The organism is Deltaproteobacteria bacterium (assembly GCA_020848905.1).
Lineage (GTDB): Bacteria > Myxococcota_A > Polyangia.
In genome coordinates, this window is record JADLHG010000031.1 from 167,709 (window position 1) to 223,992 (window position 56,284).

Annotated in this window: 49 protein-coding genes and 1 tRNA gene (2 of these 50 only partly in view); 26 read left to right on the forward strand and 24 right to left on the reverse strand. The window is 70.7% G+C overall.

Annotated elements, in window-relative coordinates:
* Positions 1–649, forward strand: partial view of a glycosyltransferase family 2 protein gene (locus IT371_12990; protein ID MCC6748571.1) — the 3' portion only. It extends 536 nt beyond the left edge of the window; only the last 649 of its 1,185 coding nucleotides appear in the window; its start codon lies beyond the left edge, outside the window; it ends in the stop codon at positions 647–649.
* A gap of 10 nt (positions 650–659) precedes the next feature.
* Here IT371_12990 and IT371_12995 read toward each other — a convergent pair whose 3' ends face one another.
* The 3 genes from IT371_12995 to IT371_13005 all read right to left on the reverse strand — a co-directional run bounded on the left by IT371_12995 (position 660) and on the right by IT371_13005 (position 5,662).
* Complete coding sequence (locus IT371_12995; protein ID MCC6748572.1) at positions 660–1,712, reverse strand: hypothetical protein; 1,053 nt, start codon at positions 1,710–1,712, stop codon at positions 660–662.
* Positions 1,713–1,819: 107 nt separating this feature from the next.
* Positions 1,820–3,619, reverse strand: a complete 1,800-nt coding sequence (locus IT371_13000; protein MCC6748573.1) for a hypothetical protein — start codon at positions 3,617–3,619, stop codon at positions 1,820–1,822.
* A gap of 114 nt (positions 3,620–3,733) precedes the next feature.
* A complete protein-coding gene (locus tag IT371_13005) occupies positions 3,734–5,662 on the reverse strand; it encodes a hypothetical protein (protein ID MCC6748574.1) in 1,929 nt (642 codons plus the stop codon).
* A gap of 192 nt (positions 5,663–5,854) precedes the next feature.
* Here IT371_13005 and IT371_13010 point away from each other — a divergent pair, with 192 nt between their 5' ends.
* The 7 genes from IT371_13010 (at position 5,855) to IT371_13040 (ending at position 13,058) form a co-directional block, all read left to right on the forward strand.
* Positions 5,855–6,331 (forward strand): peptidylprolyl isomerase, encoded by a 477-nt coding sequence (locus IT371_13010; protein ID MCC6748575.1) that lies wholly within the window; start codon positions 5,855–5,857, stop codon positions 6,329–6,331.
* Positions 6,332–6,511: 180 nt separating this feature from the next.
* Positions 6,512–6,712 carry a cold-shock protein gene (locus IT371_13015; GenBank protein ID MCC6748576.1) on the forward strand — a complete coding sequence of 67 codons (201 nt, stop codon included), beginning with the start codon at positions 6,512–6,514 and terminating at the stop codon, positions 6,710–6,712.
* Between the two features lie 144 nt (positions 6,713–6,856).
* A complete protein-coding gene (locus IT371_13020; protein MCC6748577.1) occupies positions 6,857–7,774 on the forward strand; it encodes an ATP-sensitive inward rectifier potassium channel 10 in 918 nt (305 codons plus the stop codon).
* 114 nt (positions 7,775–7,888) lie between these two features.
* Positions 7,889–9,454 carry an alanine racemase gene (locus tag IT371_13025; GenBank protein ID MCC6748578.1) on the forward strand — a complete coding sequence of 522 codons (1,566 nt, stop codon included), beginning with the start codon at positions 7,889–7,891 and terminating at the stop codon, positions 9,452–9,454.
* 231 nt (positions 9,455–9,685) lie between these two features.
* On the forward strand, positions 9,686–10,777 hold the full coding sequence (locus IT371_13030) for a hypothetical protein (GenBank protein ID MCC6748579.1): 1,092 nt from the start codon (positions 9,686–9,688) through the stop codon (positions 10,775–10,777).
* Between the two features lie 143 nt (positions 10,778–10,920).
* Positions 10,921–11,721 carry an enoyl-CoA hydratase/isomerase family protein gene (locus tag IT371_13035; GenBank protein ID MCC6748580.1) on the forward strand — a complete coding sequence of 267 codons (801 nt, stop codon included), beginning with the start codon at positions 10,921–10,923 and terminating at the stop codon, positions 11,719–11,721.
* Between the two features lie 152 nt (positions 11,722–11,873).
* The gene (locus tag IT371_13040; GenBank protein ID MCC6748581.1) at positions 11,874–13,058 is read left to right on the forward strand and encodes a hypothetical protein; all 1,185 of its coding nucleotides are present in this window, start codon (positions 11,874–11,876) and stop codon (positions 13,056–13,058) included.
* Positions 13,059–13,079: 21 nt separating this feature from the next.
* Here the strand turns inward: IT371_13040 and IT371_13045 are convergent, their stop codons facing one another.
* Positions 13,080–13,736, reverse strand: a complete 657-nt coding sequence (locus IT371_13045) for a hypothetical protein (protein ID MCC6748582.1) — start codon at positions 13,734–13,736, stop codon at positions 13,080–13,082.
* A gap of 74 nt (positions 13,737–13,810) precedes the next feature.
* The gene (locus tag IT371_13050) at positions 13,811–15,307 is read right to left on the reverse strand and encodes a protein kinase (protein ID MCC6748583.1); all 1,497 of its coding nucleotides are present in this window, start codon (positions 15,305–15,307) and stop codon (positions 13,811–13,813) included.
* 185 nt (positions 15,308–15,492) lie between these two features.
* Here IT371_13050 and IT371_13055 point away from each other — a divergent pair, with 185 nt between their 5' ends.
* Positions 15,493–16,443: a cysteine synthase family protein gene (locus tag IT371_13055; protein ID MCC6748584.1), complete on the forward strand. Its 951-nt coding sequence runs from the start codon at positions 15,493–15,495 to the stop codon at positions 16,441–16,443.
* The gene (locus tag IT371_13060; protein ID MCC6748585.1) at positions 16,440–17,132 is read left to right on the forward strand and encodes a class I SAM-dependent methyltransferase; all 693 of its coding nucleotides are present in this window, start codon (positions 16,440–16,442) and stop codon (positions 17,130–17,132) included. The genes IT371_13055 and IT371_13060 overlap by 4 nt, the downstream gene beginning before the upstream one ends.
* A gap of 30 nt (positions 17,133–17,162) precedes the next feature.
* Here IT371_13060 and IT371_13065 read toward each other — a convergent pair.
* The 3 genes from IT371_13065 to IT371_13075 form a co-directional block, all read right to left on the reverse strand.
* Positions 17,163–17,235: transfer RNA gene (locus IT371_13065), tRNA-Gly, on the reverse strand.
* Positions 17,236–17,281: 46 nt separating this feature from the next.
* Entirely contained in the window at positions 17,282–18,307 is a 1,026-nt protein-coding gene (locus IT371_13070; GenBank protein ID MCC6748586.1) for a PilZ domain-containing protein, read from the reverse strand.
* Positions 18,308–18,593: 286 nt separating this feature from the next.
* Positions 18,594–18,893 (reverse strand): hypothetical protein, encoded by a 300-nt coding sequence (locus tag IT371_13075; protein ID MCC6748587.1) that lies wholly within the window; start codon positions 18,891–18,893, stop codon positions 18,594–18,596.
* A gap of 180 nt (positions 18,894–19,073) precedes the next feature.
* On the opposite strand from IT371_13075, the gene IT371_13080 reads away from it, so the two are divergent.
* From IT371_13080 to IT371_13090, 3 genes are all read left to right on the forward strand, one after another.
* Positions 19,074–20,204: a triacylglycerol lipase gene (locus tag IT371_13080; GenBank protein ID MCC6748588.1), complete on the forward strand. Its 1,131-nt coding sequence runs from the start codon at positions 19,074–19,076 to the stop codon at positions 20,202–20,204.
* Between the two features lie 89 nt (positions 20,205–20,293).
* Entirely contained in the window at positions 20,294–20,761 is a 468-nt protein-coding gene (locus tag IT371_13085) for a DUF4332 domain-containing protein (GenBank protein MCC6748589.1), read from the forward strand.
* 64 nt (positions 20,762–20,825) lie between these two features.
* A complete protein-coding gene (locus IT371_13090) occupies positions 20,826–22,244 on the forward strand; it encodes an MBL fold metallo-hydrolase (GenBank protein MCC6748590.1) in 1,419 nt (472 codons plus the stop codon).
* Between the two features lie 31 nt (positions 22,245–22,275).
* On the opposite strand, the gene IT371_13095 is transcribed toward IT371_13090, so the two are convergent.
* Positions 22,276–22,899: an HAD-IA family hydrolase gene (locus tag IT371_13095; GenBank protein ID MCC6748591.1), complete on the reverse strand. Its 624-nt coding sequence runs from the start codon at positions 22,897–22,899 to the stop codon at positions 22,276–22,278.
* A 140-nt stretch (positions 22,900–23,039) separates the two neighbouring features.
* Here IT371_13095 and IT371_13100 point away from each other — a divergent pair, with 140 nt between their 5' ends.
* Positions 23,040–24,017, forward strand: coding sequence for an NAD(P)H-quinone oxidoreductase (locus IT371_13100; protein MCC6748592.1), 978 nt, complete (start codon positions 23,040–23,042; stop codon positions 24,015–24,017).
* A gap of 32 nt (positions 24,018–24,049) precedes the next feature.
* Here IT371_13100 and IT371_13105 read toward each other — a convergent pair whose 3' ends face one another.
* Positions 24,050–24,943, reverse strand: a complete 894-nt coding sequence (locus tag IT371_13105; GenBank protein MCC6748593.1) for a hypothetical protein — start codon at positions 24,941–24,943, stop codon at positions 24,050–24,052.
* A 79-nt stretch (positions 24,944–25,022) separates the two neighbouring features.
* Here IT371_13105 and IT371_13110 point away from each other — a divergent pair, with 79 nt between their 5' ends.
* Together IT371_13110 and IT371_13115 are read left to right on the forward strand one after the other, a co-directional pair.
* A complete protein-coding gene (locus IT371_13110) occupies positions 25,023–25,811 on the forward strand; it encodes a HEAT repeat domain-containing protein (GenBank protein MCC6748594.1) in 789 nt (262 codons plus the stop codon).
* A gap of 163 nt (positions 25,812–25,974) precedes the next feature.
* Complete coding sequence (locus IT371_13115; GenBank protein MCC6748595.1) at positions 25,975–26,238, forward strand: hypothetical protein; 264 nt, start codon at positions 25,975–25,977, stop codon at positions 26,236–26,238.
* On the opposite strand, the gene IT371_13120 is transcribed toward IT371_13115, so the two are convergent.
* The 7 genes from IT371_13120 to IT371_13150 all read right to left on the reverse strand — a co-directional run bounded on the left by IT371_13120 (position 26,231) and on the right by IT371_13150 (position 34,453).
* The gene (locus IT371_13120; protein ID MCC6748596.1) at positions 26,231–26,776 is read right to left on the reverse strand and encodes a methyltransferase domain-containing protein; all 546 of its coding nucleotides are present in this window, start codon (positions 26,774–26,776) and stop codon (positions 26,231–26,233) included. The two genes, IT371_13115 and IT371_13120, sit on opposite strands and share 8 nt — an antisense overlap.
* A 74-nt stretch (positions 26,777–26,850) precedes the next feature.
* Entirely contained in the window at positions 26,851–27,492 is a 642-nt protein-coding gene (locus IT371_13125; protein ID MCC6748597.1) for a sigma-70 family RNA polymerase sigma factor, read from the reverse strand.
* A gap of 291 nt (positions 27,493–27,783) precedes the next feature.
* Positions 27,784–29,262, reverse strand: coding sequence for a glycerol kinase GlpK (gene glpK / locus IT371_13130; GenBank protein MCC6748598.1), 1,479 nt, complete (start codon positions 29,260–29,262; stop codon positions 27,784–27,786).
* The gene (locus IT371_13135) at positions 29,255–30,067 is read right to left on the reverse strand and encodes an alpha/beta fold hydrolase (GenBank protein ID MCC6748599.1); all 813 of its coding nucleotides are present in this window, start codon (positions 30,065–30,067) and stop codon (positions 29,255–29,257) included. Before IT371_13135 ends, glpK begins: the two co-directional genes overlap by 8 nt.
* A 62-nt stretch (positions 30,068–30,129) precedes the next feature.
* Positions 30,130–31,863, reverse strand: coding sequence for a DNA polymerase/3'-5' exonuclease PolX (gene polX / locus IT371_13140; GenBank protein ID MCC6748600.1), 1,734 nt, complete (start codon positions 31,861–31,863; stop codon positions 30,130–30,132).
* Positions 31,864–31,905: 42 nt separating this feature from the next.
* A complete protein-coding gene (locus IT371_13145) occupies positions 31,906–32,787 on the reverse strand; it encodes a GGDEF domain-containing protein (GenBank protein MCC6748601.1) in 882 nt (293 codons plus the stop codon).
* A gap of 112 nt (positions 32,788–32,899) precedes the next feature.
* Complete coding sequence (locus IT371_13150) at positions 32,900–34,453, reverse strand: VWA domain-containing protein (GenBank protein ID MCC6748602.1); 1,554 nt, start codon at positions 34,451–34,453, stop codon at positions 32,900–32,902.
* A 320-nt stretch (positions 34,454–34,773) separates the two neighbouring features.
* Here IT371_13150 and IT371_13155 point away from each other — a divergent pair, with 320 nt between their 5' ends.
* The 8 genes from IT371_13155 (at position 34,774) to IT371_13190 (ending at position 45,348) form a co-directional block, all read left to right on the forward strand.
* Positions 34,774–36,165, forward strand: a complete 1,392-nt coding sequence (locus tag IT371_13155) for a sigma-54-dependent Fis family transcriptional regulator (GenBank protein ID MCC6748603.1) — start codon at positions 34,774–34,776, stop codon at positions 36,163–36,165.
* Between the two features lie 498 nt (positions 36,166–36,663).
* Positions 36,664–37,047 carry a helix-turn-helix transcriptional regulator gene (locus IT371_13160; GenBank protein MCC6748604.1) on the forward strand — a complete coding sequence of 128 codons (384 nt, stop codon included), beginning with the start codon at positions 36,664–36,666 and terminating at the stop codon, positions 37,045–37,047.
* Between the two features lie 27 nt (positions 37,048–37,074).
* On the forward strand, positions 37,075–38,121 hold the full coding sequence (gene pilM / locus IT371_13165; protein ID MCC6748605.1) for a type IV pilus assembly protein PilM: 1,047 nt from the start codon (positions 37,075–37,077) through the stop codon (positions 38,119–38,121).
* A gap of 34 nt (positions 38,122–38,155) precedes the next feature.
* Positions 38,156–38,791: a PilN domain-containing protein gene (locus tag IT371_13170; protein MCC6748606.1), complete on the forward strand. Its 636-nt coding sequence runs from the start codon at positions 38,156–38,158 to the stop codon at positions 38,789–38,791.
* Between the two features lie 18 nt (positions 38,792–38,809).
* Positions 38,810–39,493 carry a type 4a pilus biogenesis protein PilO gene (gene pilO, locus IT371_13175; protein MCC6748607.1) on the forward strand — a complete coding sequence of 228 codons (684 nt, stop codon included), beginning with the start codon at positions 38,810–38,812 and terminating at the stop codon, positions 39,491–39,493.
* A gap of 14 nt (positions 39,494–39,507) precedes the next feature.
* A complete protein-coding gene (locus IT371_13180) occupies positions 39,508–40,101 on the forward strand; it encodes a pilus assembly protein PilP (GenBank protein MCC6748608.1) in 594 nt (197 codons plus the stop codon).
* 271 nt (positions 40,102–40,372) lie between these two features.
* Complete coding sequence (pilQ, locus tag IT371_13185) at positions 40,373–44,539, forward strand: type IV pilus secretin PilQ (GenBank protein ID MCC6748609.1); 4,167 nt, start codon at positions 40,373–40,375, stop codon at positions 44,537–44,539.
* A gap of 71 nt (positions 44,540–44,610) precedes the next feature.
* The gene (locus IT371_13190; GenBank protein ID MCC6748610.1) at positions 44,611–45,348 is read left to right on the forward strand and encodes a hypothetical protein; all 738 of its coding nucleotides are present in this window, start codon (positions 44,611–44,613) and stop codon (positions 45,346–45,348) included.
* Between the two features lie 8 nt (positions 45,349–45,356).
* Here IT371_13190 and IT371_13195 read toward each other — a convergent pair whose 3' ends face one another.
* The 6 genes from IT371_13195 to xseB all read right to left on the reverse strand — a co-directional run bounded on the left by IT371_13195 (position 45,357) and on the right by xseB (position 53,004).
* The gene (locus IT371_13195; protein ID MCC6748611.1) at positions 45,357–47,708 is read right to left on the reverse strand and encodes a transglycosylase SLT domain-containing protein; all 2,352 of its coding nucleotides are present in this window, start codon (positions 47,706–47,708) and stop codon (positions 45,357–45,359) included.
* On the reverse strand, positions 47,705–48,673 hold the full coding sequence (locus IT371_13200) for a GGDEF domain-containing protein (protein MCC6748612.1): 969 nt from the start codon (positions 48,671–48,673) through the stop codon (positions 47,705–47,707). The genes IT371_13195 and IT371_13200 overlap by 4 nt, the downstream gene beginning before the upstream one ends.
* Before the next feature lie 76 nt (positions 48,674–48,749).
* Complete coding sequence (locus IT371_13205) at positions 48,750–49,886, reverse strand: hypothetical protein (protein MCC6748613.1); 1,137 nt, start codon at positions 49,884–49,886, stop codon at positions 48,750–48,752.
* Between the two features lie 73 nt (positions 49,887–49,959).
* Positions 49,960–51,876: a 1-deoxy-D-xylulose-5-phosphate synthase gene (locus IT371_13210; GenBank protein MCC6748614.1), complete on the reverse strand. Its 1,917-nt coding sequence runs from the start codon at positions 51,874–51,876 to the stop codon at positions 49,960–49,962.
* The gene (locus IT371_13215; GenBank protein MCC6748615.1) at positions 51,854–52,720 is read right to left on the reverse strand and encodes a polyprenyl synthetase family protein; all 867 of its coding nucleotides are present in this window, start codon (positions 52,718–52,720) and stop codon (positions 51,854–51,856) included. The genes IT371_13210 and IT371_13215 overlap by 23 nt, the downstream gene beginning before the upstream one ends.
* Entirely contained in the window at positions 52,717–53,004 is a 288-nt protein-coding gene (xseB, locus tag IT371_13220) for an exodeoxyribonuclease VII small subunit (protein MCC6748616.1), read from the reverse strand. The genes IT371_13215 and xseB overlap by 4 nt, the downstream gene beginning before the upstream one ends.
* Positions 53,005–53,206: 202 nt before the next feature.
* Here xseB and IT371_13225 point away from each other — a divergent pair, with 202 nt between their 5' ends.
* Positions 53,207–54,640 carry a HAMP domain-containing protein gene (locus IT371_13225; GenBank protein MCC6748617.1) on the forward strand — a complete coding sequence of 478 codons (1,434 nt, stop codon included), beginning with the start codon at positions 53,207–53,209 and terminating at the stop codon, positions 54,638–54,640.
* Positions 54,641–54,658: 18 nt separating this feature from the next.
* Here IT371_13225 and IT371_13230 read toward each other — a convergent pair whose 3' ends face one another.
* Positions 54,659–55,438, reverse strand: a complete 780-nt coding sequence (locus IT371_13230) for a Stp1/IreP family PP2C-type Ser/Thr phosphatase (protein ID MCC6748618.1) — start codon at positions 55,436–55,438, stop codon at positions 54,659–54,661.
* 40 nt (positions 55,439–55,478) lie between these two features.
* Here IT371_13230 and IT371_13235 point away from each other — a divergent pair, with 40 nt between their 5' ends.
* Positions 55,479–56,284, forward strand: the 5' portion of a protein-coding gene (locus IT371_13235; GenBank protein MCC6748619.1) for a competence/damage-inducible protein A. Its footprint extends 640 nt past the window's final position; the window shows 806 of its 1,446 coding nt (coding positions 1–806); it begins with the start codon at positions 55,479–55,481; its stop codon lies off the right edge, out of view.

Here is a 56,284-nt window from a genome sequence, read left to right on the forward strand (position 1 = left end):
CGCCTCGATCGCCGAGGCGATCCGCGACGTGCGCCGCTTTTGCGCCGTCTACGCGGGGCGCTACGAGCTCGTCGTCATCGACGACGGCAGCACGGACGACACGGGAGCCCGGGCGCTCGCCGAGGGGCGGGGAGACCTGCGCGTGATCCGGCACGACACCAACCAGGGAATGGGAGCGGGGTTGCGCGACGGCTTCCGCGCGGCCCGCGGCGACTACCTCGTGCCGCTTCCGGCGGACCGACAGGTGAGGCCTCAGTCGCTCGTGCGCTTCCTGCCGCACCTCGGGCCGAGCCGCGTGGTGGTGAGCCGCTACCTCGTGCCGCACTCGGGGCCCGACCGCGCTCTCATGACGGCGGTCTTTCGCCTCATCCGCCGCCACCTCGGTGGCCTGCGCGTGGACTTCGCCGGCGCCTACGTCTTTCACCGGAGGTGGGTGGAGGCGATCGACCTCGGGACGCTTCGCTCGGAGACCTTCGTCTTCAGCTTCGAGCTGCTCGAGCGACTGCGGCAGGCCGGCTGCGCCTTCCACGAGGTGCCGATCTACCCCTTCTTGCGCGAGCACGGGCAGAGCCGCGAGGCCGCGTTGCGCCGCATCCTGCGCGTGGCGGAAGAGGTGCTGCGCTACCGCTGGCGCACGATCGTGGAGTGACCTCCCCGACCTACGGCTTGCCGACGTACTGGAAGATCCCCGTATTCGCCGCAGCGAAGACCTCGGTGGCCGAGAGGCCCCACACCGCGTTGAAGTAGGTCGGCGTGCTGGGGGGCACCTTGCTCCAGCTCTTGCCGTCGCAGTGGAATACCGACTCGTCCCCCTTGAACATCGGGTGCCCGACCACGAAGAGGTCCGAGGCCGAGCTGCCCCACACGCCGTAGAAGTAGGAGGTGCTGCCGGTGTTCATGTCCGTCCAGCTCTTGCCGTCGTAGCGCGCCACGAGGCCGTCGAGCCCGGTCGCGTAGACCTCCGTCCCCGACAGCCCCCACACGGAGTGCAGGTCCGACTTCAGGGTGGTCTTCGCGGCGGTCCAGGTGGTCCCGCTCGGGCGGTTCAGGATCGTGGCGTCCGCTCCGACGACGAAGAGCTCGCTCGCGGAAGCGCCCCACACGGCGTGCAGATCCTTCGAGGTGCCGCTCGTCTGATAGCTCCAGTAGGTGCTGGTCCCGCTCCGCGCCCGGATCGTCCCGGCGCCTCCCACCGCGATGACCTCGTTGCCGAGGCCGAACACCGCGCGGAAGTCCGACGAGTAGGTGCTCTTGTAGTCCTCGGCCCACTGGGTGCCGTCGTACTTCAGGATGATGCCCTCTCCAACGGCGTAGGCCTCGGTCTTGCTCGAGGCCCAGACTCCCTTGAGGTGCGCCTGGATCCCGCTCGACTGCTCGGTCCAGTCCTTGCCGTCGTAGAAGAGGATCATGCCGTCCTTGCCCACGGCGAAGATCGTGTTCGCGTCCACGCCCCACAGGTCCAGAATGGTGCTGCTCGCCTTGGCCTTCATGTTCTTCCAGGCCGAGGCCGGGCCCCCCTGATCCGCGCGGCCGTCCCGCCTTCCCCCGTCGCGCGCGCGGCCGTCGTCGGCCCCAGTCTCCGAGCCCGAGCCGTCCCACACGCTCGCCTCGCTCACGCCCGCATCCGTCGCGGCGCTGTCCGCGTTGCCCTGGCTCTTGCTTCCGCAGGCCGCCACGAAAGGTACGACGAGCACAATCCACCGGCGCAGCATGGGACCACCCTCCTTTACGCGCGGAGATATAGTGCGTCGCGCCGGGCGGGTCAACGGCCGTTGCGACCCCCGGGGGTCTGCGCGTGTCGGCGGGGGCCGGCCGCGGACTACCGGGGCTGCCCGTGGCGGGCGAGCCAGGGGCGGTAGCTCTCGTACGAGTGGATGGCGAACCCGACGAAGCTCTTCGCGCCCCCGAGCTCGAGGAGTGTCTCGCGTCGCACGCGGGTCAGCTCGTCGGGGCGCTTGTGCTGGAAGGTGAGCTTGCTCGCGGGGACGAAGACCGTCTCGAGCTGGCCGAGCCGTCGCGCTCCGTCGGGCAAGGCCCCGGGGGTCGCGCCGGCGGGCCACCAGGTGAGCCGGGCCTTGCCGCCCGGCAGAGGCGCCACCACGAGCGCCGCTCCCCTTCCTTCGGGGCCGAGCTCCACGATCGTCTCGTCGGGGAGCTCCACCGTCTCGAGGCCGATGAAGACCTCCTTGCCAGCCCGGTCGGCGGCCGCGAGCTCGGTGCGGGCGTGGGCGATCGTCCCGTCTGCGCCGTAGCCCTGGGTGCGGTAGTCCATCAGTCCGAGGTCGTCCACCAAAGCGAGCACCCGTTCTAGAAATGGTTTTCCGTCGAGGAGGGCGCGCGGCTCGTCGTACTTGTCGTAGCCCTCGAGCCAGAAAGGGAGGTCCACGCCGAGGCGCAGCCCCGCCGGACGCGTCTTCGCTGCCACGCGCTCGAGCAGCGTCAGGTAGCCCCGCATCAGCGGCGTGCGCCGCGCGCTGGCGAACCCGGGGACGAGGTAGAGCTCGGCGTCCAGACGGAAGCCGTCGAAGCGCTCGGTGGGCCCGGCGGCGCGGTTGTGCGCGAGCACCGCCTCGAGCACAGCCAGCACGAGCCCGTGCTGCGCCGGGAGGGCGAAGGCCGGGTCCCCGTCGAGGGCGTAGACCCTGACCCCCGCCGCGTGGAGCGCCGCCAGGAGCGGACGCAGGAGCTCCGGCTGCCAGTCGATGCGCCACGCCGCGCCCGCGCGCAGCTTGCGATAGGGGAGCTGGAGGAAGAGCTCCGTCACCTTCTCGCGGCGACAGAAGGCGAGGAGCGTCTCCCGTTCGGCGGGGCTGCCGGCGATCCGCGCGGTCTCCCAGAGCCAGAGGGCGAGCCGCGTACGCGACGGGGTCTCGCGTCTGGGCGCGGCCGTCGGCAGGGTCACGTCGCTGCGCCGCGAGAAGGCGACGTCACGGACGAAGAGCCGGCCGGCGCCGGGGGCGACGACCTCGAGGACCAGGCTCGCGAGCTCCTCGCGCTTGAGGCGGGCCGGGAGCCGATCGAGCGGCACGAAGATCTCGCGCCAGCAGCTCCGGCCGCCGGCCTTGCGGGCGAAGCGGTCGAGCGTTCCGACGGGGAGCGCGTCCTCGCGGGCTTCGAAGGCGCGGTCGGCGACCTTGAGCAGCACCCTCTCGGCTGGGCCGCAGAGCCGGAAGGCCAGGTGCGAGAAGGGGCGGCTGTCGAGGTACACCCGCCGCGCGGCCCGCTCTTGCAGGTCGAAGAGGTGGATCCAGAGGCCGGCGAACCCGGTCGCGCGTCGGTCGTAGGAGAGGGTCAGCGCGCGCGTTCCGCCGGGCGCGGGACCGAGGCGTACCTCCGCGCGCGAGGGCTCGCGGGCGAAGCCATTGAAGTAGCCGCCGAGGCGGTTCTGGTTGCCCCGGTCGTAGTGCGAGAGCAGAAAGAGGTCCCCGTCGAAGGTCGGCACGCGCCCCGGCCGCGGCGTGACGCGGGGGAGGAGCGGCTGGCGGCGGCGCAGGTCGTAGACCTGCAAGCGCTCTCCCTTGCGGTCGCGCAGGAGTCCGACCTGCGCGAAGCCGACCTGCGCGGCGTCGGTGAGCCCGAAGTCCGCCAGGTTCACCTCCACGGAGAGGGGCGCCGCCATAGACGGGCTGCTCGCGAGGAGCGCGGCGAGCGGCGCCGAGAGACGGAGCGCGCGCGTCCATCGTGCGGGGCCTCGACGAAGGGCAGCCACGCACCGACGATAGCACGCGCCGGCTCAGGGCCTCTTCTGCGAGAGCACCACCACGAACTCGGCCGGACGCGGGTCGCACTGCCCCTCGGCGGGCGTGTAGAGGAAGCTGTAGAGCTCGAAGGGGCCGCGCCGCGCGAAGTGCTGCGCGAGGTTCGTGCGCAGGGCGAGCGCCACGGCCTGGCTCTCGACGGGGTGCTGCATCTGCGGGGCGTAGGTGCAGGCCTTCGGGTTGTCGCGCGTCGCGACGGGCGAGGCGGGCTTGGCCGAGGCCTTGCCGCAGGCGAGATCGCTCGCGGGTCGCCAGAGCGCGGGGAGCCAGTAGTCCCCTTCGCCCGCCCAGACGACAGCCCCGGTCATCACGAGCTGTCCGGAGAGGGCGCTCACGAGGGCCAGACCACCGATGTCTCCGGGGCTGAATCCAACGCGATAGATCCCGCTGCGAAGCGGGTCAATCATCCCTGGCCCGTAGTCGTCGGGCCCGGGTCCCACGCCGAGCTTGGCCCGCAGGTAGGCCTTGCCGATGGCCTCAGCCGTGGCCTGGTCGGTGGGGCGATGGGGCCCACCGAGGAGCGCATAGCCCTCGAGCCCGAGGGTCTGCAGGTTGAAGCGTAGCACCGCGTGGCAGACGGGCTCCTTGCAGCCGTCGTCGAGCGGCGCGACCGTCTCGCGCTCAGGGCAGGGGAGGGGCCCCGGGGCAGGCTGGGGCGCGTCCGCGCAGCCGAGGGTGGCGAGCTCCAGCTTGCCCTGGTCGTAGAGCACCGCCGCGCCGCCGCCGGAGCGGGCGCTCGCCGTCTGGAAGGTGCCGCGAAAGGCCTCGGGCAGAAGCTGCCCCGGCGGGCCGAGGCTCTTCAGGTCGTCGCTCACGGTCTGGGTCACGAGGTAGCTCTGTCCCCCCGTCGGGGCGAAGGTGCGCACGAGGACCGTGCGGGCGGGGAGCGCCACCGTGCGGAAGCTCCCGGCCTCGCCGAGCCGCTCGGGCCCGGCGAGCAGCCGGCCCGCGCTGTCCACCCAGGCGACGCGCTCCCCCCAGCGGAGGTGCAGCGCGCTGCCCGTCCACCAGAGCTCTCCGCCGAGCTGCGCGGGCGAGGGGAGGCGCGTGCTCTGCACCTTCCCCGCCTCGTCCACGCGACTGAGCATCGGCGCGTCGCCCTCGCCGGCGTGGCTCACCACGAGCTCGCGGCCCGTCCAGGCGACGCTCGTCGGCACCTGCAGGCCCTTGGCGTCGCTCGTGCGCACGATGAGGAGCCGAGCTCCGACGGGCGCGCCCTGCAGATCGAAGCGTTGCAGGTAGAGCGCGCGCTCCTTCTCCGTGTTCCACTGGGCCCAGACGGCAGCGAAGCCGTTGGCGAAGGCCGCCACCTCGCAGCTCAGCACCTCGGGGAACATCCCCCGCGTGCCCGAGGGATCGCTCACCCGCGCCGGGGTCTTGACCGAGCTCCCGTCCAGCGCGGCGAACCCCACCGTGCAGGACCTCCCGGGGCTGCGTGCGTCGGGCCAGCCCACGGCGAGCGCGACCGCCTTTCCGTTCACGGCGGCCCGGGACTCTCGCGTGAAGGCCGCCCCGGGCCAGGGCACGTTGGCTGTGCCGAGGAGCTCGCCCGAGAGACCGACGCGCGTCAGCGTCGGACCCTGCCCCGTCGCCGGGCCCACCACGAGATACCCGTCGTTGGCCCCGAGGAGCAGCCCGAACGACTCCCCCTGCGCACCCCGCGGCAAGGCGAGCGGCGTGCGCGACCGCACGGCGATCTGCACGCAGCGCGAGGGCGGACCGGCCTCTCCCGCGCGTGGCGCGTCCGCGAGGCGTCCCCCGTCCGTGAGGTGGCTCCCGTCGGCCGGCGCCTGGCCATCCCTCGACGGCGCTGCGTCTCGGCTCGCGCAGCCGGGCGCGCCGAGCAGCGCGCATAGGCCGAGAAGCGCGGCGCCTCGCGCCGACCGTGGATCGATCGTTTTCATCGGACCCCCCGTTAGCCCGATCTGCCTATTCCGCGCCGGGCCCTGAAGCTCCCTTCATTCTGAGTCGCCGACGTACGGGGGACAAGGGGTAGTTCTTCGCCGGGGGGTTTGCTAGGCTCCGCCGTCATCCACGACGAACCCATCACCACGGGAGGCGCCATGCCGAGCAAGAAATACCCGCGACCGCCGTCCATGACGATCGACGCGAAGAAGAAGTACACCGCCACCATCGAGACCAGCGCTGGGACCATGACCGCGGAGCTCTTCCCCGAAGACGCTCCGATGACGGTGAACAACTTCGTCTTCCTCGCCCGCGAAGGGTTCTACGAGGGCGCGATCTTCCACCGCGTGATCCCCGGCTTCATGATCCAGGGGGGCGATCCCACCGGAACCGGAACCGGCGGACCCGGCTACAAGTTCAAGGACGAGCCGGTCACCCGGCGGTACCTGCGCGGCACCCTGGCCATGGCCAACGCGGGGCCCGACACCAACGGCAGCCAGTTCTTCGTGATGCACCAGGACTATCGTCTGCCCCCGAATTACACGATTTTTGGCAAGCTCCTCGACGGAGAGCCCGTGGTGGACACGATCGCCACGGCCCCGAAAGGAGCCCAGGATCGCCCCACGAACCCGGTCCAGATCCGGCGCGTGACGGTGACCGAGGCCTGACCGGCGGGGGCCCCCCCTAGAGGGAAAGGGGGAGGGACTTCACGCGGACGCTTGACAGGCCCCCGACCTTGGACCACATTCGGGTCGGGTCATCGCGGCGGACCGGCAGTTCGGGACGTCGCGAGTGGAACGACGCGGTCGCTTTCTCGACCCCGGCCGCAGACAGAGAGCAGGTTCGCAGTGGAAAAGGGTACCGTGAAGTGGTTTAACGACTCCAAGGGGTTTGGCTTCATCACGCGGGAGAACGGACCCGACGTGTTCGTGCACCACTCGGCGATTCAGGCCGATGGGTTCCGCACGCTCGCCGAAGGCGAGCAGGTGGAGTTCGAGCTGGTGAAGGGCCCGAAGGGCTTCCAGGCCTCCAACGTGCGCCGGGTCTAAGCTCCCGGGGGAAAACTCAAGCGCAGTAGCGGAGGGCGGGTCCAGCTTGGGCCCGCCCTCTCCGTTTGTGGGGGCCGAGGGCACTTGAAGGCCCGGAGGACCCCTCGGGTGGCGCGCCCGGAAGGTGCTATCCTCCCGGCGGTCATGCGTCGCCCGAAGCCCAAGCGCGTCGCGCCCCCGTCCTGGCAGCGCCCGCTCTTCAAGATCCGCGTGATGGGCCAGCGTTTCGCCCCGCACGCCGACCTCTACTACTTTATCCTGACGCGCCCCTGGCCGGTCTTCATCCTGCTCGTGGCGCTCGGCTTCGTCGCCATGAACGCGCTCTTCGCGCTGGCCTACACCGCGCAGCCGGGCTCCATCGCCAACCTGAAGGAGAACTCCGTCGAGGAGGCCTTCTACTTCAGCGTGCAGACCATGGCCACCATCGGCTACGGCGGCATGCTCCCGGCCACCCGCTATGGCCACCTGCTCGTGACCGTCGAGGCGCTCTTCGGCGCTATCGGTTTCGCCGTCGTGACGGGGATGACCTTCGCCAAGTTCGCCCGCCCCTCGGCGCGGGTGCTCTTCTCGAGGTGCGCCGTGGTCGGCCTGCGCGACGGGGTGCCCCACCTCATGTTCCGCATGGCCAACTGGCGCCACAACCAGGTGGTGGAGGCGCAGCTCCGCGTGCTGGTGCTGGTCAGCGAGACCACCGCGGAAGGTGAGGCCATGCGCCGCCAGCTCGATCTGTCCCTGGTGAGGGATCGCACCCCGCTCTTCTCGCTCACCTGGACGGCGATGCACCGTATCGAGGAGGGTAGCCTCTTTCACGGCGAGCACGCCGTCGAGCGCCTGCGGGCCGCGCACGCCGAGGTGATCCTCTCGCTCACGGGTCTCGACGAGAGCATCGGGCAGACGATCCACGCCCGCCACCGCTACGACGTGGACGAGATCGTCTGGGGCGCGCGGTTTCGCGACGTACTGACGGTGCTTCCCGACGGCACCCGGGAGATCGACTGCCGCAACTTCCACGAGGTGCTGCCCCTCGAGCCGCCGCAGGGCTCCGCGCCGGAGACCTCGTAGCGCCGCCCTCGCCGAAGCGCCGCTTTGGTCGCGCAGCCTTGGTCGTTGCGGCGACGGAGAGCCGGGCCTACGATGCCGGGCGCAACCAACGACCGAACCAGGAAAGGGGGCCCCATGGGCACGACGGCGCGGCTCGACGACTGCCTCTCGACGCGTGACGGGCATCTGTACGTGGAGGAGTGCGACACCGTCGCCCTCGTGGAGCGTTTCGGCTCGCCCCTCTTCGTGATCTCCGAGGATCAGCTCCGGCGCAACGTGCGGCGCTTTCGCGACGCCTTTCAGCAGGGCTGGCCAGACGGGCCGGTGAAGGTCATGCCGGCCGCCAAGGCCAACTGGGTCACCGCGGCGCAGCGCGTGCTCGCCGACGAGGGGTGCGGCTGCGACGTCTACTCGCCGGGGGAGCTGTCGGTGGCGCTGGCCGCCGGCTTCGAACCGCGCTTCATCTCCGTGAACGGCGTGCCCAAGGAGCCGGCGCAGATCCGGCGCGCGGTTCAGCACGGCGCGCGGATCACCATCGACAGCGTCGAGGAGCTGGACCACATCGCGGCAGCGGCGTCGGAGCTCGGCACCGTGGCGCGCGTCCGCCTGCGCCTCAAGCCGGCGCTCTCCGGCTTCATCGAGCCGAGCCAGTTCGTGCCCGAGGGCCTCGTGCCGACGGACATCGTGGCCCTGGCCTACAAAGGAGGGCTCTCCTTCGACGAGGCGAAGGACCTGGGGCTCCGCATCCGCGCGCTCACGAACGTGGAGCTCGTGGGGTTTCATCAGCACCATGGCCGGCACGTGCGGGGCCTCGCCTATTGGGAGGAGCAGATGCGGGCCTACGCGCGGGAGCTCGGTCGCATCTGCCGGGCTCTCGGCGGCTACCAGCCCGAGGAGATCGACATCGGCGGTGGCTTCGCGATTCCGCGGGACCCGCACAACGCGGCCACGGACTACACCGCGCCGCTCCAGCTCGGGTTCATCCACCTGCTCTCGAAGGGGCTCTCCCTCCTCGGACCCGAGCGGCGCTACGGGGTCCTGGCCCGGATCATCGACACGCTCTCGGCCAAGCCCAACGCCGTCGCCGCGCCGAGCATCGAGGCCTACGCCGAGACCTGCACGCGCACGCTGCGCGAGGAGCTACCGAAGCACGGGATCCGCACCCAGGGCCTGATGCTGCAGCTCGAGCCCGGCCGCTCGATCCACGGGGACGCGGGCGTTCACCTGGCCACGGTGCGGGGGATCAAGCGCATGCGTTCGCCGATCCGCTGGAACCTCGTCGCCCTCGACACGACGGAGTTCTGGATGACGGGCGGGCGGTACGAGCACCACCTGCACGACTACCGCATCGCCAACAAGACCGACCTGGCCTACGTGGACCGCGTGGACGTGGTGGGTCGGAGCTGCTACGGCGACCGGCTGATGCCCACCATGGCCGTGCCGGGCCTGGAGGTGGGGGACCTCTTCGCGTTCCTCGACGCGGGGGCCTACCAGGAGGTCTCGGCGAGCAACTTCAACGCGCTGCCGCGGCCGGCGGCGGTGCTCGTGCGCGGCTCCGAGGCCTTCGTGGTCCGGACGCGCGAAACCGAGGCGGACGTGTTCCGGCGCGATCAGGTGCCGGACCACCTGCAGAGGCGTGACGCGCCGTCTTCGCGGCCGACCGGAGCCGACACCTCTCGGCGCTCCTCCGCCCGCAGCTGAGCGCGCGTTGCCGGGCTGAGCTCTCCCCGCGAGCCGGCGACTCCGGCAGCCGGCGGGCCGTGCGTTTTGGACGCCACCCGCTGCTCGCCGAAGTGCCCACTCCTTCCAGCACCCGATGGAAAGCCCGCGGAATTCGCCGCTCAGCCTCGGGCGCGGCGGTCTCCGACGCAGTGCGTTTCGATGGCACCTGGGTTGCACAGGGGCCGCGCAGGCTGTCTAGGAGACCCGACGATGTTCACCCGACGTGCTCTGCCCCTCGCCCTCGTCCTCTCTGCCGCGTTCGGCTGCGGAGGACCCGAGCTCGACGAAACCGCCGCCCCCGACGAGCGGGAGGCGGCGCGCGCTCGCCGTCAGCAGGGCGACTGCTCGGCCTGGGATCTCATCACCTCGTGGGATCAGTGCGTGGCCAACGTGGGGTCGGCCAAGGCCTCCGAGTGCTACCGTGGCGCGTGCGCCTCGGACGGCGTCGTCTCCATCGCGCCGCCGTCGGTGCGCTTCGCGAGCTGCTGCTCGCCGGCCATGCAGGCCTGCATCAATATCTTCGATCCGCAGGTGAGCCAGAAGTGCGAGGCCGAGATCAAGCGCGCCACCCAGCCCATCGTGGATGCCTTCAGGAAGGTAGAGCAGGCCCTCAAGAACGCCGAGGCGTCGATCAAGCGGGCCCTCGAGGACGCCGAGCGGTGCCTGCAGAGCCCGCTCGCCTGCGTGGGCGGGGGCCAGGCCCAGCCTCCCGCGACGGTGCCGGCGCAGAGCTGCTCGGCGAGCCAGGTGAACCAGGTGTGCGGCGCGCCGACCGATCTCGTCGCGACCGGCTGGACGGTCTGTGGCAGCACTTGCAGCTACCAGAAGCGGACCTACCCCATGTGCACCGCGAAGACCGCGTGGTGGTTTATGCCCACCACCTACGAGTGCGTCCCCGGCGGCCGCGCCGAGACGATGTACGACGTCTTCTCCGCCAAGAGCGAGGAACGTGCGTACGCCCCGGCCGGGCAGGCCCAGCAGGTCTCCGGCATCTCGGGTCACGATCCCTGCTATCCGTGCTATGCCGACTACCACAGCACCAACTGCTACATCGACAGCCGCGTGAAGACCGCCGAGGAGAAGCTCGTCCCCGCGCTCGAGCCGCCGCCGGCGAACATCGTGCTCTACACGGTGCTCCCCGGAGAGATCATGAAGGACGCGAGCGGTGCCTACCTGCAGTGCCGCGGCGAGGTGGGCCAGATCGCCGCGTGGCAGCCCATCGACCCGAGCCAGGTGGGCGCGTGCGCCCTGAAGTTCCGCACCATCCACGGCCAGCTCGAGACCTGTCAGGTCAAGCCGTAAGCGTTCGCTGAGGCCCTCGCTCCGTGGGGGTGCTCGCCCGTCGGTCCTCCGCCTCTGGGCCCGCCTCCCTTCCGATTGACCGGCCCTGGGTCCCGCCGGCATGATGCCGAGTCGGCCGGGAGGCCCGTCGAAGGAGGAGCACCATGAACACGCAGGAGCTGTCGTTCGAGGTCGCGGACGGCGTGGGGCGCTTGACGCTCAACCGACCGGAGGCGCGCAACGCGCTCACGCTCGAGGTTATCGACGGGCTGCGCCGCGCGGCGACCCAGGCGGCCGGTGACCCTGCTATCCGTGCGCTGCTGATCACCGGCACGGACCGCGCCTTCTGCGCCGGCGCCGACGTGAAGCGCATGATGACGCCCGAGGTGCTCGTGGGCCGGACTCCGCGGGAGGCGGCGCTCGACACGACCGACGTGCTTCACCGGATGGTCACCGCGCTCTATCGGCTCCCGAAGCCGGTCATCTGCGCGGTCAACGGGGCCGCCGCGGGAGCGGGACTGGCGCTCGCGATGATCGGGGACGTGGTGTGGGCCTCGGCCTCGGCCACCTTCCGCGCCGCGTACACGGCCATCGGCCTCTCCCCCGACGGAGGCAGTACATTCCTGCTCCCGCGGGTGGTGGGGCCGCGTCTCGCCGCGGAGCTCATGCTGACGAATCGCACGCTCACCGCCGAGGACGCGCACGGCATCGGCCTCGTCTCGCGGGTTCTGCCCGACGGCGAGCTCCTGCCGGCCGCGGAGGAGCTGGCGCGCCAGCTCGCGGGAGGCGCGACCCAGGCCTTCGCCGAGCTGAAGGCGCTCCTGCGCGCGACGCCGCGCAGCGACCTCGAGACTCAGCTCGAGGACGAGCGTCAGGCGGTGGCCCGGGCCGTGGGCACGGCGGACTTCGCCGAGGGGGTGATGGCCTTCATCCAGAAGAGGCCGCCGAACTTCTCCGGCAGGTGAGCGGGAGGGGTGTGCCAGAGCCGCCGCCACGCTCGGCGCATATGTGCCACGCGACTGTGCCACCTCTCGCCCCATCAGGACTAACAACCTGAAGCTAGAGCCTTCTGGGCCTGGAACGGGCCTTGCTCGTTCAGCCAGCCCAGGAGGTGATCATGCGCTACGGGTTGTCGAGCCTGCTCCTTCTGGCCGTCGCGTGCGGAACCCCGACCGGGGCTCCGGACGCCGGAGCCAGGGACGCCTACGTTTCGGACGCTCGCGCGACCGACGGCGGTCCTACGCCGCGCGGGGATGCGGATGCTTCCGGACGCGGCTCGCCGGATGCGTATCAGCCTCCGCCTCCGCTCCCGAGCCAGGCGCACCTTCGTGCGGTGTGGGGAAGCGGTCCGAGCGACGTCTTCGCCGTCGGGGACCACGGCACGGTCGCCCACTACGACGGGAAGCGCTGGACGGGGCTGACGGTGGGGAGCGAAGCGCTCCACGCGGTCTGGGGGACGGGACCGGGCAACGTATACGTCGGCGGCGAGGGGGGGAGGATCCTCCGCTACGACGGCAAGGCCTTCACCCAGGTTGCCGAGAGGTCGCGCGTGCCGCGGGTGCGGGGCCTTTGGGGCAGCTCGCCGACAAACGTCTACGCCGTGGGTGGGACCGGCGAGACGGGGAGCGGCGTGACCCGTGGGCTCATCGTGCGCTTCGACGGTGCACGTTGGAGCGAGGTGGCGATCGGGCCCGCTAGGGCGCCGGAGGTCGATGCGCCCTGGGGGGCAGAATGGACCGCGGTCTGGGGGAGCTCGGCCTCGGACGTGTTCGTCACGGGCTACCGCCAGCACGGGCCGCACGAGGTGGTGCCTGCGGGGAGCACGGTGATCGAGGCGGCGTACCTCGCGCACTACGACGGGAAGGCCTGGAGCGGCGGGATGGCCGAGGGAGCGACGTGGCAGCTCGGCGCGCTCACGGCCGTCTGGGGCTCCGGTCCGAGCGACGTCTACGCGGTGGGCGCCACGGCCGGAGGAAAGCCGACGGGCAGCGTCCTGCGCTTCGACGGCGCAAGCTGGACCCGACAGCCCGGCGCCCCGGCGGGCTCCTTCAGCGGCCTCTACGGCTTCGGAGGGGCGGAGCTCTTCGTCGTCGGAACGGTGGCCGATCCGGGCCCGCAGTTCGACTGGGCCGGCCTCTGGCGCCTCGAGAGCGGGAGCTGGTCCAGGCTCCCCGTGCCCGCCACCTCGACGCTTTCCGCGGTGTGGGGTTCGAGCCCGGTCGACCTGTTCGTCGTGGGCCCGACAGGACTCATCCTGCACTACGACGGCCGCGCGTGGTCGCGCATGACTCTCAGCCCATGAGGTCTACGGCGGCGTTCGCACTCAAAGCCGGGAGAGAAACGTCTTTCGCAGGCAGGTGAGCTCCTCCGGCTCGAGGAGTCCTTGTCGCTTCAGCGCATCCACCTGCGCGATGCGCTTCTCGGCGTCCTCGCTCGGTAGCCGGCCGCCCACGGCGATGCCGCACAGGCCCGTCTCCCGTCGGGGAGCGCGCGCCGGGCGTCGGGCCGCACGTCCCCGGGCATCGTCGGACGCTGACGCCTCCTCGGCGGCCGGCGGGGCGAGCTTCTCGCCCTTGAGCGCCTTCGCGGCCTTCTCCACGGCCAGTCCTGCTGCCTTCTGCAGCGCTCGCTCGCAGATCATGGCGCAGGACTCGGCGCTCGCACCGACGGTGGTCAGCTCGAAGTGCACGACCTTCTTCGTGGCGTCGCGCACGCGCAGGGCCACGCGGTATTCGCAGTAAGCCGTGGGTGGTACGCACGCCGCGTTGTCGCGGTCGAGCCCCATCAGGATCTCGCCGTCTCCGCCTTCTTTGACGAAGCGGAGCCGAGGGTTCGTCTGGCGAACCGAGTCGAACATGCCTCGGCCGTCCTCGGCCTGGGCCCCGAACACGTCCACGCGCAGCGCGAGCCCGGCAGGCGGCAGCGCGGCGATCTTGGGCGCGGGTTCGAGGAGACACCCGCACAGGACCGTCGTCGCCACGCACGCGACGCGGAAGACAAGAGGGGTCCGACGGGAGGATTCGCCTCGCTGGGGCATCGGTTCGGGGCTCTTCCTCATCGGCCGCGCCGCATGATCTCGGTTCGCTTCTCGCGGCACTCGGCGGGAGAGACCGCTCCCTGGTCACAGAGTCGCTGCAGGCTTCGCAGCGCGGCGACCTGCTCGTCGGACAGGGCCGTGCGCGCGGCGGGGCTGGAGGCCCCCGGCCGGCGTCGCGGGGCCTTGGCGCCGGGACGCTCCGCTGCTTCGGCCACGCCGGCGCGAGGTGCGGCGCGGCGGGTGGGCGGTGCGGCGACCTTCTCGCTTCGATCAGTCGCTGCGGCAGGCTTCGGCGGCGTCGCAGGCCTCGCAGCAGCGGCGGGCACGTTGCTCTCCGTCGGTCGCGGCGTCGCGGGCACGGCGAGGCCTACCGGGCGAGCGCGCGCCGCCGAACCGGCCGGCTGCGTGGGGGACGGCGGAGGAGCTTGCGTTCGTCCCAGCCACAGAGCGGTCGCGGTGAGCCCGAGCGTGGCGAGTCCAAGGCCGGCCCCGACGAGCAGCCAGCCTCCGCGCGTGAGCTGGGCGCGCTCCTTGCCGCGGGGCGGCGGCACGACCGTGCTGGCCGACGCCTCGACGGGATGGGGCCTCGGCGCGGCGGCCTGGCCTCCGAGAGCGAGCGCGACCTCGGCCGCGTCCCGGAAGCGGTCCTCCGGGGCCTTCGCCAGGCAGGTCATGACGATGCGTTCGTACTCCTCCGATACGGAGGGCACCCGCAGCCGCAAGGGGGGCGGCTGCCGATGCACCTGCCCCTCGAGGATCTCGGCGACGGTGGTGCCGACGATGGGCGGTACGCCCGCCACCATCTCGTAGAGCATGCAGCCGAGCGCGTAGAGGTCGCACGCCGGTCCAGGGACCCGGCCGAAGAGGAGCTCCGGGGCCATGTACTCGGGCGTGCCGACGATGCCGTGCTGCGCGGTGAGGCGGGGTTGCGCCGGGTCGCCCTCGCTCGCGGCGGCCACCAGCTTTGCGATGCCGAAGTCGAGCAGCTTCACGTAGTGGGCTTCGTGATCGCGGGCGACGAGGAAGACGTTGTCCGGCTTGAGATCCCGGTGCACGACCTGGATGCCGTGCACGGCGCTCAGGGTATCGGCCACCTGGCGGCCCAGGTGGCGGGCCGCGGCCTCGTCGAGAGGGCCTTGGCCCAGCCTCTCTCCGAGGGATTCGCCCTCCAGGAACTCCATCACCAGATACGAGCCCGCCTGCTCGTGTTCGCCGAAGTCGAGGACATCCACGATGTGCTCGTTGCGGATCTCGTTGACGAGCTTCGCCTCCTGGAAGAAACGCTGCACCATCGCCGGGTCCCGGGCGTACTCCGGATGCAGGACCTTGACGGCCACGCGCTTGCCGATCCGCGGCTGAACGGCCAGGTAGACGGTACCCATGCCACCCGCCCCGATGGCGCGCACTACCTCGTAGTGGCCGAAGGTGCGTCCGACGTTGGGGTCCTCAACGGCCGAGGCGTCGGGCGAGGAGGCGTGCCGGGGTACGGAATGCTGGCCCGCCTCGCTCGTCATGCGCCGAGACTAGCGAGCGGCCGTTCCGCCTGTCAATCGACGCGCGCTGCGCCCCGGGCGACGTGGATGGGAAGGCCGTCCCCGCCGCGAGGGGGCGACGGGGTCCGTCAGGGTGGACCACGGAGGAGCGTCTTGCGGTACGATGCGCCGGCGATCGCGCGAGCTCACCTGTCGGCAGGCGACCCATGCACGTACCCGATGACATCTCGCAGTGCATCGGACGCACCCCGCTCGTGCCGCTCGTGCACGTGGCGCGCGGCTGCCCGGTGCCCGTGCTGGCCAAGTGCGAGCACCTTAACCCCGGCGGCTCGGTGAAGGACCGCATCGCGAAGGCCATCGTCGAAGACGCCGAGGCTCGGGGGCTGCTGCGGCCGGGGACGACGCTCGTCGAGGCCACGGCGGGTAACACCGGACTCGGGCTCGCCCTCGTGGCGGCGGCCCGCGGCTACTCCCTCGTCTGCGTGATGCCGGAGAAGATGTCGGCAGACAAGCGCGCGGCGCTGACGGCCCTCGGTGCGCGCGTGGTGGTGACGCCCAACGCGCCCCTCTCGAGCCCCGAGAACTTCCGGAACGTGGCCGTGCGACTGGCCGCCGAGGAGGGCTGGTTCCTCACCGACCAGTTCAATAACCCCGCCAACGTGCGGGTGCACGAGGAGACCACGGCCGTCGAGATCCTCGCCCAGGCCGTCGGCCCGCTAGGGGCCTTCGTGGCGGGCGCCGGCACCGGCGGAACGATCAGCGGCGTGGGACGGCGTCTCAAGGCGTCCTGGCCGGGCGTGCGGGTGATCCTCGCCGACCCCGAGGGATCGGCGCTCGCGGATTGGGTCGAGACGGGGGTCCCCGGCTTCGACGGGGCCTTCGCCGTGGAGGGGATCGGGGGCAGCACGCCTCCGACGAACCTCCACCGCGAGGTGCTGGACGGCGCCGAGCGCGTCAGCGACGCCGACAGCTTCGCCATGGTGAAGCGGCTCCTCCGCGAGGAGGGGCTCTTCGTGGGCGGCTCGGCGGGGACGAACGTGGTGGCGGCCCTGCGCGTGGCGGCGCGTGGGGGGCTGGAAGGGCCTGTGGTGACCGTCCTGCCCGATTCCTGGGATCGCTACCGGAGCAAGCCCTGGATGCGCGAGCTCGGGGAGTGAGCCGCGGGCCGGCGCTCTCTGCGGCAGCGTACGCCTCGTGGCGTCGCTCCGCGCTCGGGGAGGTGACCGAGCGGTTGGAGATGCGCCTCGTCGCCTCGCTGGCCGCGCCGGTCGAGGGACGTCGCGTGCTGGACGCCGGCACCGGCGACGGGGCCTACGCTTTCGCGTTCGCCGCCGATGGGGCGCGCGTGACAGCGGTGGATCGCGAGGTCGGGATGCTCGCTGCCGCCCGCGCGCGGTCGCCCGAGCTCGGCCGAGGCGTCGCGTGGTGCCAGGCCTCGCTCGAGAAGCTCCCCTTCGACGACGGCGCCTTCGACCTCGTGAGCGCCGTGACGGTGTTCTGCTTCGTTCACGACCCGGACCGAGCCGTCCGCGAGCTGGCGCGGGTGTTGGTCCCCGGCGGCCGCCTCGTCCTCGGCGAGCTCGGCCCACACAGTGCCTGGGCCGCGTGGCGGCGCGCGCGCGGTTGGCTCGGATCTGCGATCTGGCGACACGCGCGCTTCTGGTCCCGCGCCGAGCTCGTGCGTCTCCTCGAGAGCGCGGGCCTGCGTCCGTCCGTGGTTCGCGGTGCCGTGTACTATCCGCCGCTCGGCCTGGCGGCGCGGGCCTTCGAGGTGGCCGACCCTCTGCTTGGCAGGCTCTGCGCGCCCGGCGCGGCTTTCCTGGCCGCCCTGGGACACAAGCCGTGATCCCCCATCACTTCGACATCACAAAAGCGGAGCGGGAAACGGGACTCGAACCCGCGACCCTCAGCTTGGGAAGCTGATGCTCTACCAACTGAGCTATTCCCGCGCGCCAAACGACAGCGGGCCGTAAAGTACTCCACTATCGGCGGCTGTCAAGGGGCCCCGCGGCCTGCGGCGGGGCGGACCGCGCGCAGCGCCTTGAGCTTCCCCTTCAGGTCCTTGTCGCGGGGGGCGAGCTGGGCGGCCGTCTCGGCGGCTTTCAGCGCCAGGGGGTGGTTGCCCATGGCGAGGTGGACCTCCGAGAAGAGCGCGTAGATCTCGGCGCTACGGGGTCGCGCGCGGGAGGCCCGTTCCAAGCGGTCGAGGGCGTGCGGGAATTCGCCCGCGCGAATCGCATGGATGGCGGCTTTTAGGAGGTAGTCGCAGTTTTGCGGGCAGAGGCTCGCCGCCTCGGAAAAACTGCGTCCGGCCTTCTCCTCCTCGCCTGCGGTTTCGAAGGCCAGACCCTGGAGCCAGGCCCGTCGCGCCCGGTGCTGGTTGACCGGCTCCACGATGGCCGCCGACAGGGTCGCGATCTCCGCGTCCTCGGGAGCGAACTCGGCAGCCACGGTGAGGTCCGCCGCCGCGCGGAGGTATAGCCCCTTCGCGATGGCCTGTTTCGCCGAGGCGACGAGGTCGCGCGCGACCGAGGTCCGGCGCGACCCGGCCGAAGCCAGGCGCTCGAGGTGCAGCATGGCGAACGCGGGCGAGCGGTGAGCGCGTGGCGGCTCCGTGGGGGGGGGAGCCGGCGGCTTTCGGTCCGGCCGCTCGGTCTGTGACGGTGCGCTGGCAGGGGCGAGCGCGGCAGCCAGCAGCCGCTCCTGGTCGGCGTTCAGGTCCACGAAACGAACGCCAACACCGACGATGGTGCGGCCGGCGTCGGCGGAAGGCTCCACCTGCCGATGGACCACGGAGGCCCTCGCCTGGAACATCTGCTCGGCCGGCATGGCGATCACCAGCTCGATGGACGCGCCCAGCTCCGGCGGGTCAGCGCACTCGAGGAAGGCGCCGCCCCGGCTCAGGTCGCTTACCACCAGCCGTCCGTCCTGAAGCCGGCCGGCAGACCAGATCATGGCCTCGAAGGCGCGGCCGTACGTTCGATAGTCGATCCGCTTCGTTGCATCGCCCGTCGTCCCCATGCCCCCGTGCCTCCGCCGACCGTACATCCCTTCACATCGACCGATCGCGCCGCGATTCAACCCACCCCGACGAATCCTGCCCCATGCGACCGCGCCGGACAAGGGCGAGCTGCCGCTGGCGAGAGGGCGTTGGGGTCGCGGGGATCGTAGCGGCGAGGCCCGCGCAGAAGAGCGACATCGCAGCCCCGTCCGCGGCATGAGTGGCCGCGCGAAAGGTGCTTTGCGAAGGTGAGGGAATGGCGCCGGACCGCAGTGCATCTGCGGCCCGGCATCGTCGCGGCTCTCTCTAGCGCTTGGCGCTCGCTCTTTCGAGCCCGGTGCGCAGCTCATCCGCGTTCATCACGGGGATGAGGCTCACCGAGGCGTTCAGCTCGAGAAAGAACCGCTCCACCGTCACGGGGATCTGCGAGGTCTCCTTGAGGTCGATAAAGAGGAGCATCGTCCGCTTGCCGTCCTCGGCCAGGAAGTACGACGCCTCGGGGCGCAGCTCCTCGAGCGCTGCCTGGATGACCTTGGGCAGGCTGCCGTCCTTGATCGCGCGATTTCCGGCTTCCACCGGCACTTGAACCTTCAGCATCGTTCGCATCCCAACCCTCCTCCTGTTTGTTCGGGCGTCTGTCGCCCGCACCCGTCACGCGGTGGAAAGATGCGCCCATCTCGAGGCGCCGACAACGGCGGGCCGGTCGATGACCTCGGGGGGAGTGCCTCGCCCCGACGACCCACGATTCTTGCCCCGCGCGGTGCGGTCGCCGATCATGAGGCGCCCATGCCAGAAGTGCATCACGTTTACCTGATCCCCGGCTTCTTCGGCTTCGCGAACCTCGGTGAGCTGGTCTACTTCGCCCACGTGAGGGAGTTCCTCGCGAAGCTCTGGGGCGAACGCGGCGTCGAGGCGCGGGTCTGGGTGGTGAAGACACACCCTACCGCCTCGATCCGCCGCCGCGCGGAGCGCCTGCTCGAGGCGATGGCGGAGACCGCCGGCCAGGACGACAGCCCGATCCATCTCGTGGGTCATTCGAGCGGCGGCCTGGATGCGCGCCTCTTCGCCACCCCGGACGTGTCGCTGCATTCGGAGCTCCGCGCCGAGGACTACGCCCGGCGGCTGCGCTCCGTGGTCACGCTCTGCTCGCCGCACCACGGCACCCCCGTGGCGAACTTCTTCACCAGCGTGCTCGGACAACACCTCCTGCGGCTTCTCTCGCTGAGTACGATCTACGCGCTGCGTTTCGGGACGCTTCCCATGTCGGCGGTGAGCAAGCTGGTGGGCATCTTCGCGCGCCTCGACGATCAGGTCGGGCTCTCGGCCACGCCGGCAGACCAGCTCTACGACCAGCTCCTCGGCGACTTCAACACCGATCGACGCGAGGCGCTCGCGCACCTCTTCGACGAGGTGAGCTGGGATCGCGCGCTGATCCCGCAGCTCACCGTCGAGGGGGTGGACCTCTTCAACGCCGGAACGCGCGACCGTCCCGGTGTGCGCTACGGCTCTGTCGTCACCTGGGCGCCGAGCCCGGGGGTAGGGACGGCCTTCAAGGCCGGTTTCGACCCCTACGCGCAGGCGACCCACGCGCTCTACGTCGCCCTCTGGCAGCTCGCGTCGCGCATGCCCGTCGAGCACACGCCGACGCTGAGCGGGGCCCAGGTGGAGGCGCTCTGGCGTGCCTTCGGCGAGATCCCGGGGGCGAAGGCCAACGATGGGGTGGTGCCCACGCTCTCGCAGGTCTGGGGCGACGTGATCGTGGGGGCCCGCGCCGACCACCTGGACGTGGTGGGGCACTTCTCGGACCGCAAGCACGCGCCCCCGCACATCGACTGGCTCTCCACGGGGGCGGGCTTTTCGCGCACCGACTTCGAGTCGCTGTGGACCGCCGTCGCGAGCTACTTGCTCGCGGACTGAGCGTCGCACCTCGGCCGAGCGGGCGCCTTGCGACGGTCGGCCTCGCCGTGATACGTACGAGCCCTACCGATTATCGAGGAGGGGTGTTCATGCGAGGGTGCCTCAAGCTCGTCGTTCTCTGGGCCGTGACCGCGCTCGTCCCGGTGCCGGCCCAGGCCAGCCACTATCCGCTCGCCAACGTCCTGCCCGCCGACGCCGCGGAGAAGCTCGCCAAGGCGGGGCTGCGCACGACGTCGGACCTCCTCGACCAGGGGGCGAACCCCGCCGATCGCGCGCGTCTGGCCAAGCTCACGGGGCTCGCCGAGAAGCAGCTCAAGGAATGGGTTCAGATGTGCGACCTCGTCCGGATCCAGGGGGTGGGCCCCGTGATGGTGCGCCTCCTCGCGACGGTAAAGATCACCTCGGTGGCGCTCCTCGCCAAGCAGAAGGCCGCCGCGCTCTACCCGCGCGTCATGCAGGCCAACGACAAGGCGAAGGTGACGCAGAATCCGCCCAGCGAGAAGCATCTGGAGCACTGGATCGAGCAGGCGAAGAAGCTGAAGGTCGTCGTCCGATAGAGAGCTCGTCGTCGCTGCGCCGCGGTCGCGCGGATCAACCTTCCTCGCCCTCGAGAACGCCCTCATGACCACCAAGACCGAACGTTTCCGGCTGACCTTCCTCGGCGCGGCGCAAACCGTGACCGGCTCGATGCACCTGCTCGAGGTGGGCGAGGGGAGCCTGCTCGTGGACTGCGGCCTCTTCCAGGGGGCGCGCCACGAGTCGGAGCAGAAGAACCGCAATCCCCCGCGCAAGGCGCCGCAGGCCGACGCGCTCGTCCTGACCCACGCGCACATCGACCACTGCGGCAACCTGCCGACGCTCGTGCGACGCGGCTTCTCGGGGCCCATCCATTGCACGTCGGCCACCGCCGAGGTCTGCGAGGCGATGCTCCGCGATTCGGCGCGCATCCAGGTGTCGGACGCTGCGTGGCTCAACCGCAAGCACGAGGACGACCCCGACTGGGTCGAGATCCTGCCGCTCTACACCGAAGAGGACGTGGACGCGACGGTGCCGCTCCTCACGGCGCATGAATACGGGGACCGCTTCGGCGTCATCCCGGGAGTGACGGCCCACTTCGTCGACGCGGGGCACATCCTCGGCTCGGCCTCGGCCATTCTGGACGTGAAGGTGAACGCGCACAGCCGCCGCATCGTCTTCTCCGGCGACATCGGCCGGCGTCACCTGCCGATCCTCCGGGACCCCGTGATCCCCGAGCACGCCGACTACGTCGTCATGGAGAGCACCTACGGCGACCGCCTGCACGCCCCGGCCGAGGACATGCAGACCCAGCTTCTCGAGGCGATCGAGACCACGCGGAAGCGGGGCGGCAAGGTGATCATCCCCACCTTCGCCCTCGAGCGGGCCCAGGAGATCGTCTACGCGCTGAACCAGCTCCTCAAGGGGGGCCGCCTTCAGCCGATCCCGGTCTATCTCGATTCGCCGCTCGCCGTGAACCTCGTGGAGGTCTTCCGCCGCCACGACGAGTGCTTCGATCCCGAGACCACCGACTTCCTCGAGAACCACGGAGACCCGTTCGGGTTCCATCTCCTGACGCTGGTCGAGTCGACCGACGATAGCCGCAAGCTCAACGACCTGCACCACCCGGCGGTCATCCTCTCCGCCTCGGGGATGTGCGAGTCGGGGCGCATCCTGCACCACCTGCGCAACAACATCGAAGACCCCAAGAACACGATCCTCATCGTGGGGTTCCAGGCGCAGCACACCCTCGGCCGCCGGCTCGTCGAGCGTCGCCCCGAGGTGCGCATCTTCGGCGTCATGCGCGAGCTGAAGGCCGAGGTGCGCGTGCTGAACGCCTTCTCGGCCCACGCCGACAAGCACGAGCTTCTCTGGTGGGCGGAGGGGTGTGGTCGGCAGGTGCGCGAGTTCTTCCTGGTGCACGGGGAGCCGGTGCAGAGCGAGGCCTTCGCCGAGGTGCTGCGCGAGCGGGGCAGGAAGGTGCGCGTGCCGGGGCCGGGCGAGACAGCCGACCTCGACCGCTAGAACGCCGCGCCGGTCGGCACTCCGGGGCGAGCTAGGTCAGGATCGCGAGCAGCTCCCGCAGAGTCGCGAGTCGCAGGTATCCGTCGATGCCGAGTCCCGCCATGGTCACGTTCGCGGCGCGTGCCGCCGCGAGGTCGGTCGGGGAGTCCCCCACGTAGAGCGCCTGGTGCGGCTCGAGGTGGAGCCGCTTCAGCGCGAGGAGCAGCAGGTCGGGTTCCGGCTTCTCGCGCGCCTCCCCCGCGGCGGCGACGGCGTCGAGATGCGGCTCGAGCCGTTTGGCCTCGAGGATGCGGAGCGCGAGCGCGCGCGGCGTGTTGGTAACCACGGCCTGGCGCAGCCCCCGGGCCCCCAAGGCGTCGAGCACCTCGAGAGCCCCTTCGTTCAGCGCCACGGCGTCGAGCTCCTCGGGGAAGGTGCTCTCGTAGAAGGCCCACACCTCGGGGACGCTCTGCCCGGGAAAGAACTGGGTCTGGTCGGCGTCCACTCCCTGCCCGAAGGTGGCCCTGAACTCGGCGAGCGCGATCGCCGGGTAGCCGTAGCGGGCGCGGCCGCGGTTCACGACGCGGAACCATGCCTCTCCCGAGTCGATGAGCACCCCATCGAGATCGTAGAGCACCCCCTCCACCGCCCGGACATCCAGTACGTGTCTGTGCATGGCGCAACTCTACCCTCGCGGTCGGGCAGAGTCGATCCCGCCGCGCGCAGACGTGGGCCTCGGGCGCGACGCGGCTCGGCCCGGGCGCTTGCGTTTTTCGGGCGTACCGCGCATACGATCCGCGCATGATCCCCCATCAGATGAAGGCCATTTCCGTCGAGAACGACGCCGACCGCAGCCTGCGCTGGCGGGAGCACCCGACGCCTCGGCCCGGGGCGGGCGAGGTGCTCCTGCGCGTGCAGGCCACCGCCGTCAACCGCGCCGACCTCGTGCAGCGGGCGGGTGCCTATCCTCCCCCGGCCGGGGCGAGCGAGATCCTCGGGCTCGAGGCGGCCGGGGTCGTCGCCGCGGTGGGCGAGGGGGTGGACGGCTGGTCCGTCGGGGACGAGGCCTGCTGCCTCCTCGCCGGTGGGGGCTACGCCGAATACGTCGCCTGCCACCATCGCGTGCTGCTCCCGGTTCCCCGCGGGCTCTCCGTGCGCGAGGCGGCGGCGCTGCCCGAGGTCTTCTTCACCGCATACCTGAACCTCTTCATGGAGGGGGGGCTTGCGCCCGGCGAGCGCGCGCTGGTCCACGCCGGCGCTTCGGGGGTGGGGACCGCCGCGGTCCAGCTCTGCCGCCTCTTCGACCGGCGCATCTACGTGACGGCCAGCGCGGGAAAGCTCGCGGCGCTGCGCGAACTCGGCGCCGACGCGGCGATCGATCGAGAGGCCGAGGACTTCGTTTCCCGGGTTCACGAGCTGACGGCTAGCCAGGGCGTGGACGTGATCCTCGATCCCGTGGGTGGGGCGTACCTCTCGCGAAACCTGACCGCGCTCAGCCTCGGGGGACGGCTGGTGGTGATCGGCCTGCTCGGCGGGGCGCGGGGGGAGCTCCCCATGGGGATGCTGCTCATGCGGCGCCTGAGGATCATCGGCTCGGTGCTGCGGAGCCGCTCCGTCGAGGAGAAGGCCGCCATCCGCGACGAGCTGCTCGCACGGGTCTGGCCGCACTTCGCCGCCGGAGCGCTGCGACCGATCGTGGACCGCACGTTGCCCATCGACCGCGCGGACGAGGCACACGCCCTGCTGAAGAGCAACGCGACCTTCGGCAAGGTCGTGCTGACGATCCCGAGCTGACCCCCCGCGGCGGAACGCGCTGGCTGCGCCGCCTATTCCTTGGTCGTCGGACGGACGGGGAGGCGGGGGGGGCCCGCGGCGGACCAGCGATACCCGACGCGGAAGGAGTACTCGTCGCAGTTGTGACGCGCGTAAAAGTCGAGCACGTCGTACCAGCGCGCCTCCTGCGACGTGAGCGCGCTGCGGATCGGGCGCCAGGGGACCGCGCGGCAACCGCCGAGGGGGCCCTGCCGGTGGCCCTCGGCGGTGCGCTCGTCGTAGCTCAGGGCCGAGGGGTCGAGGCGCGTCACGTAGTGGTAGCCGAGGGGCGTCAGCTCGAGCACCTCGACCTTGTGCACCGAGAGCTTGGTCGAGCGGCGCAGCAGGCACTCGGTCCGCTCCATTCGCTCGCCCGCCTGCAGAGCGATCGCGTTCTGGGCCACCATCCCCTTGGCGCCGCACTTCTCGGGGACCCGCGTGACCACGCGGTAGGCGATCGGACGGCCCAGCTTGTTCGTGAGCGCGAGGACCAGGTGTTCGGCGCGGTAGCCCTGCCCCTCGTCGCCGACCCAGAGCTTCTTCGACACGAGCTGTAGCTTGAGGCTCCCCGTTTCGAACGCGTTCCCTACGGACAGCTTGCGCTCCTCCGAAAGCTCGATGCGGTAGGGGAGTCCCCCGCGCATCAGCCCGAGCGAGGGCTTCGCGAGCTTGAGCTTGCGCGCGTCGTCCTCGATCGCGCCGCGGTAGAAGGCCTCGGTGTAGCGGTCCGAGGAGGTGGCGCTCTCCTCGGGCGGAGGCGGCAGGGCGCGCGGCGGCGGAAGGCGGTCGCTGGTCTGGTAGGCGGCGAACGTCCCGCCGACGATCACGAGCACGCTCGCGCCGGCGAGGATGAGCGCCAGCGGGAGCTTACGGGCACCGGGAGAATCGTCGCCGACCATGAGTCCCATCACGATATCCGGCGGAGCCTTGCCACGCAACCGCCTCCTCGGGCTATCATGACCGGCCTGAATGCTGCGCTGCTTGGCGATGAGCCTCCTGCTGCTGAGCTGGGGGCCTAAGGCCGCCTCCGCCCCGACGCCCCCGAGCACCCTTCGGCTGCAGCGGCTGATTGCGGCCCTCTCGGCGTCGTCGCCGAAGGTGCGGCTGCAGGCGGCGGTCGTGCTCGGCCGTCTCGGGGACGCCCGCGCCTTGCCGGCGCTCTCTCGCGCCCTGGGGGACACCGATCCGCTCGTCAGGGGGCTGGCAGCGCAGGCTCTCGGACGGCTCGGAGATCCCCGGGCCGTGCCGGTGCTCCGGTCGCAGCGCGGCGATGCGGACGTGCGCGTTCGCGGGTTCGTGGAGCACGCGCTCCTCGCGCTCCGCCAACCCGAGCGCGGGCGGGGCGGCCGACCGGAGGGCGCTCCGCGAAAAGGCGGCGTACTCGTACGGCTCGGCGAGATGGGAGCGCGCCCGGCCCGCGAGAAGTCCCTGATCGGGCCTCTGCGCACCCTCTGGACGGAGAGGCTGCGCCGGGAGGGCCAGCTGGCCCTCCCGGGGGACGCGGGGCCGCATGCGTCGGCTGTCAGGATCTTCGAGCTCTCCTCGGCCATCCTGAGCCTCGAGCGTCGCCGCGTGGGCCGCTCCGTCGAGGCCACCTGCTTCGTCAGCCTGATCGTCGGGGACCACCGCGGCAGCATCCTCATGATGTCGAGCGGCGGGGCGACGGTCAGCGAGCCCTACCGTCCGGGAGGCGAGAAGGGGGTGGCCTCCAGCGCCCTCGCGGCGGCGGTCGAGACGGCGCATCGAAACCTGAAGGAGTTTCTAAGGCGGCGCTGACGCAACATCGCGGAGGGGAGAAGCGCGCCCCCGTCCACCGTATGACGTCATCGTGGCTCTCCGCGCCTGGGCGATCTGCCGTCGTTGCCTCGTTCCGCACGAGGCGGACGCGGCCTGTCCCATCTGTGGGAGGCGGGCGGCCGCCGGGCCCGCGGTTCGTGGCGTGCCTCCTTCCCCGTGCGCGCGGCCCGTCGAGGAGCCCCTCTCGCGGACCGAGCTACGCCCCTGGAGCGCTGCGGTACCCTTCCTGGGCCTATGTCTGGCGGCGCTCGGGTGGGTCCCCGTGGCCGGCCTCGCCCTCGCCTGCGCGGGCGGCGCGGTGGCGGGGCTCTACCTGCGACGTGGCCGAGGAGCTCGGCCGCGAAAGCGCGTGGCCTACGTGACGCTCGCGGTCAGCGTGGCGATGGTGGCCTTCACCTTCATCTGATCGCTCCCAGTTCCTCCCCGGGCAGGACGCGCAGGCGGGCCGAGGTGAGCAGCCTCGGCCGGGAACCACCGAGGGTGGTCTGCCCGATCTCGGTGAAGTCAGCGTTCAGCAGCAGCGCCGTCAGCTCCTCGGCCGCCACGGCCGTGCCCGAACGCCCTCCGAGCCGCCGCCAGAGGTGCGCCAAGCCCCCGTCGGCCAGGCGCTCGACGACGAAGAGCTGTCCCCCGTCACGGAGCGCCCGTCGGAGCTCGCCGAGCGCAGCGCGGGGGTCGTCCGCGCGGCCGAGGGTGCAGATGGCCACGACCGCGCCGAGCGCACGGTCGGCAAAGGGGAGGCGCGTGGCGTCGCCGCGAAGCGTGCGTCCGATGCGGCCGCGGCGTGCCGTGCGCCGCGTCGAGCTCCCGTGGCTGACGAGGCACGCTTCCTCGAACGCCGCAGCGACGGCGCGCAGGTCGGCTGCGGTCGCGAGCACGGCGAGAGGGCGGGCCGTCGGCGGCACGTGCCGGGCGAGCTGCTCGGCGAGGAGAGCGCGTGGCATGCGCGGCATTATGCGTAGGGCCCTGCCAGGCGACAAGAGCGTCGCCTACCTCGGGTGCGAGTCGAGCGGACACGTCAGGCCGCCAGCGCCGGCGTAGCCGCGGACTGAGCCAGGGCCAGCAGCCGCTTCCGGATCTTGTTCTTCTTCGAGTAGACGGTCTTGATCGAGATGTTCATCGCGCGCGCCACCTCGAGCGGGCCGAGCCCCGAGGCGAAGTAGAGCTCGACGAAGCGCTGGTCTCGCGCCGAGAAGTCCGCTGCCAGGCCGGCCAGCCGCCGCCAGCGCTCCCGGTCGAGCAGCTCGTCGAGAGGGGACGGGGAGCCGCTCGGTCCCTCGGGACAGCCGTCGATGCGGTCGAGAATGGGCTCGCGCGCGATCGACCGCAGGTGGTCGTAGGTCGTGTTGATGGAGATGAGCCCCAGCCAGCTGCTCAGCTTGGTGCCACGCGCCGGGTCGTAGACCCGCAGCTTCTTCATGTCGTCGCGCACGAGGTTGAGGCAGACCTCGGCGAAGATCTCGTCGATGTCCTCGCTCCCCAGGACCGAGTCGAACCTGCCGGCGGTCTTCATGATGCAGCGAAAGATGAGCGGACGAAATCGCCGCATCAGCTCGCGCCAGGCGAGCGCGTCGTGCCCGAGGACCGCGTCTCGAAGCGCGAGATCGGAGAGGTCGCGGTACGAGGCGGCGGAGGTCGAGGGCTCTGGCTTCTGGTTCATCGCGTCACCTCGAGGCTATGACCAGCGCTCGCGGGCTCGGTTCCCTCGCGCGCGACTGGCGGTGCTGATTTCTACAAACGCAACTCCGGTGCCACGGATCTATCTGCGTGCGCGAGAGATCAACGAGCCGCTTCCCTACGGGTTACAGTGAAATGGCGTCGGGCGTGCGCCGGGCGGCGAGAGGTGTGGGCGGGGGGACCCGGGGTGGTGGCAAAGCAGACACAGCGGCGGAGGTCGCGCTCGGGCGGTCGGGCCCGAGGGGACGACGGGCTCGGGTCCGACGGCGAGGGGTCAGGCGTGCTCGACCGCCCGGGCCCATCGCTGCCGCAGGGCGGCCCGGTCCGTCGCCGAGAGGTTGGGACGGAAGGTGGCCTCGGGCTGCCAGGCCTTCGCGATGGCTGAGGCGTCGCTCCACACTCCCGTGGCGAGGCCGGCCAGAAAGGCCGCGCCGAGCGCTGTGGTCTCGATCACCTGCGGGCGCACGATGGGCAGCCCGAGGAGGTCGGCCTGGAGCTGCATGAGCAGGTTGTTCGCGGCCGCGCCCCCGTCCACGCGGAACGAGCCGACGGCTTGCCCCGCGCCTTCGCTCATGGCCTGCACCAGGTCGCAGATCTGGAGCGCGATCCCCTCGAGGGTGGCGCGCGCCAGGTGCGCCCGCGTGGTGCCGCGCGTCAGTCCGACGATGATCCCGCGAGCCTCGGGCCGCCAGTGCGGGGCGCCGAGACCGACGAGGGCCGGCACGAAGGTCACGCCGCCGCTGTCTGGGACCTGGCGCGCGAGTTCCTCGATCTCGCTCGCGCTGGCGATGATCCCGAGCCCGTCGCGCAGCCACTGCACAGCGGCGCCGGCGATGAACGCGCTTCCTTCGAGGGCGTAGGTGGTCTTGCCGCCGAGCTGCCAGGCCACCGTGGCGAGCACCCCGCTCTTCGGCGCCACGGGCCGCGAGCCCGTGTTCAGCAGCAAGAATGCGCCGGTGCCGTAGGTGCACTTCGCGTCGCCCGGCGCGTAGCAGGCCTGCCCGAAGAGCGCCGCCTGCTGGTCCCCGGCCAGTCCCGCCACCGGGATGCCGTCGGGGAGTCCGGGGACGCCTCGCGTCGCGCCGTAGCGCTCCGAGGAGGAGCGCACCTCGGGCAGCACCTGTCGCGGCACGCGCAGGGGCGCGAGCAGCTCTTCGGACCAGGCCAGGCGGTGGATGTCGTACAGCAGCGTACGCGACGCGTTGCTCGGATCGGTGACGTGAGCCGCGCCCCCCGTGAGGCGCCAGACGAGGTAGCTGTCCACGGTGCCGAAACAGAGCGCCCCCGCCTCGGCGCGCGCGCGAAGGCCGGGCACCTCGTCGAGCAGCCAGCGCACCTTGGTCCCCGAGAAGTACGGGTCGAGGACGAGCCCCGTCCGGTCGCGATAGAGCTCCTCGAGCCCGGCGCGCTTCAGCTCCGCGCACAGGTCGGCCGTCCGTCGGTCCTGCCAGACGATGGCCGGATGGGCGGCCTTCCCCGTCGCGCGGTCCCAGAGGATGCTCGTCTCGCGCTGGTTGGTGATGCCGATCCCGGCGATGCGGTGCGGGTCGAGCTGCGCGGCCGCGAGCGCCGCCTGTGTGGCCTCGAGCACCGACCCCCAGATCGCCTCGGGGTCGTGCTCCACCCAGCCGGGGCGAGGATAGCTCTGGGGGAACTCGCGGTTGGCCTTGGCCACCACGCGGATCGCGTCGTCGAGCACCATCACCGTGGTGCCCGTCGTGCCCTGGTCGATGGACAGGACGTAGCTAGCCATGGGTCTTCTCCTGGGTGGCGGCGGGCGCCTGCGCGGCGAGGAAGTGTCCGACCTCGGCCGCCACGAGGTCCTTCTCGACGTCGATGGTGACCAGATGAAACGAGCGCGCCAGGCTGAGGCGCCGCGCCGAAGGGAGGCGCGAGACGAGCTCCGTCGAGCAGGCGAAGGGGACGGTGTGGTCCCTCCGGCCGTGCACGACGAGCGCGGGGCAGCGCACTTCTTCGAGACGCGGGCGCACCTCGCCGATGAGGGCCTCGAGGCTGCGCAGCGCGGGGATCGGGAAGGCCGGCGTTCGCGGGTAGCGCCGCCGCATGCCGCGGTCTCGCACGTCGGCGCCGAGGCGCGGGGGGACGGGGACCGTGCGGGTGTCGAGCCCGAGCTGGCGCAGCAGCACCAGGCTCCAGCGGGCGAGCGCCGGGAGCCAGAGCGGGGTGGCCAGGAGCGCGAGGCCCCGGATCTCGTCCGGCCGGCGCAGCGCGAGGGCCAGGGCCAGCACGCCGCCCATGGAGAGCCCCGCGACCTGGATCATCGGGGGCGTCGGGGCGGAGCTCGCCTGCGCGCACGCGGCGGTGAGCGTGCGGAGCCCCTCGTCGCACGAGGCGAGCCAGTCCGGAAAACGCGATGAGGCCAGGTCCTCGGCGCGGCCGCTGTGACCCGCCAGGCGGATGCCGTGCACGGTCATCCCTCGACGGTGGAGGGCTTCTCCCAGGTAGCGCATGGCGAAGGGGCTGCCGCCAAAGCCATGGACGAGCAGCACGCCGCGCGCGTCGCCCGAGAGCAGGAAGGGGCTGGTGTCGATCTCCACGCCCCGGGTGGTACCACGAGGCGTCGCGCTCCCTCAAGGCGCGGCCGCTCTAGGGACACCGCCTAGGGTTGGCGGCCGAGCCGTTCTCGACGGCGGCGTTCGATCGCGGCCGCCGGCTTCGTGTTGAGGACGTGCCGCGCCTCGAGCCAGCCGCGTCGTGCGGTGAGCACCCCGTAGCCCCAGCGGCCGAGGTGCGTCGGGGCGTGCGCGTCGGTGTTCACGACTACCGGGACGCCGAGCTCGCGTGCTTGACGGCAGTGCGCGGCGTCGAGGTCGAGCCGCGTCGGGTGCGCGTTGAGCTCGAGCGCTACGTGTGTCCGTTTGGCCGCCCGGAGCAGGGCGTCCAGGTCCACCGGGTAGGCGTCGCGCTGGCCGAGCAGACGGCCCGAAGGGTGCCCCACACAGTCCACGAGCCCGGTCTCCATCGCGCGCACGATCCGAGCGGTCATGTCCTGGGCGGTCATCTGGAAGTGCGAGTGGACCGAGGCCACGACCCACTCTAACCCGCGCAGCGCCTTGGCCTCGAGGTCGAGGGTTCCGTCGGCCAGGATGTCGACCTCGATCCCCGCGAGCAGGCGAACCGTGCCGAGCTGCTCCTCGACGCGGCGGAGCTCGCGCACCTGCTCCTCGAGCCGCGCCTCGTCGAGGCCGCGCGCGATGGTGAGCGACTTCGAGTGGTCGGTGATGGCGAGGTACCTCAGGCCCGCCGCGTGCGCCGCTCGCGCCATCTCCTCGATCGACCCCGAGCCGTCGCTGTAGCTGGTGTGGGCGTGCAGATCGCCGAGCAGGTCCCGCTCCTCGAGCAGCGCCGGGAGCCGACCCTGCTCCGCGGCCTCGAGCTCCCCCCGATCCTCGCGCAGCTCCGGCGGGATGAAGGGCAGGCCCACCGCCGCGAAGACCTCCTCCTCCGTTACGCCGCAGAGTCGCGCTTCCCCCGCCTCTTTGAAGACCCCGTACTCGCTCACGCGTAGGCCGCGCCGCTTGCCGCGATCGCGCACGGCGATGTTGTGCTGCTGCGACCCGGTGAAGTAGTGCAGGCCCGCGCCGTAGCTCTCGGGGGGGAGCACGCGCAGGTCCACCTGCAGACCGGCTCCGAGGCGGACGCTGCACTTCGTCTCACCGCGTGCCAGCACCTCCGCCACCTCGGGGAGCGAGGCGAAGCGCGCCATCACCGCCTCGGGGCGCTGCGAGGCGGCGAGCAGGTCCAGGTCCCCGACCGTCTCGCGCCCGCGCCGGAGGCTCCCCGCCAGGTCCGCGCGCTCCACCTCGGGGAAGGCCCGCAGCGCCTCGAGGAGCGCGCGGCCGAGGGGCATGGCCTCGCCGATCGGCGTGCGTCCGCGGTGGCGGCGCCAGGCCTCGATCCCCTTCAGGATGCGCTCTTGGGACTTCTGGCCCAGGCGTGGCAGGGCCGCGAGCTGTCCCGCGCGCGCCGCGGCCTCGAGCGCGTCCACGCTCGTCACCCCGAGGGTGTCGTAGAGCAGCCGCACGGTCTTCGGCCCGAGCCCTTCGACCTGCAGAAGGTCCAGGAGCCCGGCCGGGACCTCGGCGCGTAACGCCTCGTGGTCGGCGCAGCGCCCCGTCTCGAGGAGCTCCGTGACGCGGTGGAGCGCCCCCTCGCCGATGCCGGGCAGCCGCTCGAGGGCCCCGGAGGCGAGGAGCGCCGACAGGGGCTCCGCCAGCTCGCCGAAGGCCTGCGCCATGCGGCGGAAGGCGCGCACCTTGAACGGATTGTCCCCCTTCAGCTCGGAGAGATCGGCCATCTCGGCGAAGACCGCCGCGACCTGACGGTTGTCCATCTCGCTTGCCCCCAAGGCGATGCGTGCCGCGAACCGGTTGCGCTAGCCGACCACGCGATTCCGTCCCGCGCGCTTGGCACGGTAGAGGTTCTCGTCGGCCATCTTGATGAAGGGGCTGACCTCCATCGGTTCCCCCTCCAGCGTGGCGACCCCCACGCTCACGGTGAGCGGAATGACCTCCCCCTCGAACTCGAAGGGCTGCGAGCCGACGAGCTCCCGGAGCTGTTCGGCGAAGCGCATCGCGCCGGCGTGCCCCGCCTCGGGGAGCACCACCACGAACTCCTCACCCCCGTAGCGGGCGAGGAGCTCTTCCCGCCGGATGCGGGAGCGCAGTCTCCGCGCCAGCTCGCGCAGCACCGCATCGCCGGTGAGATGCCCGTGCGTGTCGTTCACCTGCTTGAAGTGATCCAGGTCGAAGATGACCACCGAGAGAGGCCGTCCGTAGCGCTGACACCGGGCCAGCTCCCGCTCGAGGTAGTCGAAGAGGTAGCGCTTGTTGTGCGCCTCGGTGAGGCCGTCGATGATCGTCATCCGGTAGATGGCCTCGTGGTAGCTCGACTCCACGTTGCCGCCCGAGAGGAACTTGAAGATCGCGTTACCCACCTGCACGAGGTCCCCGTCGGCCAGCGCCCGCGCCTGCGTCACGGGGTGCTCGTTCACGTAGGTGCCGTTCGTGCTCTCCATGTCCGTGATCAGCGTGGCCGCCCCCTTCTGCTCGATCCGGGCGTGCCGGCGCGAGACCGAGTCCATGTCCACCATGATCTCGCAGTCGTTACCGCGGCCGATGTACTGCTCGCTGGCCTCGAGCGGGAAGCGCTTTCCCATCTGCGCTCCCGGCGGATAGATGAGCACCAGGCAGGCCGCCTGGGACCCCACCTGTGGAGGCCGCACGCTGGTGATGCGGGTCTTCCACTCGTCGGCCATGCTGGAGGGAATCGCCTTCGCTTTGGAGAGCTAATTCTTACGCGGCGGGGTGGGGTGGGTCAAGTTGGGGCGGCCGCGGTCAGGTCCGGCCGCCGCGTCAGGCGCTTTTGCGCTACAGGCACTGCGGCATGTCGGCGAGCTCCTTCGAGAGCCACTTGTTCTCCGAGGTCAGGCAGCGGGCCACGGCCACGGTGCCCTTGACCGGCTCCCCCTTGCGCATGATCTGCAGGCCGTAGGGCGAGCCGTCCTCCGCCGCGCTGCAGCCGTCCGTGCCGGGGCGTGGCACGACCCGCCAGCAGGGGCAGTTCGCGCCGCAGTCGGCCTTGTTCGGGTCGTCGAAGAACTCCTTCGGACACTTGTTCACCTGCGTGGACTTCTCGGTCGGCGTCCCCTGCCCGATGACCTCTTCCACCGCGCACTCCACCTTGTCCAGGCAGCTCTTGGCGCAGGTCACGTCCTTGCCCGCGCTGTTCTTGCCGACCGCGCTCCCCGCGGAGCAGGCCAGCCCACCGCCGGGGGTCAAGAGCGGCGAGGAGATGCACTGCCCGCCGAGCTTGCCCACGATCTTCTTGCCCAGCGCCAGCATGGCCGGCCCGAAATCCTGCTCGCAGATGGAGTAGAACAGGCTGTCTGCCTTGAGCCCCGCATCTTTCTCCAGCACCGCCTTCAGCCGGATCGCGGGGGACGCGATGGCGGTCTTCGAGACCTGGCAACTCGGGCGGAGCGAGGGCTCGGTGCCGTCCCGGCCCACCTCCACGCGGTCCGTGGGGCCGGCGATGGCCGTCATGATCAGGCGGCCTGCGGGCTTCAGCGTCTTGAAGAAGGAGACGTAGTCCTCCACCTTGTAGAGGTAGTCCTTGGCCGGCACGCAGTTCTGGCGGGGCCCGACCTTCATGCGGTCGTTGATGTCGCACTGGATGCCGAACTCGAAGCAGCGGAACGAGTTGAGCGGTCCCAGCGGATCGGTGAGCCCCTGCTGGGACGGGTCAAAGAGCTGCGGGTTCTTGGCCGAGCAGTCGTCCTCGTCGGTCACGAACACCACGGCGAGCAGCGCGTCCTTGCGCACGAAGCCCGGGTTCAGGTTCAGTTTCGGATCCAGCGCGCGGCGCACCGCTTCGAGCTGGTGCTCGAAGCCGCAGCCTCCGGTACCGAACGAGGCGACACACGCGAAGGCGTCCTTCACGGCCTGAACCGCGTCGCCCGTCGCGCCCGGAATGTTGGTGGTTCCCTCGATGGACTCGATGTAGGGATCCTTCGGAGGCGTGCAGCCGGCGAGACGTGCCTTGTTCTGCAGCTTGCCCTTGTCGCCTCCCGGCACCTCACAGGTCGGCAGGCCGTAGTTCCCCGCCCCGAGGTCCGACGTGATGACGCCGATGTGCACGTTCGGCAGCTTGTTGCCCAGCTTGGCGCTCCGCAGCGCGTCGATGAGGCGCGGGAAATTGGCCTTCAACGCCTCTTGCTCGTCCCCCATGGAGTCCGAGTTGTCGATCAGGAACAGGATGTCTACGTCCTTCTCGATCGTCTGAGGGTAGACGCCCGGCGTCTGCTTGGAGCCACGGGCGAGCGGCGTTTCCACGGGCCGAGTCGGGCAGGCCAGAATCACGGGCAGGACGATTGCGATGGGCCCGAGGACTCGAAGCCAGCGCCAAAGTTCACTCGAAAACATTCCACCCTCCTGGACATTTGGGGTCGAGAGCGGCCGCATTATAGGGACCGCCCCCGGCCGGGGCAACGATCGATCGAAGGTACAACGCAATTCCGGGGCCATCCGTGGAGCTGCCCAACCTCGGGAAAGGCCTGGGCCGCCGGCCGCGGAGTGCCAACCGATGCGTCGGCAGCGACAACAAAGTTGACATGTGGCACCCTCCCGGCCTGCCGCGGATCCCCTCCGGCGGCCTGGATCCCCGCGAAACCCGCCCTAGACCCCCTCCGGGCCGTTTCCTTGCTGGGGCTCCGGGAGCGGATTAGGATCAGCGGCATCGGCACATGACCACTGCTCCCCTGCGACGCGTCCTCGTCGTCGACGACGAGGAGAATATCCGGCACATGCTGGCGCTCGCCCTGCGTCCGGAGGGGTTCGAGGTCACCGCGGCCGCCTCGGGGCCCGAGGCCCTCGCCGCGCTCGCCACGGCCCCGTTCGACGTGGTGCTCTCCGACGTCCGCATGCCCGGGATGGGGGGCCTCGAGCTTCTGGCGGAGATCCAGGCCCGGCATCCGGGCACGGTGGTGATCATCATGAGCGCCTACGGCACGGTGGACACGGCCATCGAAGCCATGAAGCGCGGCGCCTACGACTACATCTCGAAGCCCTTCAAGCCCGTGGAGGTGGTGCTGCTGCTCCGCAAGGCCGAGGAGCGCGAGCGCCTGAAGCGCGAGAACCTGGCGCTCAAGCAGGACCTCGAGCGCATGCGCGGCGGCGCGAGCGCCGGCTTCGGCGGGATGGTGGCTCGCAGCGCCGTGATGCAGGAGCTCTTCCGCACGGTGCGCAAGATCGCCGAGTACAAGACCACGGTGCTGGTCCTCGGCGAGTCGGGGACGGGCAAGGAGCTCGTGGCGCAGGCCATCCACGCGCAGAGCCCGCGGGCGTCCGGCCCCTTCGTGCCCCTGAACTGCGGGGCCATCCCCGAGGCGCTCCTCGAGTCCGAGCTCTTCGGGCACGTGCGCGGCGCCTTCACCGACGCCACGCGCGACAAGAAGGGGCTCTTCGCCGAGGCTGACGGAGGGACGATCTTCCTCGACGAGATCGGGGAGCTCCCCTTGAACCTGCAGGTGAAGCTTCTGCGGGTGCTGCAGGAGGAGGAGTTCCGTCGGCTGGGCGAGACCCGCGGGACGCGCGTGGACGTCCGCGTCGTGGCCGCGACGGTGAAGGACCTGCAGACCGAGGCCCGGACCGGCCGCTTTCGCGAGGACCTCTTCTATCGCCTGAACGTGCTCCCCGTGACGCTCCCGCCTCTCCGCGAGCGGCTCGAGGATGTGCCGCTGCTCGTCGAGCACTTCATCCGACGCACGAACGCGCGGCTCGGCACGCGCATCGAAGGAATTGCCCCCGAGGCGATGAAGGTGCTGCTCGGCTATTCCTGGCCCGGGAACGTGCGCGAGCTCGAGAACACGATCGAGCACGCGGTGGTCCTGGCCGAGCACGCGGTCCTCGGTCCGGAGACGCTGCCGCCCAAGATCCGCGAGAGCGGGGACCAGGTGAAGGCCTCTCTCCTCTCGGGGACCCTGAGCATCAAGAAGACCGTGCGCCTCATCGAGGAGGAGCTCATCCGTCGGGCGCTGAAGCAGACGGGGGGAAACCGGACGACGGCTTCGAAGGTGCTGGAGATCAGCCACCGGGCGTTGCTCTACAAGATTAAGGCCTATGGAATCACAGATTAATATCGGGTCCAGCCGCCAGCCAGGGTTCGCTTCGGCCGCGGCGCAGGTCCGGTGGACCGGCAGGGTGCCTTTTTTGACAGGGCCTGGCGCGTCCCGTATCATGTGCTCACAAGTCGTACAAGGTAGGATAGAGGCATGGAAGATGCGGCGCGGGGCCTCCAGGTGGTGGTAGCAGATTTCTGGCTCTCATCGCCTGTAATGGTCCATAGTCAGCCTGGACGGCCGAAATCCAGGATCGATGCGTGAGATCTCCAAGCCCCCGATGGGCGATACGTTACGAGTTTCTGGGAGCCTCCCCCTGAGATGTCGGAGGAGGATTCGTGCGATTTGGTGTCTGCTGCAGTGCGTTAGGAGTTAGCGCTAGTTAATACCTAAATTAAATATAATTAAGTCTCATTTATAGGGTCCCGGGCTTGACACCCGGGGAGAAGGAGTTTCATAATTGTCTCGTTCTGTTAGCCCAATCCTTCGGCCTTCATGCTTCAGAACGGGACAGCGATGGAAACGCAACGGTCCGAGCAAGCGCAGCGCGCAAGCGAGAACGAGCGAGGAAATGAGCCGAAGCGCGCTGGCGATCGTGCGGCGAACGAATCGGGCACTGCGAGCTCCGTAAAGGAGAACACCGCGGCGCCCGAGAACGACGCGCAAACGAAGAAGAGCTCGACCAAGAAGAAGCCCCGGCGGAAGAACAATGTGCGCAAGCTCAGAACCGAACGCATGATGAGCAAAGCTGAGCTAGCCAGGCGAGCAGGCCTTTCCACTCTCACCGTCGATCGGGTCGAGAAGGGGATGGAGTGCCGCATGGACACGAAGCGCAAGATTCTGGAAGCGCTGGGACTGACTCCATCGGACCGGGTGGCGGTGTTTGGTGAGGAGGAGTAGCGAGGAGGGCCGGAGGATGAAGGGTGAATGGGCAAAAACTGCATCGGCCTGGACATCGGCAGCAGTGCGATAAAGATCGTCCAGCTCCGCCAGAGCAAGCGCGGACATCAGCTCGTTAACTTCGGGATCCAGCCGGTCCCGCCACAGAGCATCGTGGACGGCTCGGTGATGAATACCGGGGCCATCGCGGAGGCCATCTCCGCGCTGACGAGCCAGCTCAAGGTCCGGCAGAAGGAAGTGGCCGTGGCGGTCGCCGGCCATTCCGTGATCATCAAGAAGATCAGCGTCCCGATCATGACCCGGCAGGAGCTGGAGGAGCAGATCCACTGGGAGGCCGAGCACCACATCCCCTTCGCCAAGGACGACGTCGAGATCGACCATCAGGTGCTGCAGCGCCACCAGGCCCAGAACCAGATGGAGGTGCTCCTGGTCGCGGCGAAGAAGGAGGTCGTCTCGGACTACGCCGCGGCGGTGCGCGAGGCGGGGCTGAATCCCGTGGTGATGGACGTGGCGGCCTTCACGCTCCAGAACTGCTACGAGCTGAACTTCGGCCAGACGCAGGAGACGGTGGCGCTGCTCAACATCGGGGCGTCCATCTCCACGCTCAACATCCTCGCCGGGGGACAGAGCGCCTTCACGCGGGACGTGACCATCGGGGGCCACGCCTTCACCGAGGAGATCCAGAAGCAGCTCAACGTCAGCTACGACGAGGCCGAGGCCTACAAGTGCGGGGGCTCCGGCGGGGATGAGGTGGTGCCGCAGGAGGTGGAGGAGATCCTCGGCCACCAGGCGGAGGTGATGGCCGGCGAGTTCCAGCGCTCCTTCGACTTCTATCTCGCGACCACGGCCGACGGCCGCGTCGACCGGGTGTACCTGAGCGGCGGGACCGCCAGGGTACCGGCCCTGAAGCGCGCCATCGAGGGACGCGCGCGCGTTCCCGTGGAGGTGCTCGACCCGTTCCACGGGGTCCAGGTGGACGAGGGGGCCTTCGACATGGGGTATGTGCGGGCGAACGCGCCCATGGCGGCCGTCGCGGTAGGGCTCGCCATGCGGAGCGAGGGGGACAACCTGTGAGGGGGGCGATGTCTCCCCGGCGCGTGAGGTGGTCATGATCCGCATCAACCTCTTACCGGTTCGCCACATCCGCAAGGTCCACGCGGGCCAGCGTCAGCTCCTGCTCTTCATCGTGCTGGTCGTGGTGGAGTTCGGCGCCATGGCCGGCGTGTACCTGCTCAAGGACTGGGAGGTGGAGAGCAACAAGAAGCAGGTGGCTACGCTGCAGCAGGAGATCGAGGCCCTGAAGCGGGAGGTGGGCGACTACGACCGGCTGCGGCAGCAGCGGGACCGGCTCATCTCGCAGCGCAACGTGATCAACACGCTGCAGAAGGCGCGCTCGGGGCCGGTGTGGATGCTCAAGGAGCTCTCCGACATCCTGAGCGTGGGCAAGGGGCCGACGGTCGACCAGACGCGCTACGAGACGGTGCTCCGCAAGGACCCCACGATGGGGTTCAACCCGCGCTGGAACGCGCGCCGGCTCTGGTTCGAGAAGTTCGAGGACCGCAGCGGGACGATCGCGCTCGAAGGCAAGGCGAAGGACTACGACGACGTGGCCGAGCTGATGAAGCGGCTGGGCGTCTCCGAGTACTTCGCCGACGTGCAGCTCATTCGCAACGACCAGGTCATGGATCCGGGGCTCGGGATCAAGGTGGTGAAGTTTTCCATGACCTGCAAGTTCAAGAACTAGGGTCGACAGGAGCTGGGCATGGGCATCTCGGACCTCGTCGAAAAATACGCGCAGTCTCCGACGAAGAACAAGGTCGCGATCATCGCGCTCGTGACCGTGTTTTTTGGCGCCATCTTCTATTTCGTGTTGTACTCGGACCTGGCCGATCAGGCGGACCGAACGGCACGAGAGATCAAGGATCTCACGGCACAGAAGGCCGACTACGAGGACAAGAAACAGAAGTACATGGCCTTCCGCGCCGAGGTGAACAAGCTGCTCGAGGAACAGAAGGAGCTGCTCAAGGTCTTGCCGACGGACGCGAAGATCTCGACCTTCTTGCAGTCGATCCACGCGCAGGCGGAGCTCGCGGGGCTGAACATCCTGAGCTACGAGCAGCACACCGAGGTGCGCAAGGAGTTCTACGCCGAGATCCCGGTGACGCTCGCGGTGAGCGGGCAGTACCACAAGGTCACCAAGTTCTTCCACGCGATGGAGAAGGACCTGAAGCGCATCGTCAACATCCAGGACCTGAAGCTCGGGGAGGGGGCGCCCACGGAGCAGGGGGTGGTGTTGAAGGCCAACTTCAAGGCGTTCACCTATCGCTTCCTGGGCGAGGAGGCGCCGCCCCCCGCTCCGCCGGGAGCCGTGCCGCCGCCCCCGGGACAGAACAACCTGCAGAAGATCATTCCGCCGGCACCGCCGCCCGCCGGTAGCGCGGGTTAGAGGAGACGGAGCCCATGAGACGCGTGGCCATCCTCTTCTGCGGTGTGTGGGCGTGCCTAGCGCTCGCAGCGTGCGGCGACGATGCGAAGCCTCCCGAGGCCGCACCCTCCCCGGCGCCACCCCCGGCGGGAGCGCCTCCGGGCGGAGCGCCTCCGGGTGCGCCGCCGGCTGCGGCGGCGGGCGAGGTGAAGAAGCCGGGGCGCCCCGAGCTCACCGACGAGGACTTTGTCGAGAGTCCGGCCAACCGCGACCCGTTCCACTCGTACCTCGGGGAGTTCGCGGCGCCGGTGCGACGGGTGGCGAAGATCCAGCGCAAGATCATCCTGCAGCGCTACGCGCTCGACGAGCTGAAGCTCATCGCCGTGGTGACGGGCAAGACGCGGCCGGTGGCCATGTTTCGGGACCCGACGGGGCTCGGAGTGCCGGTCAAGCGCGGGGACTACATCAGCAAGAACGCGGGGCGCGTGAAGGAGATTTATAGCGACCGCGTGGTGATCGAGATCCAGGAGCAGTCGGAAGATCGGCAGACGATGGCGGACCGGGTCATCGAGCTGCACTCCAAGGAGGAGCGAGAAGCCTCGGGCGACGAGAGCTCCGCGACCCAGTAGAGGAGGCGGTCTTCGGGGGTCGGCGCAAGGCCAGACCCCTCCCAGACGACGGGAGCGGTCGTCTGCGGAAGCGGTGAGCGCTCCAGGGGTGGTTCCTCGGGCGGGACGGCCGAGGGACCTGGCACGAAGCGTTAGGTCGGGGGAGCCCCCGTGGGCTCCCTGAAGCGGTGGTCTGCCACTGCACGGGTGAGGTTTGCCTCGCGCGTGCCGAGCGGTGGAGCCTCTGCGCCCTCTGGAGGAGGGTTCTCGTGCGACGAGAAGGAGAGCGGTGATGAGCCCATTGGTGCTGGCAAGACGACTCACCCTTGTACTGCTCGGGGTGGCTCCGGCGGTGGCGAACGCCGGGCCCCTGAACCAGGTCTCCAAGGTGGTGGTCAGCGAGCGCGGAGACAACACCGTGGTGGAGCTGCGCGGGACCACGCGCGCGCTCTTCTCGGTCTTCAAGCTCGAGAGGCCGCCGCGGTTGACGGTGGACCTCGCCAACAGCGCGCTGGTCGGCGTCTCCAACCTCGTGGACGTGGACACCTGGGCGGTGAGCCAGATCGCCACCACCCAGTTCCGGAGCGACGCGAGCACCATCGCCCGGGTCATGATCAACTTCCGGCGGGCGTGCCACTACACGGTGCGGACCGACGGCGAGCGGGTGGTCGTGACGGTGGTGCCGCACAAGGGGCGGCCGCCGTCGGCGATGGGGGCGAGCCAGGCGGACCTGAACCAGGCCAGACAGGCGGCGGCGCAAGCGGGGCAGCAGGCGGCCCAGGCGCAAGCGAGCGCGGCGCAGGCGCAAGCGAACGCGGCGCAGGCGCAAGCGAACGCGGCGCAGGCCCAGGCGAAGGCGCTTCAGGCGCGCGGCGAGGCGGAGCGCGCACGCAAGGACGCGGAGCGGGAGCGCACGGCGCGCGGACAGAAGGAGCTGGCGCTCGAGCAGGCGCGCAAGGAGATCACGGAGCAGGCCCGAGCGGCGCTGGCGGCGCAGGCCGCGGTGGAGCGCGAGAAGCAGAGCCTCGAGCGGGCGCGGCGGGAGGCCGAGGCGCGTCAGGCCGAGGCGCGGCGCCTGCGCGGCGAGCTGGCGGAGGCGCGGGGACGCGCGGAGCAGGCCCCGGCGGCGATCGCGGCGGCGAAGCGGCTCATCGCGGAGAAGGCGGCGGCCGTGGCTCAGGCCGAGGCGCGGGCCCAGCAGGCTCTGGCGGCGCGTCGGGCGGTAGAGCGCGTGGTGGACCGCGCGGAGAAGAAGCTCAAGGACGCCGAGGCTGCGCGGCTCAAGGCCGAGGGGGCCCGGGCGGAGGCCGACCTGGCCCGGCAGAAGGCGGAGAGCGACCGGGCACGGGCGCAGCAGGCCCGGCTGAAAGCGGAGACCGAGCGGGAGAAGGCGCGGGCCGAGGCGGAGACGCTGCGGCGGCAGGCCGAGGTGGCGCGGGCCGAGGTGCAGTCGGCGCGGGCCGAAGGGGCCGTGGAGCGAGCGCGCGCGGCCAAGCTGCGCAAGGAAGTGGAGTCGGCCCGGAAGGCGGCCGAGCTGGCGCGCAAGGCGGCGGACCGGACGCGTGCGGAGGCGGAAGCTACGCAGGCCAAGGCCGAGCAGCGCGCGACGGAGCTCGCCGCGGAAGCCGCGAAGGAGAGGCGGCGGGCCGAGGCGGCGCGGGCTCAGGCGGAAGAACGGGCCGGCGCGCTCGAGCGCAGCGAAGCCGAGGTGAAGGCGCGCAAGGCCAAGGTGGCCGAGGCGCTGGCGACGGCGAAGCGGCTGAAGGCGGCGCTCGCGGCCGCGCTCGAGCGGGAGGACGCGCAGGCGAAGGCCGTGGCCAAGGCGCGCGCGGAGGCGGAGGCGGCGCGGGTGGCCTCGCGTGGGGCCGATGCGGCGCGCAAGGAGCTCGACGAGGGGCTCGCGGCGGCCAAGGCCCGCCAGGTGCGGCTGAACGCGCAGATCGCGGGTCTGACGCGGGAGCTTGGCGAGCAGCGGCAGCGCGCGACTCTCGCCACGAGCCGGCTCGGGGAGCTGCGTCGGGTCGCTGAGGCGGCGCGGGCCAAGGTGGCGGCCGAGCGCGAGCAGGCGCAGAAGGCGCGGGCCGTGGCGGAGCTGAAGGAGGCCGAGGGGCGGCTCCGGTCGGCCGAGGCAGCGCAGAAGAAGGCCGACCTGGCGCAGGCCCGGCTGGCCGCTGAGGCTCGCCGCGCGGACGCGAAGCGGGCCGAGGTGGCGCAGGCCGTGGCGCAGGGGGCGAACCGGCTGGCTCTGGCGGAGCGGCAGGCTGCGCAGAGCGTGGAGCGCGCACGGACCGCCGAGTCGCAGCTCAGAAAGAGCCAGACTCTCCTCGCGGAGGTGAAGGCGCTGCGGGCCCAGGAAGAGGAGAAGCGGCAGGGGGTCGAGCAGGCCCGCCGCGGAGAGCTCGAGCGGCTCGGGCGCGCGGAGATCGAGCGGCGCAAGGCCGAGCGGGCCCGAGGCGAGGCCGAGACGGCGCTCCGGCGGACGCAGGCCGAGCTGGCCCGGATGAAGAGCGCGCGCGTGGCCGAGGAAAGGCAGCTCGAGCGGCTCGAACGCGCCAAGCAGGCAGCGGCGAAGCAGCTCGCCGAGGTGGAGCTCAAGAAGGCGCGGCGCGTGGCAGCGCTGGCGGCGCGACTCGGGCCGGCGAAGGGCCGGGCGGCGGTGGCCTTCGCGGCGGCCGGGTCGGCCGAGGCGGGGGCGGCGGCAGCGGCGCGCACTCCCGAGAGTCGCATCCGGGACATCCGGTTCGTGGACCGGCCGAACGGGGCGCGGGTGGTGATCGAGCTGGACGGGGAGGCGCAGCACCAGATCCAGCGCGGCGACGGGGACCTGGTCCTCTACCTGCGCGGGGCGAAGCTCCCGCGGCTCTTGCAGCGCACGCTCGACGCGAGCGAGTTCAAGGGGCCCGTCCGGAGCGTGAGCTCCTACGTGGACCCGAGCGCCTCGGGGACCGTGCAGATCAAGGTGGCCGTGGCGGGCGCGCCGAGGCAGCGGCTCGAGCGCAAGGGGCGGCTCCTCGTCTGGGATTTCGACGCGGGGGTTCCGGCGCCCCGCCCCGAGGGGCAGGCGAGCGCGGCCGCGGCGACGGTGCAGCCGCTCGAGCTGGAGAGCGAGAAGGTGGCCGGTGTGCGGGCCCGGGGCCCGGCGGGAGGCGGGCGGCGCAGCTACAGCGGCCGCCGCATCGACCTCGACTTCAAGGACGCCGACATCCACAACATCCTGCGGCTTCTGTCTGACGTCGGGAACGTGAACATCATCACGAGCGACGCGGTGCGGGGGTCGGTCACGATCCGGATGAAGAACGTGCCGTGGGATCAGGCTCTCGACGTGATCCTGCGGGCCAAGGGCCTCGGGCAGGTGCGCGAGGGCAATCTGCTTCGGGTGGCGCCGATCCAGGACCTCGAGAAGGAGCGGGAGTCCGAGATCGCGCGGCAGAAGCAGGTCCTCTTGCTCCAGCCGCTCGAGACGCGGCTTCTGCCCCTGAGCTACGCCCAGGCCTCGGCGGTGCTGCCGCAGCTCCAGTACACCATGAGCCCGCGGGGGAGGCTGACCTTCGACGAGCGCACGAACACGATCATCGCGCGGGACATCGCGAGCAACCTGAACCTTGTCGAGCGGATGATCCGCAACCTGGATACGCAGACGCCGCAGGTGATGATCGAGGCGCGAATCGTCGAGGCGCGCACGAACTTCACCCGCGCCTTCGGCATCCAGTGGGGCGGCGCCTTCACGGCGAGCAACGCCACGGGTAACTCGACCGGCCTCGCCTTCCCGAATCAGATCGGAGTGGGCGGCGGGACCGACGATCCGAACGCGCCGACGCGGGGCATCCTGCTCGGCCAGGCGGCTAATCCGAACTTCCTCGTGAACATGCCTGCCGCGACCGGCGTGGGTTCCGGCGCCGCGGTGGGTCTCACGCTCGGCTCGATCAACGGGGCGTTCAACCTGAACCTGCGCCTCTCGGCGGCCGAGAACTCCGGCGACATCCGCATCATCAGCGCGCCGCGGATCACGACCCTCGACAACGTGGAGGCGCACATCGAGCAGGGCGTGACGATCCCCTTCTCGCAGATCACCGCGGTGGGCGTGCAGACCACCTTCCGCGACGCCAAGTTGAACCTGACGGTCAAGCCGCACGTCACGGCGGACGGCAGCATCATCATGAGCGTCAACGTCACGCGGAACGAGCCGGACTTCGTCAACACGGGACCCCGCGGCGACCCGACGATCTTGAAGAAGGAAGCCAAGACCGAGATGCTGGTCAAGGACGGCGATACAGCGGTGATCGGCGGCATCTACACCACTCGAGACGGCCGAAGCTGGGCCAAGGTGCCCTGGTTCGCGGAGATCCCGATTCTGGGCTGGCTCTTCAAGACGCGGCGGGAGTCGAGCGACCGCGAGGAAGTGCTGGTGTTCATCACCCCGCGCATCATCAACCGCGCGCAGAGCATCGGTGGTCGCTAATGGGAGATGACGCCGTGCTACGATCGGGTCAACGCAGGGAGTGCTGCGCTGGCGGCAAGGGAGCCAAGACCATGAGTCAGTCTAGGGTGCCTTCGTGGCCGCGAAAGGCGGCCCGTCACCTCGGAGCGGGGGTGGTGCTCGGTGGGGCGCTGCTGCTCGCTGCCGGAGGATGCGTCGACGAGACCTCATTTCTCATCACGCAGAACCAGGTTCCGCAGGCGGGGTGCAAGGTGGACACGAACGAGTCCGTCTACCGCGCGATCGGGACGCTGGACGTGTCCGCCGGCAAGGGGTACGTGCTCTTTCCCCTGATTCGCAACGATCTGCAGGCGTCCAAGGGCGTCGACAACCAGCCCGAGCGGAACGCCCTGCACCTCCGGGAGTTCCAGGTGGAGCTGGACCTCGGAGAGATCCCCGCGAACTTCCCGGCCGAGCTGCTGAGCTTCACCAAGCCGACCTCGGGGGTGATGCAGCCCGGGGAGCGCCGGGCCTCGAGCGTCGAGGCCATTCCGGAGAAGCTCGTCAAGCTCCTCAGCATCCCGCCGAACGTGAAGCCGATCGTCACGGCCAAGGTCCGAGTCGTCGCGGATCACGGCGTGACCAAGATGAAGAGCGCCGCGTTCTTCTATCCGATTCAGCTCTGCAACGGCTGCCTGGTGGTGAAGGCCGAGAACTGCCCGACGGGGGAGGCGCTCCAGTCGGCGCCGAGCAACACCTGCGGGCTGCCGCAGGACGAATCTACCACCTGCTGCAACGCCCCTGGCCGCGGGCTCGTCTGTCTGTCCGACGCGGCGAAGAGCGGCGGCTAGGTCGCTCGTTAGTTCCCCACGCGTTCGAAGGAGCGGTGCTGATAGGCCGGGATCCGGAGTGGGATCCGCGGCAGCCGCTCCCCCCGCCCGTAGAGCACCGTGTAGGCGAAGAAGCTGGCCAGCACGCGCTTGGTGTAGCGGCGCGTCTGGTCGAACGGAATGCGCTCCACGAGCTCGTCGAGGGCCCCGGAGCCGAAGCGCTTCAGCCAGCGAAAGACGGCCCCCTGGCCCGCGTTGTAGCCGGCGATGGCGAGGGGGGGGCAGCCCGAGAAGGTCTGCATCAGCCACGACAGAAAGGTGCTGCCGAGCTTGATGTTCACCGCCGGGTCCTGCAGCGCGGTGCGGTCCACCGCCAGCTTGTGCCGCGAGCCGGCGGCCTTCGCCGTGGGGAGGATGAGCTGCATCAGCCCGATGGCGTTCGCGTAGGACTCGAGGACGTTCACGAAGCCGCTCTCCTCGCGCATCACGGCCAGGATCAGGCCCGGGGGGAGGCGGGTCGTGCGCGCGGCCTGCTCGACGAGCGCGGGGAAGGCGCGCGGGTAGGCGATGGTCCAGCGGCGGTAGTTCTCGTCGAGCGGGGGGGTGCGCTTGTAGGAGGCGTCGCGGCTGCGTGGTACCTGGTGCGAGAGGTGCCAGAGCCCCGCGCGGTCGAGGAGCGCGGCGGCGACCCAGGCCTCGGGCAGGGGGCCGTTGCCGCGCATGGCCAGCCCCGCCTTGGCGAACTCGCGCCCCGCCTCGTCGGAGAGGCCAAGGCGCGCGAGCTCCACGCCGCGGGCGAAGGCGGGGGTGCGGGTGAAGGCCCCGGTAGGCAGAGCCCAGCTACCGGTGCGGCGGCCCACGGGGGCGAGAAGCTCCTTCTGGAGCTTCTTGAAGAGGGCCGGATGCCCCTCGCGTAGTCGGTTGAAGGAGAGCAGGGCGTAGTAGGTGAGCGGGTACTCGCGCAGGCAGCGCTCGTAGGTTGGCGCGGCCTCCTTCGGCCGTCGGAGGCGCTCCAGGATGCGGGCCTTCCAGTAGAGGGCCTGACCCTCCGCGTAGTAGACGCCGGCGCGCCCGAGCTTGTCGATGGTGTGGTCGAGGTGCCTGAGCGCGGCCTGGTAGTCCTGCTTCAGGTAGGCCTGCCGGGCGACGCGCCAGAGGGCCTCGCGGACCATGTCCCCCTGGGGATAGTCCCTGGGGAGGGCCTCGAGGAGCTCGGTGACCTTCGTCTCTTGCCCTAGCTCGTCGTAGGCCTCGGCGGCGAGCATCCGCGCGTCGTCGGCGTAGCTGTGTTTCGGGAACTCCTTTTCGATGGCCGCGAACTGGTCGGCGGCCGCCTGGTAGGCCTTCTTGCGCATCAGCCCTCGGGCCCGCTTGTAGAGGGCCTTCACCACCAGGTCCAGGTCGCCCGCAGCGCGGCAGCTCTGGGCGGTGGCGAGAAAGAGCGGCTCGGCGCGGTCGGGCTGGCGCTGCTTGAAGACGCTGTCGGCCTGGTAGTAGGCCGCGCGGCAGCGGACCTCCGGGCGCAGGGCGGCGCCTTCCTTCAGCACGGCGGCGAAGCCGGCCTCGGCGGCCTGGTTCCGCATGGCCTGGTAATAGAGGAGGGATTGCTCGTAGCGCTGCTCGGGTGTGAGCTGTACGGTGCGCGCCCCCTGGCCCACGAGCAGGGCCAGGGCCTGCGCCTGCTTCTCGGCCTCCTGCGCCACGCTCGAGAGGGGAGACCTGACGAGGATCTGCACGTAGTGGCCGAGCGCCTCGGCCAAGCGCGCGCGCGCCTCGGGGCCGGCTGCCGCCGCGCCCTTCTGCAGCGCCTCGGCCACGCGGAAGTGAGCTTCTCCTACGCGTTTGCCCTTCGGGTGTCGCGCGAGGTAGTCGCGCCAGATGGCGGCGCTCTCGTCGATGCGCCCGAGCGCGCGAAGGGCGTCGGCGCGGACGAGCTGCGCGTCGGTGGAAAGGGGGCTCTCGCGGCTCACCCCTGCCGCGACCTCGGCCGCGCGGTCGAAGCGCCGGGTGCGGTAGAGCGCGATGGCGCCGAAGTAGCGGTGGTAGTCGCGGAGCAGGGGGTAGCTGCCGTCGAGCGCGGCGAAGAGCTCGGCCGCACGGACGAAGTCACCGCCCCGCTGGAGGGCCACGGCGAGGAGGAAGCGCGCCTGCTCCCGCTCGCGCGGCGGGACGCGCCTCTGAGCTCGGTCTAGGAGCGCGGCAGCCTCCTTCGCACGGCCCGCTTCGAGCAGGGTCCGCCCGCGACCGGCGAGCCCTCGACCGAAGTACGGCGCGAGCTGCTCGTCGCGAAGGGGTGCGGCGGCGTCGGCACCCGGGGGCACGAGCAGCAACAGCGTCCCCAGCGCGCGGGCAGTGGCCTGGGCGACCCGACGGCGTATCACGGACGACGCGGGGTCGGCGGCGTGCCGGTCCCTCCCGGGGCGCCTCTCGACGTCCGCCGGGTGATGACGCAGTTCCGCCCCTGCGCCTTGGCCTGGCGCAGGGCCTGATCCGCCGCCGCGAGGAGCTCCTCGGCGGTGTGCGCCCCGATCTCGGGCATGGCCACGGCGCCCACGCTCACGGTGAGCTGTTCCGTGGTCGCGTCGAGGAGGAAGTAGTGCTGCGCCACGTGGTGGCGGATGCGCTCGGCGAGGATCGGGGCGCGCGACACGTCGGTGTTACGGCCGAGCACCGCGAACTCCCCCCCCTGCATGCGCGCCAGCACATCTTCCGTGCGGATGACCTGGGCGAGCAGCGCTCCGAGCTGGCCGAGGAGGCGATCGGTCGCGGTCGTACCGAGGCGCTCGTTGAGCTCGCTCAGGTGATCCACGTCAGCCACGAGCAACGCGAGCGGGGCCTTGTGCCGGGTCGAGAAGGCCAGCTCGGCCCGCAGTCGCTCGTCGAGATAGCGGCGGTTGAAGGCGCCCGTGAGCGGGTCGCGCAGGGCGGCGTCGTAGAGCTGACGCGCGTAGCGGCTCTCGAGCTCGTCGGCGTAGCTGAACTTCAGCACGCTCGTGGAGCCCACCTGCACGCGATCGCCGTCGGCGAGGGGCTGGGCCGCCTCCACGCGTCGGCCGGAGAGGAAGGTGCCGTTGCGGCTCCCCGCGTCGCGCAGCTCGTAGCTTCCGTCTGGCCGCCGCAGGATGAGCGCGTGCTTGCGAGAGATCCCCGCCTCCATGAGCTGGATCTGCGCCTCGGCGTCGCGGCCGATGAGCGTGGCTTCCTGGCTGAGCGGATAGACCTTCCCGACGTGCGTGCCGCTGAGGACGAGGAGCTGGGCGTGCCGCGGTGCCGACCCGTCGGCCGGCGCAGGAGCTCCGCCCGGCGGGATCGCGGTGATCTCCTCGCTGTCGGGGAGCTTGGCCATTCGCTCATCCTATGCGGCGGCGCACAGCCTTGCAACGGGGTGCGGCGTGCATGGGGTGCGGCGTACGAGCTGGCGCCTAGCGCGATAGCGGCAGGAGCAGACACGACGGGGAGCCCGATCGCGCCTCGGTCCAGGCCGAAACCGCCAGGGTTGCTCCCGAGGGGGAAAACGCCAGGCCCGTGACGATCTGGCTGAAGGCGTCGAGGCGGTGCCAGCCGCCGCCGCGAAAGAGGGCCACCGCGAAGTCCCAGCCGCCCGAGGCGAGCGCGGAGCCGTCCCGGCTCGCGGCCAGCTCCGTGACGTAGAACCGGTGGGGGGTGGCCACGGAGACGCGGCGGAGCCGACCGAGGTCCCACACCTCGACGGCATCGCCGGGGGCGGGGCCTGCCCGATGTCCTCCACGCCGCTCGAGCGCCACGAGCGCGGGGGTGCGGCGGGCGGGGGCGTGGCTGGTGGCGACGAGGAGCTGCTCGGCCCTCGCGTCTCCGCGCTGCGCCGGTCGGACGGCCAGCGCGTTCACGGCGCCGCCGGCCCGTACGAGAGCCCGCGGGACGAGCTCGCGACTCCAGAACCGGATCGTGCCGTCGGCCGAGCCCGAGGCGAAGCCCGACGGCACGAGCGCGAGAGCGGTCACATCGTCGGCGTGGGCCGGTCGGCAGGTTGGGGCCCCTCCCTCGAGCGCTGCCGCGCAGACGCGACCGCCCGCCGGCGCGTCCGGTCGGCTCCGCGTGCGCGAGGCCTCCGTGGCGAAGAGCAGGTGGTCACGGTCCACGAAGGTGACGGCCCGGACGGGGGTCGCGACGGAGAAGGTGCGCTCGATGCGACCCGCCTTCAGATCGAGGACCCTAACGAGGCCGGACGCGACCAGCGCCTCGCCCCGCGCCCGCACCCTGCGGAGCGCCACGGCGGCGCGCTGGCCGTCGGGGCTCAGCGCCACAGCGTGCACCCAGTCGCTCTCGGCGGCGACCGAGAATTCTTGGAGCCGCGCCCCCGACTCGACGGAGAAGACCACCAGGCGATGCGCTCCGCCTTCGAGGAGCGCGCAGGCCACGCGCCGCGCGTCGAGGAAGGCCACGTCGAAGGCGAAGCTCCGCGCGTCCAGCACTCGCGGTGGTCCGAAGGGAGAGGCCATACGGCAGCCCAGCGTCGGGGCCAGCCCGGAGACGAGCAGGAGGAGAGGGAGGAGGTGGCGAAGGGGGGCTGCCCGGTTCACCGCGAAGAGAGCTACGCGGACAGCCGTTGTTTTGCGGTGGGCTTTGGGCGCCGGGCGGCCGCTGCGCCCATGTCTAGTTGGTCGCGTCCGCGAGGGCGACGACCCGCTTGCCGGCGGTGAGGCGCCGATAGGCCTGAAGGACGCCGTCCACGCTCAGGCCGCAGCTCGCGAGCAGCCGCTCCGGCTTGCCGTGCTCGACCCAGCGGTCGGGGATGCCGAGACGCTGGAGCGCGGGCCTCAGACCGTGGTCGGCGCAGAGTTCGAGCACCGCCGAGCCGAAGCCGCCGGCGAGCGCGTTCTCCTCGATGGTGATGACCGCCTTGGCGCGGCCGATGCGCTTCACGAGCAGCTCCTCGTCGAGCGGCTTGAGGAAGCGCGCGTTGATTACCGTGCAGCCGACCTGCTCCTTCGCGAGCTCTGCAGCTGCCTCGAGGGCCACGTGGGTCATCGTCCCTGCCGCGATGATCAGAAGGTCGGTGCCGCGGTCGAGCAGCACCTCTCCCTTGCCCCACGGGAGGAGCTTCGGGGGCCCTTCGAGCGGCACGCCGACGCCGTTCCCGCGCGGGTAGCGCATCGCCACCGGGCCGTGCGCCTGGGTCGCGGTGAAGAGCATGTGCCGGAGCTCGTCCTCGTCCTTCGGCGCCATGAGGGACATCTCCGGGATCATGCGCAGGTAGGAGATGTCGAAGACCCCGTGGTGGGTCGGACCGTCGGCGCCGACGATCCCCGCGCGGTCCATGCAGAAGGTCACCGGCAGGTGCTGCAGGCAGACGTCATGCACCGTTTGGTCGAAGGCGCGCTGCAGGAAGGACGAGTAGATCGCGCAGACGGGGCGGAAGCCCTCGACGGCGAGGCCCGCCGCGAAGGTCACGGCGTGCTGCTCGGCGATTCCCACGTCGTAGAAGCGCCCCGGGTACTTCTCCGCGAACTCCACGAGACCCGTCCCCTGCGGCATGGCGGCGGTGATGGCCACCACCCGGGGGTCGGTCTCGGCGAGCTGGCAGAGCGTCTCACCGAAGACGGCCGTGTAGCTCGGCCCCGACGGAGCTGCGGGGGCCTTGGGCTTGCCCGAGGTAGACGCCTCGCGCGGGCCGACGGCGTGCATGCGCTCCACGTCGCTGTCCACGTCGGGACAGCCCTTCCCCTTGCTCGTGCAGGCGTGGACCACGACCGGCTTGCCGAGCTCCCGCGCGTTCCGGAAGGTCTCGACCAGCGCGCGCGTGTCGTGCCCGTCGATCGGCCCGATGTACTCGAAGCCCATCCCCTCGAAGAGTACGCCGGGCGTGAGGAGCACGTGCTTGCTCGCGTCCATCAGGTGCTCGAGCACGTGGATCGCGTCATCGCCCACGCGGTCGAAGGCCTCCAGGAAGGAGCGCACCCGCCGACGCCAGCGCGTCATCGGCCCGCCGTAGAGCTTGCGGCTGAACCACTCGGAGAGCGCGCCCACGTTCGGGCTGATGGACATGCCGTTGTCGTTGACCACCACGATCAGATCGCGTTTCAGCGCGCCGGCGTTGTTCAGCGCCTCGAAGGCCATGCCCCCGGTCAGCGCCCCGTCGCCGATGATCGCCACGACCTTCCCGTCGTTGTCCTTCAGCCGCAGGCCCTCGCGAATGCCGAGGGCCGCCGAGATCGAGGTCGAGGCGTGCCCGGCGCCGAAGATGTCGTGCGGGCTCTCGGAGCGCTTGAGAAAGCCCGAGAGGCCCCCCTCCTGCTTCATGGTGTGGAAGCGGTCGCGCCGTCCCGTCAGGATCTTGTGGGCGTGCGCCTGGTGGCCCACGTCCCAGATCACGCGGTCCTTCGGTGACTCGAAGGCGTAGTGCACGGCTACGGCCAGCTCCACCACGCCCATAGCGGCGCCGAGGTGTCCGCCGATCTTCGAGATCTCCTCCAGAATGAACTCCCGGAGCTCCGTGGCGACCGCCGGGAGCTGTTCCACCGAGAGACGCTGAAGGTCCTCCGGTCCGTTAATTCTGTGCAGGTAGTTCATGGGTCATCGACTCTCTTGCACGTTGATGGACGAGCTCCGCCAGGGCGGCCAGCGGCGCTCCTCCGTTTCCGAACTGCCCGGCCGTCCGGGCCGCCCGGTGGGCCAGCTCGAGGGCGCGCGCGTGGGCTTGCTCCCGATGGTGGGTGAATTCCGCATCGCGCAGGTCATCCGCGTGCTGGAAGGCCATCCCCAGGTCGAAGCCGTAGCCGCGCAGCGCCTCCACGTGCTGGTCCGATCCACCCCCCGCCAATCCTCCTACGACCGCAGCCGCCGAAAAGAGGGCGGCCGTCTTTCCCGCGTGGCAGAGCTCGAGCAACTTGAAGCTCGGCTCGGTTCCTTTCAGCGTCATGTCCATGGCCTGCCCGCCGACCATCCCGCGGGCTCCGGCGGCGCGCGCCAGCTCGTGGGCCGCGCGCAAGAGCGCCGAACCTCGCGCGGGCCGCTTGATCCCCTCGGCGGCCAGCACCTCGAAGGCCAGGGTGAGCAGCGCGTCGCCGACCAGGATCGCTGCCGTCTCGCCGAACTCCTTGTGGCAGGTCGGCTGCCCTCGGCGCATGTCGTCGTCGTCCATGGCCGGCAGATCGTCGTGGACGAGGGAGTAGCAGTGCACGAGCTCCACCGCGCAGCCCGCGCCGTAAGCCTCCTCGGCGCTCCCTCCCACGGCCTCGCAGGCAGCCACGGTCAGGCACGGCCGGAGACGCTTGCCCCCCGCGAGTACCGCCTTGCCCATCGCGCGGCGCAGGCTGAGAGGGTCGGCCGTCTCCACCTCGGGCAGGTGCGAGCGCATGGCCTGATCCAGGGCGTGTCGCACCTGCGTCAGATACTGATCGAGGTCGAACTTCATCGGGTTTCTCCCATGCCGGGCTCGCGCCTCGCCGGTTCGAGGGCTTCGGTGCGGCCGTCCTTGAGCAGGGTCTCCACGCGCCGTTCGGCCGCGTCCAGAATGGCTTGGCCTCGTCGAGAGAGCTCTACACCCTTTTCGAAGGCGAGCAAGGCGTCCTCCAGCGGAAGGTCCGCGCGCTCCAGCTTCTCCACGATGGTCTTGAGGTCGGCGAGGAGCTGGTCGAACCGCTCCGGCCCCGCCTGCCCACCCCCCTCCGCGCCTCCGGTTCGCGTCGTCGGCTCCATGCGGTCGGCAGGCTAGCCCAGCCGCGACTTGAGGTCAATCAACTTTGTATGGTTATTGTATGGGGTTGTATCGTGGTTGTATGAACGCGGCAACCGTTGAAATCTAGGGATGTTTGCGGCGCCAGAGCGGTTCGCGGCGGGCGGCGCGAAGGCCCCGCCACAAAGAGGAGCCGATCTCCTGCATTGTATACAATGATGCCCGATGGCGAAGAGCGTGGGCCTGAGAGCGCAGCTCCTGGGAGGGCTGGCCGTGATTCTGCTCGTCGCCACGCTGTCGGTGGGGGCCATCACGGGGTGGGCCACCCGGCAGCAGGCCCTCGCGGCGCGCCTCGAGCAGGCGCGCGTCCTCGGGCGGGGGTTAGGGGCTGCGGCCGCTCCTCTGCTTGATGCGGGCCCGTCCGGTGCGGCGGCGCTTCGGCGGTGGGCCACGGCGCTCGCCCCGACGCCCGCCATCCGCTCCGTGCTGGTCCTCGATCGGGGGCGGCGCGTCCGGGCGGTGGTCGGCGAGCGGCTCGGTGCCGCGGGGAGCGACGCCCTCGTGCGACGCGCGCTGCTCACCGAGCAGGAGCAGGTGCAGGAGCTCGAAGGAGCGGAGCCGGTCGTCGAGGTCGTGACGCCGCTGCTCGGGGCGCGCGGCGCGATCGGGGTGCTGCGGCTGGTGGTCCCGCTCGGCGCCGAGGGTCCGAGCTGGCCCACGCTCTTCTGGATTCTCATGGCCGTGGACAGCGCCGTGCTGATGCTCTTCGTGGGGCTGGTCCTGAGCCGGTACGTGGCGCGACCCGTGGAGCGCTTGCAGCGGGCCGCGGAGCGGGTGGCGCGAGGCGACCTGGAGGTGCGTCTCGAGGAGAAGGGCGCGTACGAGCTGACGTCCCTCGCGGCGTCCTTCAACAGCATGACGGGGGCGCTGCGGGGGCAGCTCGCGCGGCTCGAGGAGCAACGGCAGCACCTCATCCGGTCGGAGAAGCTCGCCTCGATCGGGCGCCTGGCGGCCGGGGTGGCGCACGAGGTGGGAAACCCGCTCCAATCGATCGTGGGATTCACCGAGCTTTTGCTCGCGCGCCGCGAGCTTCCCGAGGAGCAGCGGGACGCGCTCGGTCGCATCCAGGCCGAGGCGCAGCGCATCCACGAGATCGTGCGCGAGCTGCTCGACTACTCGCGGCCGGTAGAGGAGGCCGTCGAACGGACCAGCCTCGGGGCGGTGGTGGAGCAGGCCCTCGCGCTCGTCGGGCCGCAGCAGCGCTTCAGGCAGGTGACCGTCGAGCGCGTGGGTCTCGAGAACCTGCCCTTCGCGGCGGCGAGCGCGTCACGGCTGGTGCAGGTGCTCGTGAACCTGCTGCTGAACGCGGCGGACGCCCTGGATGGGCGCGGGCGCGTGCGCCTCGAGGCGCGCCTCGTAGGGGGAGGGTCCATCGAGCTGCGCGTGAGCAACGACGGCCCGCCGATCCCGCCTGCGGATCGCGGCCGCATCTTCGACCCGTTCTTCACCACCAAGTCCCCCGGCCAGGGCACCGGCCTCGGGCTCGCCGTCTCGCAATCGATCGTCGAGTCCTTCGGCGGTCGGCTCGTGCTGGCCGACGAGCCCGACGGAGAGACGACCTTCGTGATGTCGTTGCTGGTGTGGGTCGAGGAGCGGTAGCGCGGCGGCAGGCGACTGCTACTTCTTCTCCGCCGCCGCGTTCGCACACTGCAGGATCAGCGTGGTGATGTTGTCGGTGCCGCCGGCCCGGTTCGCCTGGTCCACGAGCTCCGCCACCGCGCGCTCCATGTCCGGGTTCGCCGTCACCACCTGCAGCAGCACCTCGTCGGGGACCATGCCGGACAGTCCGTCCGAGCAGAGGAGGAAGAGGTCCCCGTCCGCTACCTCCTCGGTGCGAATGTCCACCTGGACGGTGTCGCGCATGCCGAGGGCCCGCGTGATGACGTTCTTGTGGGGGAAGTTGCGCTCTTCCTCCTCGGTCATGTCGGGCTTGGCGTCCTTGTAGTCCTCGAGGAGCGAGTGGTCGCGCGTGACCTGCTGGATCGCTCCGCCGCGAATGCGGTAGCAGCGGCTGTCTCCCACGTGCGCGACGTAGATCTTGTCCCCGCCGAGGAGCGCCGTGACGATGGTCGTCCCCATCCCTTTGAAGCGGATGTCCTTGGAGGCGGCCTCGTAGATCTTGTAGTTGGCGAGCTTGATGCCGCAGACGAGCCGGTTCTCGATGTAGCTCAGGTTGCGGTCCATCTTGTACGGCCAGGTCGCGTCTTCGTCCTTGGTCCGTTGATAGAACTCGCTGACCGTTTCGGCGGCCAAGCGGCTCGCGACCTCGCCCGAGCTATGACCCCCCATGCCGTCGGCGACGATGAAGAGCTGCTCGTCCTCCATTAGGCTGAAGTAGTCCTCGTTGTGAGTCCGCTTCATCCCAACGTCGGTCTTGGCAGCGTATCGAATCCGCATGGGCCTAACGGGCGTAACTCATGATGGTTTTCAGAAAAATATGTCAGGTGGCGGGAAGTGTCAACCAACCTTGCGTCTACATTCCGTGGAAAAGGGGCCCTGCCTTGACACCTCTTCTGGCGGATCCCTAAGATGCGCGCACTTTAAGAGCGGGGCCCCCATCGTGCAGCCGACAGCGGAGATCCTCACCATCGGCGACGAGTTGCTGCGGGGGGACCTCGTCGATACCAATTCGGGCTGGCTCGCTACGCGCCTCGGGCAGCTCGGGCTACCGGTAACCCGCATTACCTCGGTGGGGGACGACCTTCCGGCGCTGGTGGCGGCGCTCGAGGAGGCGGCAGGTCGGGCACGGGTGCTGCTCGTGAGCGGTGGCCTCGGGCCGACGGATGACGACCGCACCTCGGCGGCGGTGGCGCAGGCGGCCGGCGTGCCTCTCGAGCTGGATGCCGCGGCCCTCGAGACGATTCGGGCGCGCTTCGCCGCCGTGAACCTGGCCTTCACCCCGAACAACGAGAAGCAGGCCTACATCCCGCGCGGCGCCCGGCTGCTCCCGAACGCGCGGGGCACCGCTCCGGGCTTCTCCGTGCGTGTCGGCGCGTGCGACGTCTGCTGCGTGCCGGGAGTGCCCTCGGAGATGCGGGGCATGTTCGACGCGGAGATCGCCCCCGCGCTCGAGCGTGAGCTCGGCCTCGCCCCGGTGCGCGTGCGGACCCTGCGTACCTTCGGCCTCTCCGAGTCGAAGGTGGACCACGAGCTGCGTGACCTGCTCTCGGGCGCGGCCGCGCCGGGTGTTCAGGCCTCGGTGCACTACCGGGCGCAGTTCCCCGAGACCCACGTGATCCTGGT

Bases quoted from the DNA above. Each gene is read 5' to 3' on its own strand.
- IT371_13090 (MCC6748590.1), top strand. From the start codon at position 20,826: ATGACCACCAAGACCGAACGTTTCCGGCTGACCTTCCTCGGCGCGGCG.
- glpK (MCC6748598.1), bottom strand. From the start codon at position 29,262: ATGGCTAGCTACGTCCTGTCCATCGACCAGGGCACGACGGGCACCACG.
- IT371_13170 (MCC6748606.1), top strand. From the start codon at position 38,156: ATGATCCGCATCAACCTCTTACCGGTTCGCCACATCCGCAAGGTCCAC.
- IT371_13190 (MCC6748610.1), top strand. From the start codon at position 44,611: ATGAGTCAGTCTAGGGTGCCTTCGTGGCCGCGAAAGGCGGCCCGTCAC.
- IT371_13160 (MCC6748604.1), top strand. From the start codon at position 36,664: ATGGAAACGCAACGGTCCGAGCAAGCGCAGCGCGCAAGCGAGAACGAG.
- IT371_13075 (MCC6748587.1), bottom strand. From the start codon at position 18,893: ATGCGAACGATGCTGAAGGTTCAAGTGCCGGTGGAAGCCGGAAATCGC.
- pilM (MCC6748605.1), top strand. From the start codon at position 37,075: ATGGGCAAAAACTGCATCGGCCTGGACATCGGCAGCAGTGCGATAAAG.
- IT371_13100 (MCC6748592.1), top strand. From the start codon at position 23,040: ATGAAGGCCATTTCCGTCGAGAACGACGCCGACCGCAGCCTGCGCTGG.
- IT371_13210 (MCC6748614.1), bottom strand. From the start codon at position 51,876: ATGAACTACCTGCACAGAATTAACGGACCGGAGGACCTTCAGCGTCTC.
- IT371_13095 (MCC6748591.1), bottom strand. From the start codon at position 22,899: ATGCACAGACACGTACTGGATGTCCGGGCGGTGGAGGGGGTGCTCTAC.
- polX (MCC6748600.1), bottom strand. From the start codon at position 31,863: ATGGACAACCGTCAGGTCGCGGCGGTCTTCGCCGAGATGGCCGATCTC.
- IT371_13150 (MCC6748602.1), bottom strand. From the start codon at position 34,453: ATGTTTTCGAGTGAACTTTGGCGCTGGCTTCGAGTCCTCGGGCCCATC.
- IT371_13005 (MCC6748574.1), bottom strand. From the start codon at position 5,662: ATGAAAACGATCGATCCACGGTCGGCGCGAGGCGCCGCGCTTCTCGGC.
- IT371_13230 (MCC6748618.1), bottom strand. From the start codon at position 55,438: ATGCGGATTCGATACGCTGCCAAGACCGACGTTGGGATGAAGCGGACT.
- IT371_13125 (MCC6748597.1), bottom strand. From the start codon at position 27,492: ATGAACCAGAAGCCAGAGCCCTCGACCTCCGCCGCCTCGTACCGCGAC.
- IT371_13055 (MCC6748584.1), top strand. From the start codon at position 15,493: ATGCACGTACCCGATGACATCTCGCAGTGCATCGGACGCACCCCGCTC.
- IT371_13225 (MCC6748617.1), top strand. From the start codon at position 53,207: ATGGCGAAGAGCGTGGGCCTGAGAGCGCAGCTCCTGGGAGGGCTGGCC.
- pilQ (MCC6748609.1), top strand. From the start codon at position 40,373: ATGAGCCCATTGGTGCTGGCAAGACGACTCACCCTTGTACTGCTCGGG.
- IT371_13145 (MCC6748601.1), bottom strand. From the start codon at position 32,787: ATGGCCGACGAGTGGAAGACCCGCATCACCAGCGTGCGGCCTCCACAG.
- IT371_13040 (MCC6748581.1), top strand. From the start codon at position 11,874: ATGCGCTACGGGTTGTCGAGCCTGCTCCTTCTGGCCGTCGCGTGCGGA.
- pilO (MCC6748607.1), top strand. From the start codon at position 38,810: ATGGGCATCTCGGACCTCGTCGAAAAATACGCGCAGTCTCCGACGAAG.
- IT371_13110 (MCC6748594.1), top strand. From the start codon at position 25,023: ATGAGCCTCCTGCTGCTGAGCTGGGGGCCTAAGGCCGCCTCCGCCCCG.
- IT371_13070 (MCC6748586.1), bottom strand. From the start codon at position 18,307: ATGGGGACGACGGGCGATGCAACGAAGCGGATCGACTATCGAACGTAC.
- IT371_13010 (MCC6748575.1), top strand. From the start codon at position 5,855: ATGACGATCGACGCGAAGAAGAAGTACACCGCCACCATCGAGACCAGC.
- IT371_13215 (MCC6748615.1), bottom strand. From the start codon at position 52,720: ATGAAGTTCGACCTCGATCAGTATCTGACGCAGGTGCGACACGCCCTG.
- xseB (MCC6748616.1), bottom strand. From the start codon at position 53,004: ATGGAGCCGACGACGCGAACCGGAGGCGCGGAGGGGGGTGGGCAGGCG.
- IT371_13105 (MCC6748593.1), bottom strand. From the start codon at position 24,943: ATGGGACTCATGGTCGGCGACGATTCTCCCGGTGCCCGTAAGCTCCCG.
- IT371_13035 (MCC6748580.1), top strand. From the start codon at position 10,921: ATGAACACGCAGGAGCTGTCGTTCGAGGTCGCGGACGGCGTGGGGCGC.
- IT371_13080 (MCC6748588.1), top strand. From the start codon at position 19,074: ATGCCAGAAGTGCATCACGTTTACCTGATCCCCGGCTTCTTCGGCTTC.
- IT371_13155 (MCC6748603.1), top strand. From the start codon at position 34,774: ATGACCACTGCTCCCCTGCGACGCGTCCTCGTCGTCGACGACGAGGAG.
- IT371_13120 (MCC6748596.1), bottom strand. From the start codon at position 26,776: ATGCCACGCGCTCTCCTCGCCGAGCAGCTCGCCCGGCACGTGCCGCCG.
- IT371_13180 (MCC6748608.1), top strand. From the start codon at position 39,508: ATGAGACGCGTGGCCATCCTCTTCTGCGGTGTGTGGGCGTGCCTAGCG.
- IT371_13050 (MCC6748583.1), bottom strand. From the start codon at position 15,307: ATGACGAGCGAGGCGGGCCAGCATTCCGTACCCCGGCACGCCTCCTCG.
- IT371_13000 (MCC6748573.1), bottom strand. From the start codon at position 3,619: ATGGCGGCGCCCCTCTCCGTGGAGGTGAACCTGGCGGACTTCGGGCTC.
- IT371_13030 (MCC6748579.1), top strand. From the start codon at position 9,686: ATGTTCACCCGACGTGCTCTGCCCCTCGCCCTCGTCCTCTCTGCCGCG.
- IT371_13200 (MCC6748612.1), bottom strand. From the start codon at position 48,673: ATGGCCAAGCTCCCCGACAGCGAGGAGATCACCGCGATCCCGCCGGGC.
- IT371_13020 (MCC6748577.1), top strand. From the start codon at position 6,857: ATGCGTCGCCCGAAGCCCAAGCGCGTCGCGCCCCCGTCCTGGCAGCGC.
- IT371_12995 (MCC6748572.1), bottom strand. From the start codon at position 1,712: ATGCTGCGCCGGTGGATTGTGCTCGTCGTACCTTTCGTGGCGGCCTGC.
- IT371_13025 (MCC6748578.1), top strand. From the start codon at position 7,889: ATGGGCACGACGGCGCGGCTCGACGACTGCCTCTCGACGCGTGACGGG.
- IT371_13085 (MCC6748589.1), top strand. From the start codon at position 20,294: ATGCGAGGGTGCCTCAAGCTCGTCGTTCTCTGGGCCGTGACCGCGCTC.